The sequence below is a fragment of the Marixanthomonas ophiurae genome, from assembly GCF_003413745.1.
GTDB classification, from domain to species: Bacteria; Bacteroidota; Bacteroidia; order Flavobacteriales; family Flavobacteriaceae; genus Marixanthomonas; species Marixanthomonas ophiurae.
The window spans coordinates 1-57,671 of the sequence record NZ_QVID01000003.1; the positions used below are offsets into that span (position 1 = coordinate 1).

The 57,671-nt window shown below is 36.2% G+C and carries 55 protein-coding genes and 1 tRNA gene (1 of these 56 running past the window's edge); 21 read left to right on the plus strand and 35 right to left on the minus strand.

Annotation, left to right across the window (positions count from 1 at the left end):
* Positions 1 to 981: 981 nt before the first annotated feature.
* The 4 genes from thrS to rplT all read left to right on the plus strand — a co-directional run bounded on the left by thrS (position 982) and on the right by rplT (position 4,259).
* The gene (thrS, locus tag DZ858_RS14740) at positions 982 to 2,928 is read left to right on the plus strand and encodes a threonine--tRNA ligase (RefSeq protein WP_117160458.1); all 1,947 of its coding nucleotides are present in this window, start codon (positions 982 to 984) and stop codon (positions 2,926 to 2,928) included.
* Positions 2,929 to 2,990: 62 nt separating this feature from the next.
* The gene (gene infC / locus DZ858_RS14745) at positions 2,991 to 3,509 is read left to right on the plus strand and encodes a translation initiation factor IF-3 (RefSeq protein ID WP_262511344.1); all 519 of its coding nucleotides are present in this window, start codon (positions 2,991 to 2,993) and stop codon (positions 3,507 to 3,509) included.
* Positions 3,510 to 3,612: 103 nt separating this feature from the next.
* Positions 3,613 to 3,810: a 50S ribosomal protein L35 gene (gene rpmI, locus DZ858_RS14750; RefSeq protein WP_117160460.1), complete on the plus strand. Its 198-nt coding sequence runs from the start codon at positions 3,613 to 3,615 to the stop codon at positions 3,808 to 3,810.
* Positions 3,811 to 3,914: 104 nt separating this feature from the next.
* Entirely contained in the window at positions 3,915 to 4,259 is a 345-nt protein-coding gene (gene rplT / locus DZ858_RS14755; RefSeq protein WP_117160461.1) for a 50S ribosomal protein L20, read from the plus strand.
* Positions 4,260 to 4,473: 214 nt separating this feature from the next.
* Here the strand turns inward: rplT and DZ858_RS14760 are convergent, their stop codons facing one another.
* The 8 genes from DZ858_RS14760 to tgt all read right to left on the minus strand — a co-directional run bounded on the left by DZ858_RS14760 (position 4,474) and on the right by tgt (position 13,348).
* Positions 4,474 to 4,911 (minus strand): hypothetical protein, encoded by a 438-nt coding sequence (locus DZ858_RS14760; RefSeq protein ID WP_117160462.1) that lies wholly within the window; start codon positions 4,909 to 4,911, stop codon positions 4,474 to 4,476.
* 72 nt (positions 4,912 to 4,983) lie between these two features.
* Positions 4,984 to 6,243 (minus strand): asparagine synthetase B, encoded by a 1,260-nt coding sequence (locus tag DZ858_RS14765; protein WP_117160463.1) that lies wholly within the window; start codon positions 6,241 to 6,243, stop codon positions 4,984 to 4,986.
* 385 nt (positions 6,244 to 6,628) lie between these two features.
* Complete coding sequence (locus tag DZ858_RS14770) at positions 6,629 to 7,474, minus strand: restriction endonuclease (RefSeq protein ID WP_117160464.1); 846 nt, start codon at positions 7,472 to 7,474, stop codon at positions 6,629 to 6,631.
* 48 nt (positions 7,475 to 7,522) lie between these two features.
* Positions 7,523 to 9,076 carry a replicative DNA helicase gene (gene dnaB, locus DZ858_RS14775; RefSeq protein WP_117160465.1) on the minus strand — a complete coding sequence of 518 codons (1,554 nt, stop codon included), beginning with the start codon at positions 9,074 to 9,076 and terminating at the stop codon, positions 7,523 to 7,525.
* A 166-nt stretch (positions 9,077 to 9,242) separates the two neighbouring features.
* Entirely contained in the window at positions 9,243 to 10,196 is a 954-nt protein-coding gene (locus DZ858_RS14780) for an acetyl-CoA carboxylase carboxyltransferase subunit alpha (RefSeq protein WP_117160466.1), read from the minus strand.
* A 53-nt stretch (positions 10,197 to 10,249) separates the two neighbouring features.
* Positions 10,250 to 11,152 carry a DMT family transporter gene (locus DZ858_RS14785; protein WP_117160467.1) on the minus strand — a complete coding sequence of 301 codons (903 nt, stop codon included), beginning with the start codon at positions 11,150 to 11,152 and terminating at the stop codon, positions 10,250 to 10,252.
* The gene (locus tag DZ858_RS14790; protein ID WP_117160468.1) at positions 11,139 to 12,218 is read right to left on the minus strand and encodes an LptF/LptG family permease; all 1,080 of its coding nucleotides are present in this window, start codon (positions 12,216 to 12,218) and stop codon (positions 11,139 to 11,141) included. The genes DZ858_RS14785 and DZ858_RS14790 overlap by 14 nt, the downstream gene beginning before the upstream one ends.
* Positions 12,218 to 13,348, minus strand: coding sequence for a tRNA guanosine(34) transglycosylase Tgt (gene tgt, locus DZ858_RS14795; protein ID WP_117160469.1), 1,131 nt, complete (start codon positions 13,346 to 13,348; stop codon positions 12,218 to 12,220). The genes DZ858_RS14790 and tgt overlap by 1 nt, the downstream gene beginning before the upstream one ends.
* 222 nt (positions 13,349 to 13,570) lie before the next feature.
* On the opposite strand from tgt, the gene DZ858_RS14800 reads away from it, so the two are divergent.
* Both DZ858_RS14800 and DZ858_RS14805 read left to right on the plus strand, forming a co-directional pair.
* Positions 13,571 to 14,416: a transketolase gene (locus tag DZ858_RS14800; protein ID WP_117160518.1), complete on the plus strand. Its 846-nt coding sequence runs from the start codon at positions 13,571 to 13,573 to the stop codon at positions 14,414 to 14,416.
* A gap of 17 nt (positions 14,417 to 14,433) precedes the next feature.
* Positions 14,434 to 15,387, plus strand: coding sequence for a transketolase family protein (locus DZ858_RS14805; RefSeq protein ID WP_117160470.1), 954 nt, complete (start codon positions 14,434 to 14,436; stop codon positions 15,385 to 15,387).
* Between the two features lie 92 nt (positions 15,388 to 15,479).
* On the opposite strand, the gene DZ858_RS15225 is transcribed toward DZ858_RS14805, so the two are convergent.
* Positions 15,480 to 15,632 carry a hypothetical protein gene (locus tag DZ858_RS15225; RefSeq protein ID WP_168926328.1) on the minus strand — a complete coding sequence of 51 codons (153 nt, stop codon included), beginning with the start codon at positions 15,630 to 15,632 and terminating at the stop codon, positions 15,480 to 15,482.
* Between the two features lie 170 nt (positions 15,633 to 15,802).
* Here DZ858_RS15225 and DZ858_RS14810 point away from each other — a divergent pair, with 170 nt between their 5' ends.
* Positions 15,803 to 16,288, plus strand: a complete 486-nt coding sequence (locus DZ858_RS14810) for a ferritin-like domain-containing protein (protein ID WP_117160471.1) — start codon at positions 15,803 to 15,805, stop codon at positions 16,286 to 16,288.
* 81 nt (positions 16,289 to 16,369) lie between these two features.
* Here the strand turns inward: DZ858_RS14810 and DZ858_RS14815 are convergent, their stop codons facing one another.
* The gene (locus DZ858_RS14815; protein WP_117160472.1) at positions 16,370 to 17,755 is read right to left on the minus strand and encodes an MBL fold metallo-hydrolase; all 1,386 of its coding nucleotides are present in this window, start codon (positions 17,753 to 17,755) and stop codon (positions 16,370 to 16,372) included.
* A gap of 143 nt (positions 17,756 to 17,898) precedes the next feature.
* Between DZ858_RS14815 and DZ858_RS14820 the strand changes: the two genes are divergently transcribed.
* Entirely contained in the window at positions 17,899 to 18,216 is a 318-nt protein-coding gene (locus DZ858_RS14820) for a hypothetical protein (protein ID WP_117160473.1), read from the plus strand.
* Positions 18,217 to 18,328: 112 nt separating this feature from the next.
* Complete coding sequence (locus DZ858_RS14825) at positions 18,329 to 19,339, plus strand: M28 family metallopeptidase (protein WP_117160474.1); 1,011 nt, start codon at positions 18,329 to 18,331, stop codon at positions 19,337 to 19,339.
* A 109-nt stretch (positions 19,340 to 19,448) separates the two neighbouring features.
* Here the strand turns inward: DZ858_RS14825 and DZ858_RS14830 are convergent.
* The 3 genes from DZ858_RS14830 to DZ858_RS14840 form a co-directional block, all read right to left on the minus strand.
* Positions 19,449 to 19,524, minus strand: a tRNA-His gene (locus DZ858_RS14830).
* A gap of 76 nt (positions 19,525 to 19,600) precedes the next feature.
* The gene (bshB1, locus tag DZ858_RS14835; RefSeq protein WP_117160475.1) at positions 19,601 to 20,317 is read right to left on the minus strand and encodes a bacillithiol biosynthesis deacetylase BshB1; all 717 of its coding nucleotides are present in this window, start codon (positions 20,315 to 20,317) and stop codon (positions 19,601 to 19,603) included.
* Between the two features lie 3 nt (positions 20,318 to 20,320).
* A complete protein-coding gene (locus DZ858_RS14840) occupies positions 20,321 to 21,493 on the minus strand; it encodes a trans-sulfuration enzyme family protein (protein WP_117160476.1) in 1,173 nt (390 codons plus the stop codon).
* A gap of 63 nt (positions 21,494 to 21,556) precedes the next feature.
* Here DZ858_RS14840 and hutI point away from each other — a divergent pair, with 63 nt between their 5' ends.
* Genes hutI through DZ858_RS14855 form a run of 3 tightly spaced genes read left to right on the plus strand, consistent with a single transcriptional unit; the run spans position 21,557 to position 24,254 of the window.
* Complete coding sequence (gene hutI, locus DZ858_RS14845; protein WP_117160477.1) at positions 21,557 to 22,792, plus strand: imidazolonepropionase; 1,236 nt, start codon at positions 21,557 to 21,559, stop codon at positions 22,790 to 22,792.
* Positions 22,792 to 23,802 (plus strand): formimidoylglutamase, encoded by a 1,011-nt coding sequence (locus DZ858_RS14850; RefSeq protein WP_117160478.1) that lies wholly within the window; start codon positions 22,792 to 22,794, stop codon positions 23,800 to 23,802. Before hutI ends, DZ858_RS14850 begins: the two co-directional genes overlap by 1 nt.
* Positions 23,799 to 24,254 (plus strand): GNAT family N-acetyltransferase, encoded by a 456-nt coding sequence (locus DZ858_RS14855; RefSeq protein WP_117160479.1) that lies wholly within the window; start codon positions 23,799 to 23,801, stop codon positions 24,252 to 24,254. The genes DZ858_RS14850 and DZ858_RS14855 overlap by 4 nt, the downstream gene beginning before the upstream one ends.
* A 4-nt stretch (positions 24,255 to 24,258) precedes the next feature.
* Here the strand turns inward: DZ858_RS14855 and DZ858_RS14860 are convergent, their stop codons facing one another.
* The 17 genes from DZ858_RS14860 to DZ858_RS14940 all read right to left on the minus strand — a co-directional run bounded on the left by DZ858_RS14860 (position 24,259) and on the right by DZ858_RS14940 (position 39,656).
* Positions 24,259 to 25,485, minus strand: coding sequence for a glycosyltransferase (locus DZ858_RS14860; protein ID WP_239990809.1), 1,227 nt, complete (start codon positions 25,483 to 25,485; stop codon positions 24,259 to 24,261).
* Positions 25,486 to 25,487: 2 nt separating this feature from the next.
* Positions 25,488 to 25,775: a hypothetical protein gene (locus DZ858_RS14865; protein WP_147309609.1), complete on the minus strand. Its 288-nt coding sequence runs from the start codon at positions 25,773 to 25,775 to the stop codon at positions 25,488 to 25,490.
* Positions 25,776 to 25,832: 57 nt separating this feature from the next.
* Positions 25,833 to 27,071, minus strand: a complete 1,239-nt coding sequence (locus tag DZ858_RS14870; RefSeq protein ID WP_117160481.1) for a hypothetical protein — start codon at positions 27,069 to 27,071, stop codon at positions 25,833 to 25,835.
* Positions 27,072 to 27,078: 7 nt separating this feature from the next.
* On the minus strand, positions 27,079 to 28,386 hold the full coding sequence (rimO, locus tag DZ858_RS14875; protein ID WP_117160482.1) for a 30S ribosomal protein S12 methylthiotransferase RimO: 1,308 nt from the start codon (positions 28,384 to 28,386) through the stop codon (positions 27,079 to 27,081).
* A 125-nt stretch (positions 28,387 to 28,511) separates the two neighbouring features.
* Positions 28,512 to 28,997 (minus strand): GNAT family N-acetyltransferase, encoded by a 486-nt coding sequence (locus DZ858_RS14880; protein WP_158548379.1) that lies wholly within the window; start codon positions 28,995 to 28,997, stop codon positions 28,512 to 28,514.
* Between the two features lie 14 nt (positions 28,998 to 29,011).
* Complete coding sequence (gene ftsY / locus DZ858_RS14885; protein WP_117160484.1) at positions 29,012 to 29,965, minus strand: signal recognition particle-docking protein FtsY; 954 nt, start codon at positions 29,963 to 29,965, stop codon at positions 29,012 to 29,014.
* Between the two features lie 171 nt (positions 29,966 to 30,136).
* A complete protein-coding gene (locus DZ858_RS14890) occupies positions 30,137 to 30,289 on the minus strand; it encodes a DUF4295 domain-containing protein (protein ID WP_117160485.1) in 153 nt (50 codons plus the stop codon).
* A 6-nt stretch (positions 30,290 to 30,295) separates the two neighbouring features.
* On the minus strand, positions 30,296 to 30,478 hold the full coding sequence (rpmG, locus tag DZ858_RS14895) for a 50S ribosomal protein L33 (protein ID WP_117160486.1): 183 nt from the start codon (positions 30,476 to 30,478) through the stop codon (positions 30,296 to 30,298).
* Positions 30,479 to 30,505: 27 nt separating this feature from the next.
* Entirely contained in the window at positions 30,506 to 30,745 is a 240-nt protein-coding gene (gene rpmB / locus DZ858_RS14900; protein WP_117160487.1) for a 50S ribosomal protein L28, read from the minus strand.
* Between the two features lie 76 nt (positions 30,746 to 30,821).
* On the minus strand, positions 30,822 to 32,069 hold the full coding sequence (locus tag DZ858_RS14905; RefSeq protein WP_117160488.1) for a competence/damage-inducible protein A: 1,248 nt from the start codon (positions 32,067 to 32,069) through the stop codon (positions 30,822 to 30,824).
* A complete protein-coding gene (locus DZ858_RS14910; RefSeq protein ID WP_117160489.1) occupies positions 32,070 to 32,411 on the minus strand; it encodes an Hpt domain-containing protein in 342 nt (113 codons plus the stop codon). It abuts the gene before it with no gap.
* The gene (locus DZ858_RS14915; RefSeq protein ID WP_117160490.1) at positions 32,412 to 33,023 is read right to left on the minus strand and encodes a fumarylacetoacetate hydrolase family protein; all 612 of its coding nucleotides are present in this window, start codon (positions 33,021 to 33,023) and stop codon (positions 32,412 to 32,414) included. It abuts the gene before it with no gap.
* A gap of 80 nt (positions 33,024 to 33,103) precedes the next feature.
* Positions 33,104 to 33,877, minus strand: coding sequence for a 3'-5' exonuclease (locus tag DZ858_RS14920; protein ID WP_117160491.1), 774 nt, complete (start codon positions 33,875 to 33,877; stop codon positions 33,104 to 33,106).
* Positions 33,878 to 33,954: 77 nt separating this feature from the next.
* Positions 33,955 to 35,280 (minus strand): dihydrolipoamide acetyltransferase family protein, encoded by a 1,326-nt coding sequence (locus DZ858_RS14925; protein WP_117160492.1) that lies wholly within the window; start codon positions 35,278 to 35,280, stop codon positions 33,955 to 33,957.
* Between the two features lie 76 nt (positions 35,281 to 35,356).
* On the minus strand, positions 35,357 to 36,478 hold the full coding sequence (locus DZ858_RS14930; RefSeq protein ID WP_117160493.1) for a glycosyltransferase family 2 protein: 1,122 nt from the start codon (positions 36,476 to 36,478) through the stop codon (positions 35,357 to 35,359).
* A gap of 3 nt (positions 36,479 to 36,481) precedes the next feature.
* Positions 36,482 to 37,102, minus strand: coding sequence for a recombination mediator RecR (gene recR, locus DZ858_RS14935; protein ID WP_117160494.1), 621 nt, complete (start codon positions 37,100 to 37,102; stop codon positions 36,482 to 36,484).
* Positions 37,103 to 37,172: 70 nt separating this feature from the next.
* Positions 37,173 to 39,656: a T9SS type A sorting domain-containing protein gene (locus tag DZ858_RS14940; protein ID WP_117160495.1), complete on the minus strand. Its 2,484-nt coding sequence runs from the start codon at positions 39,654 to 39,656 to the stop codon at positions 37,173 to 37,175.
* A gap of 127 nt (positions 39,657 to 39,783) precedes the next feature.
* Between DZ858_RS14940 and DZ858_RS14945 the strand changes: the two genes are divergently transcribed.
* Positions 39,784 to 41,247, plus strand: coding sequence for a sodium:solute symporter (locus DZ858_RS14945; protein ID WP_117160496.1), 1,464 nt, complete (start codon positions 39,784 to 39,786; stop codon positions 41,245 to 41,247).
* Here the strand turns inward: DZ858_RS14945 and DZ858_RS14950 are convergent.
* Together DZ858_RS14950 and DZ858_RS14955 are read right to left on the minus strand one after the other, a co-directional pair.
* Positions 41,218 to 41,577 carry a CoA-binding protein gene (locus DZ858_RS14950; protein WP_117160497.1) on the minus strand — a complete coding sequence of 120 codons (360 nt, stop codon included), beginning with the start codon at positions 41,575 to 41,577 and terminating at the stop codon, positions 41,218 to 41,220. The genes DZ858_RS14945 and DZ858_RS14950 overlap by 30 nt on opposite strands.
* A gap of 401 nt (positions 41,578 to 41,978) precedes the next feature.
* Positions 41,979 to 42,986: a 3-oxoacyl-ACP synthase III family protein gene (locus DZ858_RS14955; protein ID WP_117160498.1), complete on the minus strand. Its 1,008-nt coding sequence runs from the start codon at positions 42,984 to 42,986 to the stop codon at positions 41,979 to 41,981.
* A 142-nt stretch (positions 42,987 to 43,128) separates the two neighbouring features.
* Here DZ858_RS14955 and DZ858_RS14960 point away from each other — a divergent pair, with 142 nt between their 5' ends.
* Positions 43,129 to 45,585 carry an alpha/beta hydrolase family protein gene (locus DZ858_RS14960; protein WP_117160499.1) on the plus strand — a complete coding sequence of 819 codons (2,457 nt, stop codon included), beginning with the start codon at positions 43,129 to 43,131 and terminating at the stop codon, positions 45,583 to 45,585.
* Positions 45,586 to 45,768: 183 nt separating this feature from the next.
* Here DZ858_RS14960 and DZ858_RS14965 read toward each other — a convergent pair whose 3' ends face one another.
* Together DZ858_RS14965 and DZ858_RS14970 are read right to left on the minus strand one after the other, a co-directional pair.
* Complete coding sequence (locus DZ858_RS14965) at positions 45,769 to 47,076, minus strand: ABC1 kinase family protein (RefSeq protein ID WP_117160500.1); 1,308 nt, start codon at positions 47,074 to 47,076, stop codon at positions 45,769 to 45,771.
* Positions 47,077 to 47,745 carry a TetR family transcriptional regulator C-terminal domain-containing protein gene (locus DZ858_RS14970; RefSeq protein WP_117160501.1) on the minus strand — a complete coding sequence of 223 codons (669 nt, stop codon included), beginning with the start codon at positions 47,743 to 47,745 and terminating at the stop codon, positions 47,077 to 47,079.
* A 236-nt stretch (positions 47,746 to 47,981) separates the two neighbouring features.
* Here DZ858_RS14970 and htpG point away from each other — a divergent pair, with 236 nt between their 5' ends.
* The 5 genes from htpG to DZ858_RS14995 all read left to right on the plus strand — a co-directional run bounded on the left by htpG (position 47,982) and on the right by DZ858_RS14995 (position 55,632).
* Positions 47,982 to 49,877 carry a molecular chaperone HtpG gene (gene htpG, locus DZ858_RS14975; RefSeq protein ID WP_117160502.1) on the plus strand — a complete coding sequence of 632 codons (1,896 nt, stop codon included), beginning with the start codon at positions 47,982 to 47,984 and terminating at the stop codon, positions 49,875 to 49,877.
* 132 nt (positions 49,878 to 50,009) lie between these two features.
* Complete coding sequence (locus DZ858_RS14980; protein ID WP_117160503.1) at positions 50,010 to 53,699, plus strand: HYR domain-containing protein; 3,690 nt, start codon at positions 50,010 to 50,012, stop codon at positions 53,697 to 53,699.
* A gap of 129 nt (positions 53,700 to 53,828) precedes the next feature.
* Positions 53,829 to 54,653 carry a DUF6503 family protein gene (locus DZ858_RS14985; protein ID WP_117160520.1) on the plus strand — a complete coding sequence of 275 codons (825 nt, stop codon included), beginning with the start codon at positions 53,829 to 53,831 and terminating at the stop codon, positions 54,651 to 54,653.
* Between the two features lie 5 nt (positions 54,654 to 54,658).
* The gene (locus DZ858_RS14990) at positions 54,659 to 55,015 is read left to right on the plus strand and encodes a DoxX family protein (protein WP_117160504.1); all 357 of its coding nucleotides are present in this window, start codon (positions 54,659 to 54,661) and stop codon (positions 55,013 to 55,015) included.
* Positions 55,012 to 55,632: an alpha-ketoglutarate-dependent dioxygenase AlkB family protein gene (locus DZ858_RS14995; protein WP_117160505.1), complete on the plus strand. Its 621-nt coding sequence runs from the start codon at positions 55,012 to 55,014 to the stop codon at positions 55,630 to 55,632. Before DZ858_RS14990 ends, DZ858_RS14995 begins: the two co-directional genes overlap by 4 nt.
* Positions 55,633 to 55,637: 5 nt before the next feature.
* On the opposite strand, the gene DZ858_RS15000 is transcribed toward DZ858_RS14995, so the two are convergent.
* On the minus strand, positions 55,638 to 56,417 hold the full coding sequence (locus DZ858_RS15000; RefSeq protein WP_117160506.1) for a S1/P1 nuclease: 780 nt from the start codon (positions 56,415 to 56,417) through the stop codon (positions 55,638 to 55,640).
* A gap of 146 nt (positions 56,418 to 56,563) precedes the next feature.
* Between DZ858_RS15000 and DZ858_RS15005 the strand changes: the two genes are divergently transcribed.
* Together DZ858_RS15005 and DZ858_RS15010 are read left to right on the plus strand one after the other, a co-directional pair.
* A complete protein-coding gene (locus tag DZ858_RS15005; protein ID WP_117160507.1) occupies positions 56,564 to 57,424 on the plus strand; it encodes an SPFH domain-containing protein in 861 nt (286 codons plus the stop codon).
* A 26-nt stretch (positions 57,425 to 57,450) separates the two neighbouring features.
* Positions 57,451 to 57,671, plus strand: the 5' portion of a protein-coding gene (locus DZ858_RS15010; protein ID WP_117160508.1) for an alpha/beta hydrolase. 709 nt of this gene lie beyond the right edge of the window; the window shows 221 of its 930 coding nt (coding positions 1-221); its start codon is at positions 57,451 to 57,453; its stop codon lies off the right edge, out of view.

The window sequence follows — 57,671 nt, forward strand, 5'->3', positions numbered from 1 at the left end:
CTCGACTTAAATCTTAAGCCTTATTTTGTTAGACGCAGTGGACTTGAACCACCGTAATCATTACTCCTTTCGCCTGTTTAAGAACTTGCTTACCGTTGTAAGCGGCTGCAAATATACAACCATTTATTTTACTCTACCAAAACTTTTTTGAAGTTTTTTAAAACTTTTTTTTAAGAGCGTTTTGATGCTTTTCGATTCAATTTTTATTGCTTCGTTAAGCGGATGCAAAAGTACAATACTTTTTAAACCCTGCAACACTTTTTAAAAATAATTTTTAGATTTTTTTAAGAGCGTATTTTGCTGCTTTTTGATTCAATTTTCATTGTTTCTCTAAGCGGATGCAAATGTACAACACTTTTTAAATCTGGCAACCTTTTTTAAAAGTTTATTTGAAATATTTTAAAGATCGTTATTCGCTTTATAAAACGCCTTACGTTGTTTTTGTAAGCGGGTGCAAAGATACATTGCTTTTCTACTCCTGCAAATAAAACATAGCCTTTTTTTAAAGTTTTTTTAACCTATATAGCTAAGTAGTTGATTTGTTTTATTTTAATCTATAAATTAATCTAAGACTTTTTAAACACCTTTTATACCTTAATATATATACAATTTTTAACCGTTTTACTTTGCGTTAGGGATTGAGTCTTTGTTGGAGCTCTTTTTAAAGCGCCACAGCTTTAAAAAAGCGACTGACGAAAGCCCGCCCATTTCTTGCTTTTTCTACAAGAAATGGGAACGCCCACATGATAGAGATGAAACTGCTTACTTCGACAAGCTCAGCACAGATCGTTAATAGATATTAGATCTGAGACTAAGAATAGACCCATATTGTCCCTTCTTGCTATACATAAATCGATTATACTATTTGGCGGTTATAAAGCATTTATAACATATTGATTGTTTTCAAGTAAAACTAAACCCTTGTATATTGTGAGACTTTTAAAACAGTAGTATCTTTGCTACTTATTAAATTACTCTACTATGATACGCATTACCTTACCGGATGGAAGTGTAAAAGAATTTGAAGCTGGCATTACTGCTATGGATGTAGCAAAAAGCATAAGCGAAGGATTGGCCAGAAATGTAATTTCGGCTTCCTTTAATAAAGAAACTCTAGAAACTAGTACGCCACTTACTGAAGATGGTAGTCTTGTTTTATATACGTGGCGAGATGATGAAGGAAAAAAAGCCTTTTGGCATTCTTCTGCCCATATTCTTGCACAAGCATTGGAAGAATTATATCCTGGTGCTAAATTAACAATCGGTCCAGCTATCGATACTGGGTTTTATTATGACGTAGATTTTGGCGAGCATACTGTTTCGGAAAAAGATCTACCTATCATCGAAAAGAAGATGTTAGAAATTGCCCGTGGAAAACATGAGTTTTCTATGCGGGAATCTAGTAAAGCTGATGCGCTAGATTACTATAAAAAACAACACAACGAATATAAGGTTGAATTAATTGAAAACCTTGAAGATGGCACCATCACTTTTTGTGACCATGACACCTTTACTGATCTATGCCGTGGAGGCCATATACCCAATACTGGTATTGTGAAAGCCGTAAAGTTGATGAGTATTGCCGGTGCATATTGGCGCGGTGACGAAAATAACACGCAGTTAACGCGTATTTACGGTGTTACTTTCCCGAAGCAAAAAGAACTGAAGGAGTATCTTGCTTTATTAGAAGAGGCCAAAAAGAGAGACCATAGGAAACTTGGGAAAGAACTTGAATTGTTTACGTTTTCACAAAAAGTAGGTCAAGGTTTGCCATTATGGCTTCCTAAAGGAGCTGCTCTTAGAGAACGCCTAGAGAACTTCCTTAAAAAAGCTCAGAAAAAAGCGGGTTATGAAATGGTGGTTTCGCCACACATTGGACAGAAAGAGCTTTATGTAACTTCTGGTCATTACGCAAAATATGGAGAAGATAGTTTTCAACCTATAAAAACACCGAACGATGATGAGGAGTTTTTATTAAAACCGATGAACTGCCCACATCACTGTGAGATATACAACAGCAAACCTTGGTCTTATAAAGATTTACCAAAGCGTTTTGCTGAGTTTGGAACAGTGTATCGCTATGAACAAAGCGGCGAATTACACGGTTTAACTCGCGTACGTGGGTTTACACAAGATGATGCACATATATTTTGTACGCCCGATCAATTGGATGATGAATTTAAAAAGGTAATAGACCTTGTCTTATATGTTTTTGGCTCGCTAGGGTTTGAAAACTTTACAGCACAAGTATCGCTACGCGATCCTGAAAAACCAGAAAAATATATAGGTGCTCTTGAAAATTGGGAGAAAGCTGAAAATGCAATCCTAAATGCTGCAAAAGAAAAAGGCTTAGATTATAAAGTGGAAACTGGAGAAGCTGCTTTTTACGGTCCTAAATTAGACTTTATGGTGAAAGATGCCTTAGGAAGAAGCTGGCAACTAGGTACTATACAGGTGGATTACAACTTACCAGAGCGCTTTGAATTAACCTATAAAGGTAGTGATAACGAGCTACACAGACCTGTTATGATTCACCGTGCACCATTTGGTAGTATGGAACGATTTATAGCTATTTTACTAGAGCATACAGGGGGTAACTTCCCTTTATGGCTTATGCCAGAACAAGTTGCTATATTATCATTGAGTGAAAAATATGAAAAATACGCTCAAAAAGTTTTAAATTCGCTTGAAAATAACGAAATTCGCGCCCTTGTCGATAACCGAAGTGAAACCATTGGTAAGAAAATTCGGGAATCTGAGATGAACAAAATACCGTATATGCTCATTGTTGGTGAGCAGGAAGAAAAAGATGGTACAGTTTCTGTACGGAAACATAGCGACGGAGATATAGGAAATATGACCATCGAAGAATTTTCTGAATTAATTAACAAGGAAATTGAAAATAATATTGTAGATTTTAATGTTTAACCTTAATAAAATATACAGCCATAGCAATACGAAGAAAAAGAAGTAGAGGCCCAAGAAGGGTCATAAAAGAAGATCAACACCGAATTAATAAAAAAATTCGGGCAGACGAAGTACGTCTTGTAGGAGACAATGTAGAAATGGATGTTTATCCAACCAGCAAAGCATTGGAAATTGCACAAGAGATGGAATTGGATTTAGTAGAGATTTCTCCTGACGCCAAGCCTCCTGTTTGTAAAGTGATGGACTACAAGAAATTTGTCTACGAGCAAAAAAAGAGAGAAAAAGCTTTAAAAGCAAAAGCTTCAAAAGTTGTTGTAAAAGAGATTCGTTTCGGTCCAAATACCGACGATCACGATTACGAATTTAAGAAGAATCATGCTGAGAAGTTTTTAAAAGATGGAGCGAAACTAAAGGCATATGTCTTTTTCAAAGGACGGTCCATCATATATAAGGATAAAGGAGAAATACTTTTATTACGTCTTGCCCAAGATCTAGAAGAAGTTGGTAAAGTAGAACAAATGCCAAAACTAGAGGGGAAACGAATGATTATGTTCCTTGCTCCTACTAAGAAATTAAAATAATGCGCTTCGACATCACTCAGCGACCAAGACAGTAAAATGTGTTGGTTTTTTGTGTGAAACAGCGTTGAAAATAAAGTGAAATAAATAGTTAAAAGAAGCAGACATGCCAAAACAAAAGACAAAATCTAGTGCCAAAAAACGTTTTAAGGTTACCGGTACTGGTAAAATTAAAAGAAAGCACGCGTTTAAAAGTCATATCTTAACAAAGAAGTCTAAAAAACGTAAGCTTAAATTGACTCATGATGGTTTAGTAGATAAAGCAGATGAGAGCAATGTTAAGCAAATGCTTCGTATGAAGTAAACCGCTTAACCCGGTTAAAACAAATTATTTAAACCCTGGAGTACGGCTACTTAATGTAACCAAAGTGTCAAAATGACCGCCTGCTACAAAAAACAATTAAAATTATGCCAAGATCAGTAAATTCAGTTGCTTCAAGAGCCAGAAGAAAAAAGGTAATGAAGCACGCCAAAGGTTACTTTGGAAGACGTAAAAATGTATGGACGATAGCTAAGAATGCTGTTGATAAAGCAATGCAGTATTCGTACCGCGACCGTCGTGCAAAAAAGAGAAATTTTAGATCCCTTTGGATCACACGTATTAATGCAGGTGCACGCCAGCATGGGATGTCTTATTCAAAATTTATGGGACAGTTAAAAGCTAACGAAATCGGATTGAACCGTAAGGTACTTGCAGATTTAGCAATGAACCATCCTGAAGCTTTCAAAGCAATTGTTGAGAAAGTAAAATAAATTAATAAACTAGTATTTATTTCACTATACGGGAAGAGCCACTCAAATTGAGTGGCTTTTTTTGTTATATCCTTTAAAGCGACGGTCATTTCAACGACAGGAGAAATCGCATGTTGTCTTTCGATTAGATTGAGTTACTCAGAATTCATTTGAAGATAAATAAATTTCAGTGTGCTAACAGGTTTGGGCTATACAGGTTATTGCAAAAGCTCTATTAAGGATAGTTGAAGAATAACTCAACAAAACAACCTAGAATAAAACTTGCGAAGGCAGCTATAAATGAAATACGTTTTAACGTAAAGATATTTTTAAAGGCGAGCCATAGACAAAACAATGCACAAATAGAAAAAATAATTGTTCCATATAAAGGTACTATGCTTTCGAAAAGACCAATCTGATCAAAAAAGGGATCTAATAATGCTGTAAAGCCAAAAAGAGCTAAAGCAAAATTTGTTTTTTTATGTGCAACGAGCAAGTAATAACTTGCGATAAGGAATTCAATACCTATTGCCAAGGGACCATATTGGTTGTAGTATTCTCTTTTAAAATAGGTGTCAAAACCTTGCGGAAACTCGATTTTTAAAATAAAACTAATGCTCATTACAAAGGCAATAATCAAAAGCACTAACGAAATGAGTTTTCTTTTTTTCACAATGTGTGTTTTAATTTTGCCAACTTGTATCTTTATACGTAGGGATTTTAAATCTTAATCGTTTACGACTTTTTACGTCTTCTGCTTTTTCTTTTTAGCCGCCGGAAACAATACGTTGTTTAATATCAAACGATATCCCGGAGAATTAGGATGCAATGCCAATTCTGTTTTGGCGTCTCCTACTCTATGCTGATAATCCTCTGGGTCGTGACCTCCATAGAATGTAAAGAATCCTTTACCTTTTATACCGTGAATATAACGCGCTTCTCCATTGGTTTTGTTTTCACCCATTACCAATACGTTCGATTTTACTTCATCTCTTTTATACGAAGTTGTTTGTCCCATAAATCCTTTTACTAACGAAGTATGATTCTGCACCAACATTGTAGGTATCGGATCCCATTTGGCCGAATAATCCATTAACGTAAAATAATCGGTTTCTTTTGGTATTCTCCTTTTTGCTGTCATATCGATAGATGAAAACTCATAAACCATAGGGCTGCGTTCTAATATAAAATTGGTGAACGCCATGGTTTTGCTGTAATCTATTTTACTTTGATAACCAGGCTCACTAGGGTCACCATCAAACATAGGTTCACAAATATCAACTCCTTCTGCCGAAAGAGCAATATCAAAGCTGTCGGTAGCACTACACATCGCAAACATAAAACCACCCCCAACTACATAATCTCTTATTTTTAAGGCAACGTCTCCTTTTTCTTCTGAAACTTTATTATAGCCTAGTTCTTTAGCCAAGGCTTCAGATTTTTGTTTTTCTTCAATATACCAAGGAGCAGCACGATACGCTCTGTAGAATTTACCATATTGACCCGTAAAATCTTCGTGATGTAAGTGCAACCAATCGTATAAAATAAGCTGATCACTCAATACTTCTGTATCGTATACTACTTCATACGGAATTTCTGCATAGGTCAATACCATGGTTACGGCATCGTCCCACGGTTGATTTCCTTTTGGGGAATACACGGCAATTTTAGGTGCTTTTTCTAACACCACAGCTTCCATGTTTTGTGAAGGACTACTTATCATCGTCAGTATTTCTTCGGTCTTACTGTCAGAAATAACTTCGAAAGAAACACCTCTAATTTGACATTCCTTTTGAATTTCTTCGGAATTCGGCATTAAAAAAGAGCCACCGCGGTAGTTAAGCAACCACTTTACTTTGACTTGGCGTTCTAATGTCCAATACGTAATTCCGTAGGCTTTTAGGTGTTCCTTCTGCCCATCCACATCCATCGGGACTAATATATAGGATGCTGAAGCATTTAGGGAAAAGAAAAGAATAAATAATAAGGTAATAAATTTCGTCATAATGCTAATATAACGACAAAATTCGAGCCATATTGAGTTCAAGGAAATTTTCTAAAATTAGATATTAACTAGTAGTACCATTTAAGATGCATTTAATCATTAAAAATGCCTACAGTAATTGATCTAACTTCTATTTAAACTTTTTAGAATACATCCAGTATAGCCTTAAAAAATACCGCCTCGTTTACCAATAAAGAAATTAGTATTAATAATGCAGTGTTGATGATTAGTAAAAGTTATAAAAAAGAGGTTTTAAGTATTTTGGAGAAGTTTTAAAATTATTTTTAAATATCACTAAATAATTTCTTTTCTAATTTCTTGCAAAAGTTGGTTATATTAATTGTGTCACTTGTCAGCAAGGATATTATCATATCAAGGATGAGTTTTATAACTCTTTATTGTAGTCAGTATATTTTAGCGAGGTAATATTTTCTTTTGCAAAATCATAAACTGACTGTTCAGTATAATTACCATTTTCCAGAAAATCAGCTCTCCACAATTTAATATCATCTCGTAGATAGTTAAAGTTTAGGTTTAAAAATTTTTCTAAATCGGCCCTATTTATTGTTGAAGTGTATATATATTTTTCTCCGTCATTATTTAAAGGTATTCTTAATGTTAGAGTTTCTAAATCAGAAAAATCTCTAAATAATCGAACACTTTCTTTTATAGTTTTTTTGAAAACATAGTATTCTGTATTTGCAAAACCCTCTTTAAATATTACAAGTCTTTTATTGTAATTTGATTTACTTGAATCGAAATAACCAGAGTTCTCTTTTCCTCGCTTAAAAAACTCGTATTTTGATAACTCTAGGTTTTTTATTTTTTGATTTACCAAGTAATCAAAAGTTAGCTTAATTTTATTCAACTCATCAAACTCAATAATATCAAGTCTTAAGTTCCGAATATTTGCACGATTTTTGGCTGCTAGACTATATCCTTTGTTAGTAATTATTAATCCAAAGTTAGCTTTTGTATCTTCTAACATTCCAAGAAAACTTTCTATAATTATTACATCAATATTTGTCGAGAAATGTTTGCAGTCAATTATTCCGAGAATTTTATTCCCTCCTATTCTTCCTCGTATTGAAATATCAATTTGTCTATCAGTTCTGCTGTGTTTTCCAAATATACGGTCATCAAATTCAAATTCACAATCAGTAAATACTGAAACTAATTCTTGATGAATTTGTCTTTCGTATTTTCGCCAAGTTTTATTTTCAATCGACATTTTATTGATCTCGTGTCTAAAATGTATATACCCAACAACCAGCCTCTTCTAAAAAGGCACCTCATTATCATCATCGGGCGGTAGGTCGTTGTTCATGGAGCTACCAAAAGCTTCATCTGCAGAAGGCAGACTATCGGTTCTAAAGGTATCGTCATTGGCGGCATCGTTCATACGGGAATGGATTTCACTTGGGATGTCAAAACGCTCTAAGTTTTCGAAACGTCCTAAATGCCCCACAAAACGCAAGCGTATTTCGTCCAGACCACCATTACGGTGTTTGGCCACAATAAATTCTCCTTGTCCTTGCGTTGGTGTACGCTCCTCATCGTCCCATTCATCAATTTTGTAGTATTCGGGACGGTAAATAAACGATACAATATCGGCATCTTGCTCAATCGCACCAGATTCACGAAGGTCAGAAAGTAACGGTCGTTTGCTTCCGCCACGCGTTTCCACCGCACGTGATAATTGTGATAAGGCAATTACCGGAACATTTAGTTCTTTTGCTAATGCTTTTAGGTTTCGGGAAATAGTCGAAATTTCTTGTTCCCGGTTTCCGCCGTTTTTGTTTCCTCCTGCTGTCATTAATTGTAGGTAATCGACCATAATCAATTTTATGCCGTGTTGTGAGGATAAGCGTCTAGCTTTCGCCCGTAAATCGAAAATGGAAAGCGATGGTGTATCATCAATAAATAAAGGCGCTTTTTCCAGCCCTTTTACTTTCACGTTTAACTGTTCCCACTCGTGTTTTTCTAAGTTTCCGGTACGTAGTTTTTCGGAGCTTAATTGCGTTTCCGAAGAAATCAATCGCGTGATTAACTGTACCGAGGACATTTCCAAAGAAAAGAATGCCACTGGAATATTATGATCTACCGCAATATTTCGCGCCATAGACAAGGTCAAGGCCGTTTTACCCATACCTGGACGCGCGGCAATAATGATTAAATCACTGGGTTGCCAACCGGAGGTTAGTTTATCAATATCTTCAAAACCGGAAGGAATACCAGATAGACCTTCTCTATTGGCAATTTCTTCAATTTTTTTCTTCGCTTGAATTACTAATTGCTGCGCTGTTTCCGAAGAACGTTTTATGTTTCCTTGGGTAATTTCGTATAATTTGGATTCGGCCGTGTCCAACAAATCAAAAACATCGGTAGTTTCGTCATACGAATCTTCAATGATTTCATTTGAAATTTTAATCAAACTCCGTTGAATGAATTTCTGAAGAATGATACGCGCATGAAACTCAATATGTGCCGAAGATGACACTTTTTGGGTCAATTGAACCAAGTAAAATTCGCCTCCCGCAACTTCGAGCGTTGCGTCCTTTTTTAATTGGGACGAAACGGTTAATAAGTCTACCGGTTCACTGTTTTCAAAGAGTGTATGAATGGCTTCAAAGATGTGTTTGTGGGCATCTTTATAAAACACATCGGCGTGTAAAATATCAATCACCTCATCGACACCTTTTTTATCGATCATCATCGCTCCAAGTACAACTTGTTCTAAATCAATAGCTTGCGGAGGCAATTTCCCCTTTTCCAACGAAATTACTTGGGAAGACTTCGTTTTATATTGATTTTGCTGTTGTACTTTTTCCATAAGGCGAATGTAAAGAAAATGTTAACTGAAACAGGCGTATTAAAAGTTTCGATGTTAACCAGTCGTCAACATTTGAACTGTTGATAACTTAAAATTATTGTTAATAAGGTACAAAAAAAACCGAAGACGAACCTCCGGATTTTTGAAAGGGTTGCTATAATTGAAGTTAGCCTTTAAAGACTCCCATCTCGGAATATTTTTCCATTCTAAGATTAACCAAATCGGTTGGTGATAAGATTTTTAATTCATCATATACTTTTGAAATGGTCTTAGAGACGGTAGAAAAAGTTTTTTCTCGATCGCTATGCGCTCCGCCTAGTGGTTCTTTAATAATAGTATCGATTACTTTTAATCTTTTAGCATCCTTTGCTGTTAGGTTTAATGCCTCGGCAGCTTGTTCTTTGTGATCCCAACTTCTCCATAATATAGAAGAGCAGTTTTCGGGTGAAATTACAGAATACCATGAGTTTTCGAGCATCATAACCCGATCACCAACACCTATTCCTAAAGCTCCACCACTGGCTCCTTCTCCAATCACAATTACTATAATTGGCACTTTAAGGCGAGTCATTTCCATAATATTACGAGCAATGGCTTCCCCTTGTCCGCGTTCTTCAGCTTCTAATCCTGGATAGGCTCCTGGCGTATCGATAAACGTAACTACCGGAAGACCAAATTTTTCGGCAGATTTCATTAAGCGCAAGGCTTTACGATATCCTTCAGGACTTGCCATCCCAAAATTACGGTATTGTCGCGTTTTGGTGTTATACCCTTTTTGTTGCCCAATAAACATATAGCTTTGATCGCCAATTTTACCAAGACCGCCTACCATGGCTTTATCGTCTTTAAAGTTACGATCGCCGTGAAGTTCTAAAAAAGAATCCCCACAAATGGATTTAACATAATCCATAGTATAGGGACGATTGGGGTGACGAGACAACTGAACACGTTGCCACGGAGTTAAGTTTTTATATACTTCCTTCTTGGTTTCCTTTAATTTTTTCTCAATCTGCTTACAGGTATTGGTAACATCTACTTCGCTGTCAGTTCCAATTTGGCAAGCTTTCTCGTACTGTTCCTGTAAATCCTTTATAGGTAATTCAAATTCAAGATATTCCATAGTATCTTTAGATTGTAGTTTTTTGCTTAGCTCACAAAGATAAAATTTTGTTTCTAGGTATTAGGCAATCCTCTTTTTTTTCTTTGCAATCTATTTTTAATTATTCCGTTTGCGATAACTGTTACTATAATAATGACAGCTCCATAATAGAACTCTGTATTCATATGTTCTGAATCGCCTAAAATAAGCAATGCCAAGATAATTCCGTATACAGGCTCTAGGTTTACCGTCAGCATTACAGTATAAGGACTTATCCATTTCATTACGTGTACCGAAGCCAAAAAGGCATATGCGGTGCAAACTGAGGCTAAAAGCAGTAGTAAAAGCCAATCGTTTGTTGAGAGTTGAAATAATTCTGATGTAATTTTTCCCTGAAAAGCTAAATAGGCCGTAATACATAATCCTCCGAAAAACAATTCGTATAATGAAATAACCGAAGCTTTATGTTTTACTACCAATGCCCCATTAATAATGGTAAATACAGCTCCTAAGAATGATGAAGCTAGGGCTAGGCCAATTCCCCAGATATAATCAGTTTCTACATTAAATATTAGATATAAACCACCGATTACTATAAGTCCGAAGAACACTTCGTACCCGATTATTTTTCTTCTGTAGAAAAGCGGCTCCAATAGGGATGCAAAAAAAGCTCCTGTGGACATAATTGCCAACGTAACTGAAACATTCGATTCTTTTATAGCTCCAAAAAAACACAACCAATGCAGCGCAATAATAAAGCCGGCAAGAAAAAAGCGTGAAAGGGTTTTACCTGAAAAGCGTAGTTTTTCTTTCTTAAGTAGAACAAACAACAAAATAAACCCTGAAGCCAATAACATTCTAAACCAAACCAACGGAATGGCATCGATGGAAATTAAAGCTCCCAGCACCGCTGTAAAACCCCAAATAAAAATAATCCCGTGTAAATGGAGGTAGTTGAGTAATTTAGCGTTTGGCATTTCTAAGAAGGTAAATAGCTAAGATACCAAATACAAAATTAGGAAACCACGTAGCTATAAAAGGTGAAAAAGTACTTTGCTCAGCCATCGTCCCAAATATCTTATCGAAAAAGATAAAGGTCATACCAATACCAATACCAATGGCAAGGTTGACCCCCATTCCACCACGGCGTTTTACCGATGATACTGCAACTGCAATAATGGTTAAGATATATGCAGAAACTGGTAAACTCCAGCGTTTATAGCGTACCACTTCGTACCTATTTATGTAAGAGGAACCTTTTGCTTTTTCCCGTTGTATAAAGTCGTTAAGTTCTGTGAAATTTAGTGTTTCTGCAATATATTCTACTGGTGTTAAATCTTCCATTTCAAAGGAAAACGTTGTGTCTAGCTTTGTTTCTTTCAAAAGTTGGTCATTGTTTTGACCTACAATTCGTTTTTTATAGTTGTAGAGTGTGTAAGAGCTATCTTTTTCATTATACTTTATACTACTTGCTGAAATTTTGTACTTCATTTCATTATCCTCGAAATGCTCTAAGGTAAAGTTATTTCCTCTTTTTTCCTTTACATTAAAGTAGCTTACGTAAATATAATCGTTATCATTTATTTGTCTAAACACATTAGATTGTGCCCTATCTTGAGTTCCTTTCTTAAGGTATTTGTACTTAAACTCATTAAATCCTTTACTGGCCATGGGCGCTAAATACATACCTAACACCAAAGCGCCAATACAAACAATTGTAGCTCCAATCATATAAGGGCGCAAAAAACGATAATAGGAAACCCCACTACTTAAAAAAGCAATGATCTCTGTGTTATTTGCTAATTTTGATGTAAACCAAATTACCGACAAAAACAAAAACAAGGGAAACAACAAGTTTGCAAAATAAATGGTAAAGTCTAAATAATACTTTGCTATTTCGATAAAAGGCACCTCATTTTCGAGCATTTTATCAATCTTTTCAGCAAGATTGACTGTTATCCCGATAGGAATAAATAAAAGAAGCAACAGTAAAAATGTTCCTAAGTATCGCTTCAGAATATATTTATCGAGTATACTTAACATTAAAGGCGTTTATCCATTTGTTTAACCATCTTATTTTTCCAAGAAGTGAAATCTCCGGCTAAGATATGCTTTCTCGCTTCACGAACCAACCATAAATAAAAACCGAGATTATGGATGGTTGCAATTTGCATACCCAAAAGTTCTTTTACCTTAAATAGGTGGCGAACATACGCCTTGCTATAGGCAGTATCTACCCACGTAATATCCATATCGTCAATGGGTGAAAAATCGTCTTCCCACTTTTTGTTTTTAATGTTAATTGAGCCATGTGCCGTAAAAAGCATACCGTTACGACCATTTCTAGTAGGCATTACACAATCAAACATATCAATCCCTAAAGCAATATTCTCTAATAAATTAATAGGTGTTCCTACTCCCATTAAGTAACGAGGTTTATCTTCAGGAAGTATATCGGTGACCACTTCGGTCATAGCATACATCTCTTCCGCTGGTTCCCCCACAGACAAACCACCAATTGCATTTCCTGCTGCTCCTACAGATGCTATGTACTCTGCAGATTGTTTCCTGAGATCTTTGTATGTGCTTCCTTGAACAATGGGAAAAAATGTTTGGTTGTAATCATATTTTAAAGGTGTCTTCTCTAAATGCGAAATACATCGATCTAGCCAACGATGCGTCATATGCATAGAGCGTTTGGCATATTTATAATCACAAGGATACGGTGTACATTCATCAAAGGCCATGATAATGTCGGCTCCAATAGTTCGTTGGATTTCCATCACGTTTTCAGGTGTAAAAAAATGCATGCTACCGTCAATATGCGACTTAAACTTAACACCTTCTTCTTTAATTTTTCTATTTGCTGAAAGGGAATACACTTGATATCCGCCACTATCGGTCAAGATATTTCGGTCCCAATTCATAAATTTATGAATACCCCCCGCTTTTTCAAGTATATCAGTCTGTGGACGTAAGTATAAATGATAGGTGTTTCCTAAAATAATATCAGGGTTTATATCTTGTGAAAGCTCACGTTGGTGTACACCTTTAACTGTTCCAACGGTGCCTACTGGCATAAAAATTGGCGTTTCAACGGGGCCGTGATCCAGTGTTATAGTCCCAGCGCGGGCTTGGCTTTCGGGATCGGTTTTTTCTAAATTAAATTGCATGTAAGGTTTTTCTGAAATATGCCAGAATTGGCAAACAGCTGCAAAGATAATAGGATTTGTTTAGATACATAGCCTCCCTTTTTCGGAAAAGAAAATTTTAGAAAATAATTAAAAAACTGTAACCTTAATAACTTCCATTAAATCGTTGATAACTGCCCTAATTTAGTTTTGCCTAGCTCTAAGAATACTGTATTTTTGATTCTGAAAAACAAAACAACACAAATGGCAGATTTACAACACCTTGAGGATTTAGTAGTTCAAGTTCGCAGGGATATTTTAAGGCAAGTACACGCAGTAAATTCGGGGCATCCAGGTGGTTCTTTAGGCTGTACTGAATTTTTCGTCGCTTTGTATCAAGAATTAATGGAACGCAAAGATGACTTCAATATGGACGGAATTGGGGAAGACCTTTTCTTTCTATCAAACGGTCATATTTCACCGGTTTTTTATAGTGTTTTAGCGCGTTCGGGATATTTTCCTGTAGAAGAATTAAAAACCTTCAGACATATTGATTCTCGCTTACAAGGGCATCCAACTACTCATGAAGGTTTACCAGGAATACGTGTAGCTTCAGGATCGTTAGGACAAGGAATTTCCGTATCTATCGGCGCTGCGGAAGCAAAAAAATTAAATAAGGACAACCACATAGTCTACACCCTTTGTGGCGACGGCGAATTACAAGAAGGCCAAAATTGGGAAGCCATTATGTACGCTGCCGGAAACAAAGTGGACAATCTAATTGTTTCTATTGATTTAAACGGTCAACAAATTGACGGTGCAACTCAAAATGTACTTCCGTTAGGAAACGTAAAAGAAAAATTTGAAGCATTTGGCTGGGACGTTCTAGAAATTAAAGAAGGAAACAACCTTTCTGCTGTACTTGAAGGAATGAAAAAAGCCAAAGCAAAAACTGGAAACGGAAAACCTGTCTGTGTGTTGTTGCACACTGTAATGGGGAACGGTGTTGATTTTATGATGCACACGCATGCTTGGCACGGAAAAGCTCCAAATGACGAGCAATTAGAAAAAGCATTATCACAGAACCCGGAAACGCTGGGTGATTATTAATTCTGAAAAGTAATACAATGAAAAAATATACAGACAGCGGAAAAAAAGATACAAGATCCGGTTTTGGCGCAGGATTAACAGAACTTGGAAAAACCAATGAAAATGTAGTCGCACTATGTGCAGACTTGACCGGTTCTCTAAAAATGGATGAATTTAAAGAAAACCATCCAGAACGCTTTTATCAAGTTGGAATTGCCGAAGCAAACATGATGGGTATGGCAGCCGGGATGACCATTGGTGGAAAAATACCTTTTACAGGTACTTTTGCTAACTTCTCTACAGGTCGCGTGTACGATCAAATACGCCAAAGTATTGCTTATAGTGGTAAAAACGTAAAAATATGTGCCTCTCACGCTGGTGTTACCTTAGGTGAAGATGGAGCAACACATCAAATTCTTGAAGATTTAGGGTTGATGAAAATGCTTCCAGGAATGACCGTAATCAATACATGTGACTACAACCAAACGAAAGCTGCAACCTTGGCCGTAGCGGAACACCAAGGACCTATGTATCTTCGTTTTGGAAGACCAAAAGTAGCAAACTTCACTCCTGAAAATCAGAATTTTGAGATTGGTAAAGCTGTTCATTTACAAGAAGGAACCGATGTAACTTTAGTAGCAACGGGTCATTTGGTGTGGGAAGCACTCCAAGCTGCCGAAAAATTACATGAAGAAGGCATTAGTGCCGAAGTAATTAACATACACACAATTAAGCCTTTGGACAATAAAGCGATACTTGATAGCGTTGTTAAAACAGGGTGCATTGTTACCGCAGAAGAACACAACTATTTAGGTGGTCTTGGTGAGAGTGTTTCCCGAGTATTAGCCAAAAATGCCCCAACTCCACAAGAGTTTGTGGCGACGCAAGATACCTTTGGAGAATCTGGAACGCCTGAGCAATTAATGGAAAAATATGGTTTAAATGCCAATGCCATTATAAAAGCTGCAAAGAAAGTGATCTCGCGTAAATAATCTTTTTTTGCTCCAGTCTGTTGATAGCAGACTTCGATCAAAAAAGAAAGCCCCGCAATATAATTGCGGGGCTTTCTCATTTTAAATTGTTTTTATGCAGTATCACGAGGTTGATGCTGCTCTTTCCGTTGTTTAACTTGATGATTTATCTCTTTCCCATCAGCCTCTTCTCCTTTTTTATTTATGGCTTGCTCTTCTATGCTTTGTTTCTGTTTTTCTGAATTATTTTTCTTATCATTTTCCATAACTGTACAATTTTTATTCACTTAAATATAATCAGTAATCTGCTGAAATCAAAATAATTATAATTCATTAACACCCTTTGTTAAAGCATTCTCAATTGGCAAAATACTAAGAAATTTCTTCTAAAATAGATTGTACTTTTATTATATAATTTCAAAAAAAAGAGAACACTATGAAAACCACAAGAGAACAAGCAAAGGAAACAGTACATAAAGATTTAGTGAATAACCTACAGGGACTACTGAAGAAAAATTATGATGCAGAAAAAGGATTTACTAAAGCTATGGAAGATGCAAAGGATAGTAATTTAAAGCGTTTTCTAGGACAACAAGCTCGACAACGCAATAAATTCGCCACAAAATTAGATAATGAAATACGTTCTTTAAATGAAAAGCCTACTGAAGATGGAAGTACTACAGGAGATTTACATCGAACTTGGATTGATATAAAAACTGCATTTACTGGAAAAGATGATGAAGCAGTTTTGGAAGAATGTATTCGAGGTGAAAAAGCGAGTATGGAAGAATATGAAGAAACGCTAAATGAAAACCGTTTTCCACCAAAGTTACAAACCGTCTTAAATAACCAACTATCTGAAATTAAAGGTACAGTAGCAAAAGTGAAAAACCTTGAAGATCTTGCTGAGAATATGAATTAATGAAAAAGGAAGATGAATAGCAAGAAGAAACCCTGAAGTACCTCCACTTCAGGGTTTTTATTATTTCATTTTTGACCGTACTTAAGCCGTTATTTCAATATCTGCTTCTTTTATAGCTTTAAATCCTCCTGCAACATCAATTACGTTGTGTATTCCTCTACTTTTTAAAATAGAAGCAGCAATTACCGAACGGTACCCTCCTGCACAATGTACATAAAAGGGTTCCTTAGTAGGATAATCACTTAAGTATTCATTTATAAGACTTAATGATGTATGCTTGGCATTAGGAATATGAGCAGAGCTATACTCTCCATCTTTACGAACATCAAAAACAGGAACGTGTTCTTTTATTTTTTCCTTTAATACGGTAGCAGAAACTGATTGCATGCTGTCAACTTCTTTATCAGCTTGTTGCCAAGCTTCAATTCCTCCTTTTAAATACCCCAAGGTATTGTCAAAACCAACTCTCGATAATCGCATCACGGCTTCTTCTTCCCGTCCTTCGTCAACAATCAACAAAATAGGTTGTTGTACATCGGCAATTAAATCACCCACCCACGGGGCAAATCCGCCATCTAAGCCAATAAAGATAGATTTTGGAACATGACCTTTAATAAAATCTTTTTGATGACGCACATCTAACATCACCGCTCCAGTTGTGTTTGCCGCAGTTTCAAACTCTTGTGGGCTTAATGCTTTTGTTCCGCGAGTTATCACTTCATCAAAACTATCATACCCCTCTTTATTCATTTTTACATTTAAAGGGAAATAACTTGGTGGTGGTAAAAGACCATCGGTAACTTCTTGTATAAACTCATCACGAGTCATATCTTCCCGTAATGCATAATTCATCTTTTTTTGATTGCCTAGCGTATCTACGGTTTCTTTCATCATATTTTTTCCACAGGCAGAACCCGCACCGTGTGCCGGATAAACGGTAACGTCATCGGCTAATGGCATTATTTTTTCGCGAAGGCTATCGTATAAAATACCTGCAAGTTCATCTTGCGTCATAGTAGCTGCTTTTTGGGCCAAATCGGGTCTACCCACATCACCTAAAAACAAAGTATCACCACTAAAAATAGCTTGATCCTTACCTCTTTCATCACGAAGCAAATAGGTTGTGCTTTCCATGGTATGTCCTGGAGTGTGCAAAGCAATTATGGTTAGTTTTCCTACTTTAAACTCCTGTTTATCGTTAGCTATCGTAGCATTAAAAGAGGGATTAGCGTTTGGACCAAATATTATTGGGGCTCCAGTTTTTTCAGAAAGTGAAAGATGCCCGCTTACAAAATCAGCGTGAAAATGGGTTTCAAAAATATATTTAATCTTGGCATTATCACGTTCTGCTCTTTCTGTATATGGGTGCGTTTCTCGCAAAGGATCTATAATTGCTACCTCGCCTTCACTTTCAATATAATAAGCGCCTTGCGAAAGACATCCAGTGTAAATTTGTTCAATATTCATTCTCTGTAAAATTTGATGCAAAGATACAGATTGTTGTGATTTATTTTAAAAAATAAGAAAAGAGCACTTAGTTTTTTCACATAATTTTTAGAAAATAGGCTTTAACTTCAACTATCTTTATGGTCAACCAAAATTTACATTTTATGAAACGATTTGCAATTTTATTATTTTCAACTTTGTTATTTGCTTGTGCAAGTGACAAAAAAGATACAGAAACTGTCCGCGATATGGCTGTTCAAGAAGTTAAAAAACAAATGAACTTACCTGAGGGAACTACTTTTAACAATGAGAACATTGAGGTGACTGAAGAAGAATCTAATACAGAAGGAGTTGAGACGGTTTATGTGGTAAAAATTTCTATTAAATCTCAAGATCAAGACGGAAATGAAATGATAAAAACAAATACCTTACGATATGAAAAAGCGGATGATGACACGTATAAGCTCGCATCTTTCGATTAAATAATTATATGCCTTTTATTAAAAGTTGATTCTTTTATAAAAGGCATTTTTATTATTCAATTGAATAATAAAAATAAAGCATCCTTATTAAAAATCAATAATTAATATACAAATGAAATATTTTTTTCTCTCCCTATTAACACTACTTGTAGTATCATGTAATACAGCGCAAACCACTATTGCCAAGAAAAAAACCCGCGTGGACTATGCCAATAGTATTACCGCTGAAGAATTAAAAACCATGTTATACACATTTGCTGGTGATGAAATGCAAGGGAGAATGACAGGTGAAAAAGGTCAAAAAATGGCTGCGGAATACCTTCGTAACTTCTATCAAGATCACGGTATTGCTTCTCCTATCGAAGAGAATAATTATTATCAAACCATCCCTGCTGAATATTTCAATAGAATGCAAGATCCTAAACCATCAGAAAATGTAGTCGCTTTTATTGAAGGCTCAGAAAAACCAGATGAAATAATTGTACTTTCTGCTCATTACGATCACGTAGGTATGCGGGAAGATGGTACTATTTTCAATGGTGCAGATGATGACGGTAGCGGAACTATGGCAATGTTAGAAATGGCTGAAGCTTTTCAGCAAGCAGTTAAAGATGGAAATGGACCAAAGCGTTCTATTTTATTTTTACACGTTACAGCAGAAGAAATAGGATTATTTGGCTCTCGATATTACACTGAAAACCCAATTTTTCCTTTAGAGAATACCGTTGCTAATTTAAACACAGATATGATTGGTCGAATTGATCCAGATAAAAAAGATAATCCAAACTATATTTACTTAATAGGTAGTGACAAACTAAGCCAAGAACTACACGATGTTTCTGAAGAAGTGAACAAAGAATACACAAACTTAGAGTTAGATTATACATATAACGACGAAAACGACCCAAATCGTTTTTATTACCGAAGCGATCACTACAACTTTGCAAAAAACAACATCCCGATCATCTTTTATTTTAATGGAACACACGAAGATTACCATAAACCAACGGATACTCCTGATAAAATTGAATACGACTTAATGACAAAAAGAGCACAATTAATTTTTCAAACCGCTTGGGAAATAGCAAATCGGGAAGGTAGAATTACGGCAGATAAGCTTTAATAAAAATCACGGGGCTTCGATATATCCCTCCTACCGGGACACTCAGACGCCTTGAAACATACATTCTGAATACAAAAAAAGCCTCTCGTTTCCGAGAGGCTTTACTTTTGGGTGGAAGACGGGATTCGAACCCGCGACCCTCGGTACCACAAACCGATGCTCTAACCAGCTGAGCTACAACCACCATGTAATTTCGCTTTAAAAGCGAGTGCAAATATAAGGTATTTACCACGTTTGCACAATATAAAAATATCAGAATTTTTAGATCAAATCAAAAATAGAATCTACAGCCACGTATCGTTCTGTTGTAAAGCCTTCTCCGTGCTCCACTCCTATTAAGCGTCCTAAGTTTTGAGCACGATATGTTATACTCTCATTAAAGTTTGCCGTAGCGATAGGCGTAACCGGTTCTTTAGAGTTTTCATCAAAGAATTGACTTTTATACGCAGCAACCGATTCTAGTTTTTTATCTAAATGTCCAGTTATGTCAACAACAAAGTCGGGCGTTAAGTCTTTCCACTGTATATAATGGTACACATGTTTAGGTCGCCATTCCTTTTGGTGATTACCCTCATGGATTGTTTCAATTTTACGTAAACCGCTTAAAAAACAAGCATCGCTAACCAACTTACTGCCTTTTCCATGATCGATATGACGGTCATCAATTGCATTGCATAAGACAACATCCGGTCTGTATTTTCTCAATATTTTAATAACCTCCAACTGAGTAGCCGTATTGTTCACAAAAAAACCATCTGAGAATTGTAAGTTGTGCCGTACCGCTACACCCAGTATCTTAGCAGCATCCTCTGCTTCTTTATCTCTAATTTCAGCTGTGCCTCTTGTACCCAACTCGCCTCGAGTTAAATCTAATATCCCTACTTTTTTACCATTTGCTACTTCTTTTGCAATAGTTCCTGAACAACTTAACTCTACATCATCAGGATGCGCCCCAATGGCTAATATATCTAACTTCATGGTTTATACTTTTTGTAATTTTCCTTCTAAAACAGTTTCAAAGGCTTGCTCTAAATCGTTTATTAAGTCGCGTTTTTCTTCAATTCCTACAGAAAAACGTAACAAACCATCGCTTATTCCTTGTCGTTCTCTTTCTCCTGAAGAAAGTAATGCGTGCGATGTTTTTGTAGGTGATAAAATAGTAGATTCTACTCCGGCCAAACTCATGGACTCTTTAATTAGTTTCAATGATTTCATAAACTTGGAAGCATCCACTCCTTCTTTTAACTCGAAAGAAAGCATGCCGCTATACCCTCGCATTTGTTTTTTTGCTAACGCATAATCTGGATGACTTTTTAAACCAGGATAATATACTTTGTCAACTAGATCATGTCTATGTAACCATTTAGCCAGTTTTTTAGCATTTTTATTCTGTGCTTTTACCCGAAGTTTCATGGTTTTCATACTTCGTTCCAGCAACCAAACCGTATAATCGCTTAAGCTTCCACCTAAGTTTTTAGCAACATTCCAAATTTTCGTAATATGCTCTTCTGATGCAGCAACCGCCCCTGCGCAAATATCGCTATGCCCGCCCATGTATTTGGTAGCACTGTGTATCATAATATCAATGCCGAAATCTGCCGGGTTTTGATTTATGGGAGACGCGAACGTATTGTCAATCATTGTAACAATATTTCGCTCTTTTGCGATACGTGAAATCATTTCCAAATCGGTTATTAGCATTAACGGATTGGAAGGTGTTTCAACAAAAATTACTTTGGTGTTATCTTTAATTTTTGAAGTAAAGTCAGCTTCAGAAAAACCTTCTGTAAAATCGTATTTAATACCAAATTTATCAAATTCTTCAACTACAAAATTATAGGTTCCGCCGTAAAGCGTTTTTTGCAATACCACATGATCGCCCGCATGTAAAAAAGCGAGCATTGTTGTACTTATGGCCGCCATCCCACTTCCAAAAATTAAACCTGCTTCAGTTTTTTCGAGCATCGCAATTTTTTTGCAAAGCGCTTCTTGATTCGGTGTATTAAAATACCGCGGATAGCGTTTTACATCAACTCCTTCATACGCATATGAACTTGACGTATAAATGGGGGAAACGGCTCCTTTAAACTGTTCATCTTTTACTTCGCCAACGTGTGTGCAAATGGTATTTATCCCTAAATTATTCTCTTTCATCTCACTAAAATTTTCTGAACGTCTAAGGTATAAATTCCTTGTCAAGTTTACTATCTTTATGGTATGAAATTACTCCTTACTAACATACAGAAACTACTGCAAACCCGTGAAAATCCACCGCAAAAAGTAAGCGGAACAGAAATGAACCAATTACCAAGTATAGATAATGCTTGGGTACTTATTGAAGATGGTATTATTTCAGATTATGGTGACATGAGGAATATTCCAAATGTGGAAGGCTTTAAACCCATTGATTGTACTGGTAAAATCGTGATGCCTGCTTGGTGTGATTCGCATACACATATTGTCTATGCAGGAAACCGTGAGCAGGAATTTATCGATAGAATTAAAGGGTTATCCTATCAAGAAATCGCTGAAAAAGGCGGTGGGATTGTCAATAGCGCTAAAAAGTTACAGGAAACTTCTGAAAAAAATTTGTATAAGCAATCTGCCAAACGATTGGAAGAAGTGATGAAACTAGGAACAGCAGCAATTGAAATAAAAAGTGGTTACGGACTTACTACCGAAGCGGAATCTAAAATGCTTCGGGTTGCCAAAAAATTAGAAAAAAACTATCCAATAACGGTGAAAACTACTTTTTTAGGAGCCCACGCTGTTCCAACCGAATACAAAGAGAATAAAACGGAATACATCGATTTAATTTGCAATGACATGCTCCCAAAGATTGCTGAAGAAAAACTAGCAGACTATGTGGACGTGTTTTGTGAAGACGGTTATTTTTCAGTAGCAGAAACGGAGCGAATTCTAAAAGAAGCACAAAAATATAAGCTCACCCCTAAAATTCATGTTAATCAGTTTAATGCTATTGGCGGTATTGCAGCGGGTGTAAAATACGATGCTTTAAGTGTAGACCACCTTGAAGTAATGACCGACGAAGACATTGAAGCTTTAAAAGGCAGTGAAACCATGCCAGTGGCACTTCCCTCCTGTTCCTACTTTTTAAGTATTCCTTATACGCCTGGCCGAAAATTAATCGATGCTGGGTTACCACTTGCTTTAGCAACAGACTATAATCCGGGCTCTACGCCCAGTGGAAATATGAATTTTGTCGTTTCTACTGCTTGTATAAAAATGCGATTAACACCAGAAGAAGCAATTAACGCTGCCACTATCAACGGTGCATATGCAATGGGAATTAGCGATACACACGGCAGTATTACCAAAGGTAAAGTTGCGAGTCTTATTATAACAAAAGCGGTTCCCTCGTATGGTTATTTACCGTATTCCTTTGGAAGTAATTTAATCGATTCTGTAATCATAAAAGGAGAAGTTGTATAATGGATTTCGTTCGATTTTATTCTGAAAAAGAATTGGCACAGCTTACGAGTTCCAGAGCTGGAGAAGAAAAACTGGGAGCTGCTGTAAAAACAGTTTCTAATTGGGAAGAATTGAAAAACACCCAATCAAAATATGTTTTATTAGGTATTCCTGAAGATATTGGCATACGTGCCAATCACGGAAAACCGGGCGCACGAGATGCCTGGGTGTCAGGGTTGCAGTCGTTTTGCAATATTCAGAACAATTTGCTCACTAAAGCTGAAAACTTGATTGTTTTGGGTGAGATAGATTGTAAAACCCAAATGGAACAAGCAGAAAAAATTGATGAAGAAGATCCACATTATTTTGAAAAGTTAGGGGAGTTAGTAACTCAAATTGACGATAAAGTTTCAGAAACAATCAAGCGAATTGTTCAAGCAAATAAAACACCTATCATCATTGGGGGCGGTCATAATAATAGCTTCGGAAACTTAAAAGGAGCTTCGCAAGCTATCGGCAAAGGAATAAACTGCGTGAATTTTGATGCTCATACAGATTTTCGAACCTTAGAGCATCGGCATAGCGGTAATGGATTTTCATTCGCTTATGAAGATGGTTATTTAAACAAGTATTCCATAGTTGGGATTCATAGAAATTATACCTCAAAGGCTGTTTTTGAAATGATGGATGCCAATCCAGAAAGAATTCAGTATTCCATTTTTGAAGATATTGCTATTTCAGAAAAAATAGCTTTTTCAAAAGCACTTCAACATGCTGACGAATTTCTACATACCAAAACTGACTATTTTGGTGTTGAGTTAGATTTGGATGCTATTGAAAATATAGGAAGCAGTGCGATGACGCCAAACGGTTTTACGCTAACCGAAGCGCGAAAATTCTTGACTTATTTTTCAGAAAAACAAAATTGTAAATACATACATATTTGTGAAGGAGCACCGGCTTTTTCAAGCAATTCGGGACAATTAGGGAAAACGATTTCTTATTTAATATCAGACTGTATCGCTTCATGAAAATTACATCCTACGAGCCACAATACGATCAAGACTTTTACGAGCTAAATGTAGAATGGCTAGAAACATACTTTTATGTTGAAGATTTTGACCGAGAAGTATTAAGTAATCCAAAAAAATACATTTTAAACCCTGGCGGGCATATCTTTTTTGCTGTTGAAAACAAGACCGTTTTAGGCACGGTTGCCCTTATAAAAAAAGAAGAAGGCGCTTTTGAACTTACCAAAATGGCCGTTTCGCCAAACCAACGAGGTAAGAAAATTGGTCAAAAGCTAATGCAATACTGTATTGATTTTGCAAAAGAAAATAAGTTTGAAAAACTGTTTCTATACTCCAATACCAAGCTTGAAAATGCTATTTATATTTATAGAAAATTCGGGTTTATAGAAGTAGAACAAGAGCCCGATGTACCATATGAGCGAAGTAATATAAAGATGGTTTTTCCACTCTAACGTATTACTTGTTCTTCTCCTCAATCCATTTGGACATAAACTTTGTGCTTTGTGCCGTGTGGTGCTGTAAAATTTGCCCAAAAAAGTTTTTATTTCTGTGTGCTTCTAATGAGTTTAAAAGAGTGAAAATTCTTTCAATAAGGTTAACCTCAAAAAGATTTTTATCAAATCGGTTATTGAGTATTTTAAAATTTTGCTGCTGCTTTTCTAACCAAACTTTTTCATCGGTATAAAGCGCGATAGCTTTCTCTATAAAGTCAGTCCAATTATCTATCCCATTATTAGTTGCAGAAGCACTATAAAGCCCTTCGGCTCCTATATTTGTAGTTACAAAAGGCGTTCCGCATTGCATAGCATCTATCAATTTCCCTTTTAATCCTGCACCAAACCTGATTGGCGCTAAACACACTCCTGCTTGTTGTATTACAGTGTGACTATTTGCCGCCCAACCTTTAATAATAAACCCTTCCTTCTCGTTATGCAGCTCCTCTATTTGTTGTGGAGCGTACGCTCCATAAATATGCAATTCAGCTTTTGGAAGCTTTGCTTTTATATAAGGCCAAATCTTCTTTTTTAAAATTTTTACAGAATCTACATTTGGTGCATGCAGTAAATTACCAATGGTAATAAAATGGTTTCTTTCTTTAAAAGTTGGCAGGTTTTCAATTTGTTTTTCTGAAGTGGGAGAAAGTAAAAATGGAAGATAAAACAATAGATCTTCTGGAATAGCAAAGGTGTTTTGTAATAGCATCATTTCAGTTTCTGAAATAATAAGTGACAAATCGCACCGCCAAATACTTGCTAACTCTCGTTTTGCTGTTTCCGTAAATAAATTTGCTTCTTCAACAGGTTTCTCTTTTTTTATAGCTGTTTCGCGTGCTTTCCGAAGAAAATGCAAGTCTTCTGTGTCTAATACTTTTAGTGCTTTTGGACAGATCTCACTTACCCGCCAGCCAAATTGTTCTTCGGTTATAAACCGATCAAAAAGCACAATGGTTGGGTTCAGTTTCTGAAGAAAATCATCAAAAGAAGGATTATTAAGTTGAATTTTTTTTGAAGAAACTCCTAAGTTTTCCAAATCCACAGATTTATCACCACCGCTCGCAGTACTTGCAAAAGTTATAGTGTAATTATCTGCTAGGAAAAGCTGAATAAGCTGAAGCATTCTAGAGCCTGCCGCTGTGGTAGACGGTTCAGGAAAGGTATGACCTATGATGAGTAGATTTTTCAAGCTTAGTTATAAACCAAATTAAAACTAATAAATTGCCAAATTATAGAAGCTAAAATAGTGGCACTAATAAACAGCGTCATTAAGACCACTATTTTTTTATTAGATTGCCAATTAATAATATTTAAAACAATCTGTAGTACTAAGGCTATTGCTTGAGACAACAAAAAGGTGTTACCAAATTGCCATTCGGGGTTATTTTGTTTAAGGACAAACGTAATAATCATTACGATTATCAATATCACTGTAAAAGTTATCACCGTCCATTTTGGAAATCTAAACCTCTTATTCATACCATAAAGATACTATTTGTAAGTTTCCTTTCCAATTACGGGATAAAAGCACAATAACTATAAATTTTTAATATCTAGTTGAGCTGTCCTAACAACTTTAGAACTATCTGTTTGCGTCCAAGCAAAGAACAATTTGTCTCCTAATTTTGCCGTTTGAGGAAAGCCACTAGCGCGCTCGGCACTCGTTTTCGAAACAATAATTGGGGCTCCAACTTCTCCTGAAACAGCTATTTTTCTAACTTTAATCACTTCTTCTTCACCATTGGGCTCCATCCAAATAATAACAGCTTCTTTATCTGAAATCATCTCCACCTCTACTCTACCGGTTGCATTTTTAGTGTCAACCCGAATAGAACTTCCGAAGTTTTTACCATTATCCTCTGAAAAAGCTATTTGCACTTTCCCTTCTCCTCCCACTGCAGTAAACCAACCAACAGCAACTGAATTTTCAAGTGCTGCAATGGAAGGACCATTTACAGGACATCCGGGAATTTCCCAATTATCATTCCCAATAGTTTGTGACTTTGTTGGCTCTTCATTTTCAAACCGAATTACTGAAATATCTCTAATTTCTTCTTTACTTCTATCCCGATACGCAACGATTGGTCCGTTGGTAGTCATGGCTGATGACGTTCCGCAGCAATCACAAACGCTATTATCTAACTCGGTATCGTTGCTGATTTCACCTTTAAAGTTAACCGTTGCAGCTCGTAACGTCATGGCACCACCTTCATTATGAGAATCGTGGTTTTCATGACCCCCTCCAACAGTATTTCGACCATCTAACCACGTTACAAAAAAGCCTTTTTTATTAGGTATCATAGAAACAAAGCCGTGCTCGCTTTTGGTACCATCGTTATGGAGAAGAAAATCATTCTTCCAGCTTTCTTCTTCGGAATTGTAAAGGTCTAATTTTACATTATACGTATATGTACCTTTCGCTGACTTTTGTAGATGGCTTGTTAAAACAGTGCCCTTATTTTCGGCTATAACCGGGAAATCTGCCCAATTTATAAACCAATCTGTTCCAGAGCTAACCGCAATAGGCTCCTGCCAATTTTTAGATTTATACTCTGAATAATACAACGTTGAAAGGCTGTCCCGTTGTGTTACGTACGATAAGAAAAGAGACTCCCCATTACTGAACAATCGTGGCAATGAACTGTTTACCGTAGTAGGGTTGGAAATTAATTGAACGTTTTCAGTTATTTCTTTAGGAGATATTTTATCCTCTTTTTTTACTTCATTTTTACACGAGATAAAAAGGAATAAAAAAACTATAAAAGAAATTCTCATGATTTTATTAGCTTTTAACTACTTCCCCGTACAAGTCAAAATCTTCGGCGGCTGTTATTTTTACGTTGAAAAATTCGCCTGTTCTTAAATAGCCTTCTTCAGCATTGACCAACACTTCGTTATCTACGTCTGGACTGTCAAATTCAGTACGTCCAACAAAGTAACTACCTTCTTTTCTATCAATTAAAACACGGAATTCTTTACCAATTTTCTGCTGATTCAATTCCCAAGAAATCTGTGACTGAATGGCCATAATTTCATTAGCCCGATCCATTTTTACATCTTCAGGCACATCATCTTCTAGATTAAAAGCGTGTGTGTTTTCTTCGTGAGAATACGTAAAACAACCTAAACGCTCAAAGCGCATTTCTTCTACCCAGTTTTTAAGTAGCTGGAAGTCTTCTTCCGTTTCCCCAGGGTATCCGACAATAAGTGTCGTACGGATAGCCATATTGGGAACATACTTTCTAAAGTCTCTTAAAAGGTTAGTTGTCTTTTCATACGTAGTACCTCGGCGCATTGATTTTAAAATATGATCCGAAATATGCTGCAATGGAATATCGATATAATCGCATACTTTTGGCTCTTCTCGCATTACGTCCAACACATCCATTGGGAAACCGGTTGGGAATGCATAATGCAACCTGATCCACTCAATTCCTTCAACCTTTGCCAGATTATTAAGTAGTTCGGCAAGGTTTCGTTTTTTATACAAATCAAGACCATAATACGTAAGATCTTGTGCAATTAGGATTAATTCTTTTACCCCATTTGCGGCTAGTTTTTCAGCTTCAGTTACTAAATCTTCAATAGGGGTACTTTTATGCTTTCCTCTCATCAATGGAATGGCACAAAACGAACACGGACGATCACAACCTTCGGCAATTTTTAAATACGCGTAGTTTTTTGGAGTAGTTGTTAATCGTTCTCCTATGAGTTCGTGCTTATAATCAGCACCTAGTGCTTTTAATAAACCGGGTAATTCTGTAGTTCCGAAGTATTGATCTACATCTGGAATTTCTTTTTGAAGATCGGGTTTGTAGCGTTCAGAAAGGCAACCGGTAACAAAAACCTTATCAACTGTTCCTTCTTCTTTTTTCTGAACGTACTCTAATATCGTATTTACACTTTCTTCCTTTGCATTCGCAATAAAGCCACAGGTATTGATTACTACTACATTTCCTTCTTCTTCATGAACAACCTCTTTGTTATTGGCACGTAACTGTCCCATTAATACTTCGCTATCGTAAACATTTTTAGAACAGCCTAAGGTTACTACATTAATCTTATTTTTCTTCAGTGATTTTGTACGCATTCTCTAAGTATAAATAATTAAGTAAGAAATAGAAAGGGTTTTAACTCTCTATATTATTATTGCTTCTATTGCTATTGTCGTATTTTTAAATCAATAATTGCAAGAGTATAAGTTATGGTTGAAATTTAAATTTGTTTTATCATATACAAGTTTGTCCATGATTCGTCATGGAACTTGAATTGCCCCGTAGCTTCATGCTGTATTTTAAAGCCTTCCTTTTTATATAATCGGACTGCATTTTCGTTCCATCCAAATGCTCGTAGGTCAACTTTTTCAACAGTTGCTTTATTTTGAATTCTTTGAATCATTAGCCTGACGATATGTTTCCCCAGCCCTTTACCTCTATACACTTTATCTCCTATCAAAATTCTTGATAATCGAGGGTATTCGTTTTGAAAGTTTAGCTCACAGTGACCAATAACTTTATCAGTTTCAATATCGATTATTCTTTTAGGTTTAAGCCCTTCTTTATTAACGTAATCTTCAAGCTGCTTTGTGGTTAATGGATATGAAAAAATAGGTCCTGCAAATTGAATTAGAGCTCTTTCGGAATCTATCCAACTTATCAATCTTTGAAAATCTTCTTTCGTAAAAGGCTCAAGTTTAATCAATCTAGTTTCTTTTGTTATTTAAAAAACGAATCTACAAACTCGAACTTGTTGAAGACTTGAAGATCTTCCATTCCTTCCCCTACACCAATGTATTTAACGGGAATTTTAAATTGATCGCTAATACCAATAACAACGCCTCCTTTTGCTGTTCCGTCAAGCTTGGTAACTGCTAGCGATGTAACTTCGGTTGCGTTGGTAAACTGTTTGGCTTGTTCAAAAGCATTTTGCCCAGTTGAACCATCCAATACCAATAAAACATCGTGTGGTGCATCTGGAATTACCTTCTGCATTACGCGTTTTACTTTTGAAAGTTCATTCATTAAGTTTACTTTGTTGTGCAAACGTCCTGCAGTATCAATAATAACCACATCTGCATTTTGTTTTACAGCACTTTGCAAACTATCAAACGCTACACTGGCTGGATCGCTGCCCATGCTTTGCTTTACTATAGGAACTTCGGTACGGTCTGCCCATATTTGTAATTGGTCAATCGCCGCGGCTCTAAAGGTATCGGCCGCTCCTAATACTACTTTTTTACCTGCTTTCTTAAATTGATATGCTAATTTACCTATGGTGGTAGTTTTTCCAACTCCGTTTACACCAACTACCATAATTACGTGCGGCACGGAACGTTCTGGTACTTCAAATTCGGTTGCATTACCAGAGTCAATTTCGCTCAAGAGACCAGCAATTTCCTCACGAAGAATTTGATTTAACTCGTCTGTACCTAAATATTTATCTTTTGAAACACGAGCTTCTATACGCTCAATTACTTTTAACGTGGTATTTACTCCTACATCGCTTGTTACGAGTATTTCTTCAAGGTTATCGAGTACATCATCATCTACTTTGCTTTTACCAGCAACAGCTTTGGACAGTTTATCGAAAAAAGTAGTTTTCGATTTTTCTAACCCTTTATCTAGGGTTTCCTTTTTTTCTTTTGAAAATATTTTTTTAAAAAGGCTCATAGTTTTGTTAGTTAAGCACGGTTTTGCGTGAGGGATTGAGTACGCTACCGTGTAGCGACGAAAGCCCGACCCGATTTAGGGGCACGCCCATATCCGGCAAAGATAATGGTTTAAAAATACAAAAAGCCACCTTCGTAAAAAAGTGGCTTTCTGTATAGTATTGTATATTGGTTATTTTTTGTTTAACCAATCGTTTACTTGGTCTGGAGCCATAATAGACTCTACAAAAGTATACGCTCCTGTTTTTTCTGACTTCACCATTTTAATGGCTTTACTTAGTCGCTTAGATCCGGTTTGTAATGTTGCTACTGATTTCTTTGCCATAACTAATTATTTTATCTCCTTGTGAACAGTCATCTTTTTAAGGATAGGGTTGAATTTTTTCAACTCTAATCTGTCCGGAGTGTTTTTCTTGTTTTTAGTGCTAATGTAACGAGACGTCCCAGGTTTACCTGTTGCTTTGTGCTCTGTACATTCTAAAATTACTTGTACTCTATTTCCTTTTTTAGCCATTGTTACCGACTTTATACGTTATTGCAATTATTTGTTAAGGAAGCCTTTTTCGCGAGCTTCTTTAACTACTGCATAAATCCCTTTTTTATTGATGTCTTTTAACGCTGAAGTAGATACTTTTAGTGTTAACCACTGATCTTCTTCAGGAATGTAAAAGCGTTTTTTTACCAAATTCACATTAAACTTGCGCTTGGTTTTGTTCATCGCGTGGGATACGTTGTTCCCAACCATTGCTCTTTTGCCCGTAAGCTCACAAACTCTTGACATTACCTTATTGTTTATAGTTATTTTTAAACAGGCTGCAAATTTAAATAAATTTATCGGTATGCACAATAAAAGATATTTAGTTTTTTAAAATTTCTTTTAGAAGCATTTCGAAAGCCTTGTTTGTCGCTTTTATAATAACACGTTCGCGGTTATTACCAAAGCTAAATTTTTGAGAAACAACTCCTTTTGGTGAAGCGATTGCAATAAACACTGTTCCTACTTCATCAATAGCATCTCCTTTTGTTGGCCCTGCAATACCCGTGGTTGCGACAGCATAGTCTGTTTTAAAAAGCTTTGCTACTTGGGTTGCCATTGCCTCTGCCACCGGAGCACTTACCACGGTATGTTTATCAATCAGTTCTTGACTTACACCTAATACTGAAACTTTTTGCGAAGTTTCGTACGGTACAATACTACCCCTTAAATAAGTAGATGCACCAGGTACTGCGGTTATTTCTTTAACAACTGAACCACCAGTACAACTTTCTGCTAAACTCAGCGTTTGCTTTTTTTGAAGTAATAGAGAAGCTACGCGCTCTACAATACTAGTTTCATTTTCAAAGCCTACAGCTATATCTTCCAATAGCGTGTTAAGTTTTTCCATTTGCTCATCTACGGCTTTCTGTAAGGCTTTTTTATCTTTCCCTTTTGATGACAACCGTAAACGCACTCTTCCTAAAGATGGTAAATATGCAAGTTTTATATCTTTAGGCAACTTGTTTTCCCAGTCTTCTATTCGTTCTGCTACGGCACTTTCGCCCAAACCGTAAGTCAATAATGTCTTGTGATAAATATGTGGACGGTTGTATTTTTTAATGATGCGAGGGAATACCTCTTTTGTAAGAATGTGTTTCATTTCATAAGGCACACCTGGCATTGAAATAAAAACTGTGTTGTCTTTTTCCATCCATATTCCAGGAGCGGTTCCGTTTGGATTTTGAAGTACCTCAGCTTTTGAAGGAACCATCGCCTGTTTTAAGTTTGCAGGTAACGGTTCTTGTTTTATATACTTTGCGAAGATTTCTTTTATATTTTGAAGCACTTCAACATTCTCTACTAAAGTGTCTTCAAAGTATTCGCAAAAGGTCTCTTTGGTAATATCATCTTTAGTGGGGCCTAACCCGCCTGTAACGATAACTAAATCTACTCTTTTTTTTGCATCTTCAAGTGCATTAAGAATATGCTGACGCTCATCTTGAATGGAGGTTATTTGATATACCTGAACTCCAATTTGATTAAGTTGTTTGCTAATATAAGCAGAATTGGTGTCTACTATTTGCCCGATGAGTATCTCATCACCAATGGTGATTATTTCTGTTAACATCTAAAGGTTAAAATCTTCTTTAAGCTCTTCTAAAACAGCTTTTACGGTTGTAACTACGTGTAATAACTTTTGATCAATAGCACTCTGTTTTTTTGAAGTTTTGGTCCAAGACTCTATTGCTAATACTTCTTTATTTACCTCAACGCCAAACATTTCAAAATTTGGCTTCATTTTATGAGCAAATTGGTACGCTAATTCTTTATTATCATTGTCTATCGCTTCTTGCAATGCATGAAGATCTGGTGGTATTTCTTCTAAAAATGTTTGAGCTACAACGGCCATAAAATCTTCATCACCACCAGCAACTTCTTTAATTTTTTCTTTGGAATAATGTCTACTCATCTATTTAACTTTTATGGAGAAAACTTGCTTGTCTTCAATAAACCCCTTTAATCTATCTTCAGGATTTACTTTTGCAACACCTGCGGGAGTTCCTGTAAAGATAACATCTCCAATCTTTAATGTAAAATATTTTGAAATATATTCAATCAACTCATCAATTTTCCACAACATTAATTCGGTAGAAGCCTTTTGAATAATTTCACCGTTTTTTTCTAAGCTGAAATTAATATCATCTACACTCTTAAACGTTTCTTTTGAAAGAAAATTACCTATTACGGCCGCACCATCAAAAGCTTTTGCTTTTTCCCAAGGCAATCCTTTTTCTTTTAACTCAGACTGAAGATCTCGAGCTGTAAAATCAATACCTAATCCTATTTCGTCATAATACTTATGAGCAAATTTACGATCTATATGCTTCCCTATTTTTTTTATTTTTACCAACACCTCTACTTCGTGATGTACTTCTTCTGAAAAATCTGGGATAAAAAACGGTTGCTTTTTTAATAAAATTGAAGTGTCTGGCTTTAAAAACAAAACAGGATCTGTTGGTTTCTCGTTTTTAAGTTCCTCTATGTGATCGGCGTAATTTCGACCTACGCAAATTATCTTCATGGTAATCTATGTGTTACTTCGACTCCGCTCAGTGACCACTGCTCACCGTCTGCTATACTCTTGGTAAAACTTGAGGGAATTTATAATTTGTTGTTTAATTGGCTCAATTTAATGCGGGTCAATACCTTTTTTGTGTATCGTGGAAAATCTGCGTTAATTAACCAACCAAAATAACCAGGTTCTTTTTCAATAATATCGGTTACTTTCTTGCCTTTATGTTTTCCGAAACTAAAAATCTCTTCGCCTTGTTTATTATACCCTACAAAACCTGCAAAATCTGCAAAATTTTTATGGGCACTAAAAGTGGAAAGGAAGTTAATATCGTTTTCTACATCTTCATATCGATCTAATTGTGCTTTTAACACCTCATAAGTTGCATTAGTATCTGCCTCGGCGCTGTGGGCATTGGTTAGATCTTTATCACAATAAAACTTGAAAGCGGCCTCTAAAGTCCGTTTTTCTTTTTTATGAAAAATAGTCTGTACATCTACTGCTTTTGCTTTTTTAAGATCGAAATCTACTTCTACTCTTAATAATTCTTCAGCAAGTAGTGGAATATCAAACCGGTTGCTGTTGTATCCACCTAAGTCACTATCCTTCATTAGATCTTGCACTTTATGTGCCAACTCTTTAAAAGTAGGCTCATTTTCTACCATTTCATTGGTAATACCATGAATAGCAGTTGTGGAAGCAGGAATAGGCATTTCTGGATTTACGCGCCACGTATGGCTCTCTTTATTTCCGTTAGGGAATACTTTTAAGATGGAAATTTCAACAATCCTATCTTTGGCCACATTGGTTCCGGTTGTTTCCAAATCGAAAAAACAAATGGGTTTGCTTAGGTTTAATTCCATAGTTCGGTTTTCAGAATTTTAAAAAATTGTTTTCTTCAGAAAAAAATAATAAAGAAAAGTTTAGATAAAAGCTTAGGTTAGACTTCTCTATTTACATTCCAAGCTTCTAAGTAATCGGCTACAGCTTTTACAAATTGTCCTCCCAACGCTCCATTTACAACTCTATGGTCATAACTGTGCGATAAGAACATTTTATAACGAATGCCAATAAAATCACCGTCTGGCGTTTCAATCACCGCTGGAACTTTACGAATGGCTCCGAGCGCCAAAATACCTACTTGTGGTTGATTAATAATAGGCGTACCCATTATACTACCAAAGGTACCTACATTGGTTACCGTATAGGTTCCTCCCTGAATTTCATCTGGTTTTAATTTATTTTGACGAGCACGGTTTGCTAAATCGTTTACCGCTTTGCTCATCCCAACCAAGTTAAGTTGGTCTGCATTTTTTATAACTGGAACTATTAAATTACCATCTGGTAAAGCTGCTGCCATTCCAAGATTTACGTTTTTACGTTTTATGATTTTGTCACCATCGACAGCGATATTCATTAATGGATAGTCTTTTAATGCTTTTGCTACTGCTTCCATAAATATTGGTGTAAACGTTAGTTTTTCACCTTCTCGTTTTGCAAAATCACCTTTTACTTTATTTCTCCAGTTCCAAACCTTAGTAACATCACACTCTACAAAAGATTGTACGTGTGCAGAAGTCTGCACGCTGTCTACCATATGCTTCGAAATCATTTTACCCATTCGGGTCATTTCGATTACTTCATCTTCTCCGTTTACTGAAACGGCAGGTTTTTGTTTTGGTGCTGGCGCTGGTTTTGAAACTGCTGGTTGTTGTGCCGTTGCTTGCGTAGGCTGTGCTTGTTGTTGGCCTCTATTTTCTACATAAGCCAACATATCGTTTTTAGTGACACGCCCGTCCTTTCCGGTTCCTGAAATAGAATCTAATTCAGATTGAGAAACGCCTTCTTCTTTGGCAATATTTTTTACTAAAGGAGAATAGAAGCGGTCGTCACTATTTTCTATTCCTGCCTGTGTAGATTGCTTTGCGGTTTCAACCTTTTCCTCAACGGCTTGCACCATTTCTGGTTCTGGCTTTGTATCAACGGCTGAGGACTCAGGAGCACTATTGTCGTCTTCTCCATCACCTTCAGTTTCAATGATAGCAATAGTTTGTCCTACTTGCACCACATCGTCTGTGTCAAACAATTTTTCTACTAAAACCCCGTCAACTTCACTGGGGACTTCGCTGTCCACTTTGTCTGTTGCGATTTCCAAAACGGCTTCGTCGGACTCAATGGTGTCACCCACTTCTTTAAGCCAATTGGTTACGGTTGCTTCTGCAACACTTTCGCCCATTTTAGGTAGTTTCAATTCAAATTTTGCCATAACGTTTTGCAAGTAGTTTTTTTAAATTAACGGTGCAAAATTAATCAAATTTTAATCGTTTTATGTTTCAAAAACCTTAAAATACAAGAACACTTCCTTTTTCGTCGCTTTTATCGCTGCCAATAATAAAATTACAACCGGGTGGACGAATCCTAAATTGGTTATTTTTATTTTTGAATTTCTTCATAACCATAAATATCTGATGGTACGGCATATAATCTACATCAAAGATGAACAGTGTGTTTGTTAATTCTGTCTCCTGAAAAATTGTTTTGGAAGATGATGTTAAGGGAATTTTTATTTTTTCTGAAAGTATTTTTAACAACTGTAAATTTTCAGTTAAGACAATTGCTTTTTGGCTTATAGCAGCTGGGGTTTTTCTTTCTTCAGAAGAAGATCCTTTTAGTTTTTTAGCCAAGGAAACTCCAATTTTTACCGAAGTGTTTAACAACTGGTTTGAGTTGAAATGTTTTTTGTAAAATATTTCCATTGCCCCATAAAACCGGTCTAAATATGCAGCGTCTTTTTGTGTGCTCTCGCCTTTATAGTGCAGTGTTTCTGTTGATCCAATATAATGGTTTTTATACCCTGCCTGTTCAATTTTATACGAGAAGTCTATATCTTCTCCATACATAAAATAATCTTCATCAAAGCCGCCAACCTGATTGTATACGCTTCGTTTTAAAAACATAAAAGCCCCTACCAATACAGAAACGGATCCAGTTGCTTCTTCTGAAAGATCACTTGCATAATATTTTTTTGTCAATCCGAGTATTTTCAACAAAGAAATGAATGGTGTAGGAACATTTCGTTTACTTTCCGGAAGAAAATTACCCGTACCATCTAACAAATAAACTCCTATTGCTCCAATTTTTCCTGAAGATTCTAAAATTCCCAAGCATTTTTCAAAAGTACCTTCAGCAACAGCTGTATCTGGATTTAAAACACATACATATTCTCCTTTAGCAACTTTAACAGCTTGATTATTTGCTTTGCTGAAACCAACATTCTCTTTGTTTTCTATCAAAGTAATGTTTGGAAAGCACTCTTTAACCATTTTACAACTATCATCGGGTGATGCGTTGTCTATTACAATAATTTCTGCTTCAATATTTTTAGTGGCGCGCTGGACGCTTACTATGCACTGATGCAAAAAATAGCGGACGTTATAGTTGAGGATTACTACAGAAAGCTTCAAACTTTATTGGTTTTTTAGAGACGTTTCAAACGGAATACGGTTTACAATACTACGGCCTAAGGTAACTTCATCTGCATACTCCAATTCGTCTCCTACCGAAATACCACGGGCAATGGTTGTGGTCGTTATTTTATAAGGCTCGATTTGTTTAAAGATATAAAAATTGGTGGTATCACCTTCCATTGTAGAGCTTAAAGCGAAAATAAGTTCTTTTATTTTTCCATTTTTTACTTTTTCGACCAAGGAATGTATATTCAGCTCGCCAGGACCAATCCCATCCATTGGAGATATTTTTCCACCTAATACATGATATTGTCCTTTATACTGGCTTGTATTTTCTATAGCCATCACATCACGGATGTCTTCAACCACACAAACAATTTCTTCTATTCGATTTGGGTTTGAGCAAATTTCGCATAATGTATTGTCTGAAATGTTATGACAATTAGAGCAAAAATTGATTTCTTCCCTCATTTTCAATAAACTTTCTGAAAGCTGTTGGGTTTGGTTTTCGGGTTGCCGCAATAAATGCAGCATTAACCGAAGTGCAGTCCGTTTTCCAATTCCTGGAAGTTGAGACACTTCATTAACTGCGTTTTCCAATAATTTTGAAGAAAAATCCATGAGGTGTAAGATAAAAAAATGCTTCAGAAATATAACATTCCTGAAGCATTTTTAAATACTATATTACTATTTAATTTTTAATAAATTTCTTGGTTACAGTACCTGCTTCGGTATTAATTCTAACAAAATAAATACCACTATTTAAGTTAGAAACACCTACTGAATAATTTCCTGAAATGTTTACATTTGGTTGATAAACAACAAGCTTACCTAATGTATCAAAAATACGAATATCAGCTTCCAAGTTTTGTGAAAGCTTAATATTTAGCTCATCATTTGCTGGGTTGGGATATACGCTTACGTTTTCTTCTGAAATTTTATCTTCCACACTCAAAGTTGGAACCTCTACTGGAGATGCCCAAAGACCTCTTCCGTAGGTAGCGGCATAAAGCATATCGGTCTCATTGTTAATCTCTAACTCATTAACCTGAACATTTGGAATGTTATTACTATAAGGTTGCCATTCAGTAAGGCCATTATCGATATAATAAATACCGTAGTTCATTCCTAAATACAATCCATCGGCACCGTTATCATCCCAAACTACAGAAAGTGCGCTAAAATTAGGAAGATTTTTTAAGTAATTTTCCCAAGTTTCACCTCCGTCTTCAGAAACAAATACTTTAGAACCACTTGTAGTCGCTACTGCTACTTTATCTGGATTTGTTGGGTGTATTGCAATATAATTGATTGCACCTCCTGGTAACGGAAGGGTCTCCCAATCTGTAGCACCGCCATCTGTGGTTTTATAAATAAGCCCTCCCCTAGTGGCATACATTATTTGATTATTAGAAGGAGCAATTTTTAAGTTACTTAAGTTACTTCCAAAACTTTGTGAAATCGACGTCCAAGAGCTTCCTCTATTAATAGACTTATAAACGCTACTGTAGCCTGTGTACAATGTTGCTGGTACTGTTGGGTCTTGTTCAAAAGGGGTAATCCAATTTCCAGACGCAGGTGCATTAAGACCAAAATAACTGGCTCCTCCATTGTTTGACCTATACAAAGAGCCATATTGGGATGTTCCATATAGATTGTTAGTATTATCATAATCTACAAAAGTCTCCATACCGTCTGCTCCTAGCCAGTCTTGCCAGCCTTGGGCTTCGGTATAAACAGATGTTCCATTATCTTGAGACCCTCCAGAAACGATAACATCTTGAGTTTGTGAAACACCTATTTTATAAAATTGGCGTATCCCAAGACCTTCGGTTAAATCAGTATAATAACTAGAATTTACGTTTCCAGTGTTATCGGCTTTAAATATCCCTCCGTCAGTGCCCAGGTATAAAGTAGTGCCCACAAATTCCATAATATCCACATCGGCATGGCAATAACCTATGTTCGCCCCTGCAGCATTACCTGGAATCCAGTCTGATGTAATATTAAAGTTACTCCCTCCATCGGTTGATCGCCACGTTAAAATACCTGCAATATGTACTTCATTCGCATCTGTTGGATTTACAGCAATATCCATATCTCTTGGAGCTTGCCCCCTATTGTCCTGCGCCGTTGTACTGTAACCAAAATAGTTTTTACCAGCATGGTCCAGCTCGGTAAAGTTGTCGCCACCATCGCTTGAGGCGTAAAATCCTCCAAAAAGACCTCCGGAAGCTTCCAAAACATATACAACTGAATCATCATCTGCAGAAATCCCTATCATTTTTGGACCGTTGCTAAAACCTCCTATTTGAGTAAAAGTTGCTCCACCGTCTGTAGATTTGTGAAAACCAGTTCCAGAAGCATATACTACAGATGGGTCACCAGGTTTAAATTCGATATCAAAACCGTTAGAGTCTGTAGTTACTTGATCCCAGTTAGAGCCTCCATCGGTCGTTCTATATATTCCTGCATTCTGTGAGGATGCAAACATTATATTGCTGTCATTGGGATTGATCAATATTTTGTTTACCAAAGAGTTGCCTAAATCTGCCAAGGGGTTCCAAGTAGCTCCGGCATCTTCAGACTTAAAAATTATCCCGCTCGTAGAACCAGAAAAATAGGTATTTGAATCTGCAGGATCCATCGTTACGGCATATACACTTAGATTAGTGAAATTATCGTTTAATGGCGACCAATCTTGACCTCCATTAGTAGTTTTCCATACCCCGCCAGTGTTAGCACCTATAATAATATGATCATTGTCAGCAGCATCTACTGAAAACCCTGTTACACGCCCCACTCCTGGATTCCATCCAGAGGTTGCGCTCCAGCTTGTTGGTCCCAATTCGGTCCAATTGTCATTTAAAACTTCCCTTGAACCTGCTGTACTATTTAAGTATGCGTTATAACGTTGTAACTCTTTTATATTTTTGTCAATGGGAGTTAAGTATCCGTTTTCATTTTGAAGACGCAACGCATTGTATTCCCAGCGCTTAAACTGTTTATAACCTGTACCTCGACCTTTGTCCTTACCATCAAAATAGGCTTCGGCACTATCGATTACGTCCTGTACTTTATAGGTGCCAGCATCAATCATTTTTAAATATTCTTGAGAAAAAGAAGTGTTTGCTACAAAAGCAAAAACAGCTAAGAGTAAAATTTTAAAACGCATATATTCAGTAAGTTAAGTGATAAAAAGTTCTTTTTTTTTAAAGTGCCTAAATATACTCAAAAATAAAGTTTTCAACCTCGTTAAACTTTGTATTTTTGAGTCATTCTTATTTTAAGTCAATAACTTTATGCAGCCATTACACATTCTTTTATTAATTGGTGGATATTTTGGGGTTTTAATGCTTATTTCATACTTCACCGGAAAAAATGATAGCAATGATGCTTTTTTTAAAGCAGAAGGAAAATCGCCTTGGTACATCGTTGCATTCGGAATGGTTGGGGCATCACTCTCTGGAGTGACTTTTATCTCGGTTCCTGGTTGGGTGAAAGATTCGCAATTTAGCTACATGCAAGTAGTGCTAGGTTATTTAGTAGGCTACTTAGTAATTACATTCATATTACTACCCATTTATTATAGAATGAATGTAACCTCCATTTATCAATATCTAAACAATCGCTTTGGGAATGTTAGTTACAAAACAGGAGCCTTTTTCTTCTTTGTTTCTCGTGTTTTAGGAGCATCATTTAGATTGTTTTTAGTCGCTACTGTATTACAGTATTTCGTTTTTGAAGCTTGGAATGTACCATTCTTTGTTACTGTCATACTATCTATATTATTAATTTGGATCTATACCGCACGTGGCGGTATTAAAACCATAGTTTGGACCGACACCCTACAAACCTTATTTATGCTAGGTTCTGTTTTGGTTGCTGTCTATTTTATTAAAGATGAATTAAACTGGACGTTTACCGAACTCTTTGCAGCTCCTGAAATTGCTCCTTACACCAAAACATTCTTTATGGATAGTTTTCTGGATAAAGATTATTTCTGGAAATCCTTTTTTGGCGGTATGTTCATCACAATCTGTATGACAGGATTGGATCAAGATATGATGCAAAAAAACCTAACCTGTAAAAGTTTGAAAGATGCACAAAAAAATGTATTATCGTACAGTTTAGTTTTTATTCCTGTAAATTTATTATTCCTCTTTTTAGGAGCCCTACTTTTTGTTTATGCCGAGCAAAATGGAATAAGTGTCCCTATGCTTGATGGTAAGGAAAAAACAGACCTATTATTCCCTGAAATAGCCCTGAATGGCGGTATGGGATTGGGCCTTAGCATCATTTTTATTTTAGGGCTAATTGCGGCTGCCTACTCCAGTGCAGATAGCGCACTTACCTCATTAACCACCAGTTTTTGTATCGACTTTTTGGGTATTGAGCGTAAAGAAGTGAAACACCAAAAAAGTATTCGTAAAAAAGTACATGTTGGCGTAAGTGTATTATTAGTAATTGTAATAATTGCCTTTAAATATCTTTTAGACAGCAGTGTGATCGATCTTTTACTAAAAGCAGCTAGTTACACCTATGGACCACTCTTAGGTCTCTTTGCTTTTGGGATATTTACAAAAATGCAGGTGAAGGACAAATGGGTTTGGTTGGTTTCGATTATTTCTGTTGCACTAACATTTATAATAGGAAGCATTCCGCCAGAATACATCGGCGGCTATCACTTTAATTACGAATTGTTAATTGTAAACGGGGGACTAACCTTTTTAGGTCTAATATTGATTAGACGCCAAAAGGACTAAGGTACAAGCTACATCAACTTCAATATTGTTTTCTTTCAGTAGTTTATAAAATTTTGGGTTTTCAGTTCCTGGGTTGAAGATTACCCGGTTTGGTTTCAACGAAACAATATAATCGTAATATTCAACTTGCCGTTTTGCGTTTAAATATAAGGTAACGGTATCGATGTTTTCAAAGTTTTCTTTTTCAGTGGTTATTTCTATTCCAGCCACTTCTCCTTCTCGTAAACCCACTGCTTCTACTGGATGATTATTATCTACCAATCGGTTTATAGCAAGATTTGAATAGCGTGAAGGCTTTAAACTAGCGCCTAATACAAGTGTTTTTTTCATTGTTTTCTTTTTCTGAATAGAATATACAATCGGTTTACTTCATCTTTCGCTAAAAGTATGTTAAAAAGAAATATTCGTGTAACAATTCTGAAATGGACTCGTCTATTGAGTAGAAATATTTCTGACTTTGTTGTGAAAATTTTTACGTTGATGGTTAGTGTTAATAATAGCAACAAAGTTATAAACCCGAAGCAATTCGCTTCGGGTTTGTTATTTATATGTTAAAACAGATTTTAAAGTGAAACGTTCTGTTTTTAAAATAGTCATTAGTGTGAGAGTCTGTTAAACTCTTTAAATCATTTATTTTGAAATAAACTCAAAGAAATTGATTTTTGTTAAGCTAGAAAAGCCTTCCATGTCTCTGGAAGGCTTTTTGTTTTTTTATAAGTTTTTAAAATAACTTACCATCTTATAATTACACTTCCCCACGTAAAGCCACTACCAAAAGCAGCTAATACTACAAGGTCACCTTTTTTAATCTTCCCAGCTTTATGAGCTTCAGAAAGTGCAATTGGGATTGATGCCGCCGTCGTATTTCCATATTTTTGAATGTTATTAAACACTTGATCATCACTCAGTTTTAATTTCTGCTGAATAAACTGAGAAATACGCAAGTTTGCTTGGTGCGGAATCAACATATCAATATCATCAATCGATAAGCCATTTGCCTCAAGTCCTTCGTGAATTACTTCTGTAAAACGGACAATCGCATGTTTAAATACAAATTGACCATTCATATATGGGTAATAAGGAATATCTTCTTGCGGATTTTTTTCTATAATTTCAGGAACCCAATATTCAGTACTCGGGCCTTGTAAAGCTAATTCATCTTTATGCTTCCCTTCACTATGTAAATGAGTAGAAAGAATTCCACCTTCATTAGTTTCACTTCTAGACACAACTGCAGCTCCTGCTCCATCGCCAAAAATTACTGAAACACTACGACCGCGTGTGGTGAAATCGAGTCCACCACTATGATTTTCACTTCCTATAACTAGAATGTTTTTATACATTCCCGTTTTCACAAATTGATCGGCTACCGACATAGCATAGACAAAACCACTACATTGGTTACGTACATCAAGCGCTGGAATAGTTCGCATATTCATCATTTCCTGGACTTCTACACCACCGCCCGGAAAATACATATCGGGACTTAGCGTTGCAAAAACAATCATATCTACATCGTCTGGTTTTAAATTAGCTTCTTCCAAAGCTATGGTGGCAGCTTTCACGCCCATTACCGAAGTGGAATTCCCATCTCCCTTTTTAATGTGTCTTCGCTCTTTAATTCCGGTACGCTCTTGTATCCACGCGTCATTGGTGTCCATCAATTTTGAAAGGTCGTCATTGGTAACAACATTTTCGGGCACATAATGACCAAGCCCTGTAATTTTTGAAGTGTACATATAGTTATAGTATAAACGAAAAGGCAAGATACATATTCAAGCACTGTGAGGGAAATAAATACGCTTCTTATAGTATGCGTGCATAGCAAATTGAGTGCTTCTCGTTATTTTTTTAAGTATCTTTTCAAAAAAATTAAATCCTATGAAAAAACTTACTGCCTTACTTATTTTTCTACTCATTTATTCTACTTTTTATGCCCAAGTAGATAAAAACTATCAAAAACCACCTAAAAATATTCTCGATTTAGTAGAAGCACCTCCTGCTCCTTCGGTAATTGTGGATGATAAAGGTGAAAATGTTGTTCTTTTATATAGAGATTCTTATAAATCTATCAACGAGCTTTCTGAAACCGAAATGCGTTTAGGAGGACTGCGAATCAACCCAAAAACAAATATTGGAAGTCGTACCAACTACTACAATAATATTGAGGTAAAAAAAGCAACCGACAAAGAAACGACACAAGTTTCCGGTCTTCCTCAAAATGCCCGGTTATCAAATTTTAGTTGGTCCCCTAACCAAAAAATGATTTCTTTTTTACACACAACTCAAGAAGGTGTAGAAGCTTGGGTGCTAGATGTCGATAAAGGATCAGTAAAAAAACTAACTAATGCAACCGTTAACGCCAATATGGGCGATGTTATTAATTGGTTTAAAGACAGCTCTAGTCTATTAGTTAAAATGCTTCCAGATAATAGAAAAGAATTAATTAATACTGCTGAGGCCGTACCAACAGGTCCAACTATTTCAGTTAGTGATGGAGAAAAAGCACAAAACCGAACGTATCAAGATTTGTTAAAAAACCCAAATGATGAAGCTAATTTTGAGCAATTAGCACTTTCAGAAATTAAGAAGGTTTCTATTAATGGAGAAATCGCATCGTTTCTTCCAACTGCAATGTACCGAAGCATTAGTTTTTCTCCTAATGGAGACTATCTGTTAGTTTCAGAAGTAAAAAAACCGTTCTCTTATTTAGTGCCTTACTACCGTTTTCCATACAATGAAACCGTGTATGATGCCAACGGAAAAGTAGTTACAGTTATAAATAAAGTACCCTTAGATGAAGTTCGTCCAAAAGGATTTATGGCTACGCGAACTGGAAAACGAAACTTTAGCTGGCGTAATGATCAACCCGCAACTTTATATTGGGTAGAAGCTTTAGATGAAGGAGATCCCGAAAATGAAGTTAACTTTAGAGATGTTGTCTACCAAGTTGAAGCACCTTTTAGCGGGAAAGGAAAAGAAATTTTAAAAACAAAGAATAGGTTTTCAGGTATTACCTGGGGTGATGATAAAAATGCTATTGCCTACGATTATTGGTGGAACGACCGAAATACCAAAACATATTTATTCAACCCTTCTAACATAAAACAAAAACCTATTGTTATATCTGACCGAAATTACCAAGATCGATATAGCGACCCAGGTGATTTTGTAACCACTCAAAATAAATTTAACCGTTCTGTATTAGATCTCAATAACCAAACAGCCTATTTAATGGGTGATGGATTTTCTGAAAAAGGGCAATTTCCTTTTGTAGATGAATTCAATTTAAAAACTCAGAAAACGAAACGTATTTATCAATCAAGTTATACAGACAAAAAAGAAGATTTGTATAATGCGATTGATATGAAAAAAGGAAAGATTTTAGTTAGAATAGAGTCGCAGAATGAATATCCTAATTATTATTTCAGAGATATTAATAAAAAGGAAGATTTAACCCCTGTAACTAGTTTTGAAAACCCTTTTAAAAGTTTACAAAACGTACATAAAGAGGTGATTACATATAAACGTGATGATGGATTAGAGTTGGAAGGGACATTATATCTGCCTGTTGGCTATGATATGGATGCAAAAGAAAAAAAGCCGATGATTCTTTGGGCCTACCCTCGAGAGTTTAAAGATAAAAGCAGTGCTTCGCAAAATACCACCAACCCGAATGAATTTATCTATCCATTCTGGGGAAGTCCTATTTATTGGGTAACACAAGGATATGTTGTACTGGACGATGCTGCTTTTCCTATTGTTGGTGAAGGCGATGAAGAACCTAATGATACGTTTAGAACTCAGCTAGTCGATAATGCAAAAGCAGCTATTGACGCTGTGGATGATATGGGCTACATTGACAGAAACCGTGTTGCAGTTGGCGGACATAGTTATGGAGCTTTTATGGTTGCGAATTTACTAAGCCATAGTGATTTATTTGCTGCTGGTATTGCAAGAAGTGGAGCCTATAACCGTACGTTAACACCATTCGGATTTCAAAGTGAAGAACGCAGCTATTGGGATTCACCAGAGACCTATTACACCATGTCTCCTTTCATGCATGCTGAAAAAATGAAAACACCGTTGCTGCTAATCCACGGACAGGCTGATAATAACTCTGGTACGTATCCGCTGCAAAGTGAACGTTATTTTAATGCGTTAAAAGGACTAGGAGCAACGGCTCGTTTGGTTATGTTACCAAAGGAAAGTCACGGGTATCGTGCAAAAGAAAGCATCTTGCACTTACTATGGGAGCAAGACAAATGGTTGGATACTTATGTGAAGAACAAAGAGAAAACTGATGAGTCTATGAGTAAAAAAGCCGAAGGCAAGTAAACTTTTTATAAACATGTTTAATAGAAAAAGGGTGCAATTTTTGCACCCTTTTTTAAACAACCTAACCAATAAATAATCGGCAACTTTTCTTTTTCATAGCAGTTTTCCAATTATATAGCTTAAAGATACAGTATAAATGTTTAATAAAATACAATTTAACTTCAACAGAAAGTTAATGTTTTATTAAATATATTTTTTGTAGTTATTTATTAATACTGAAGCTCCTAAATCATTTAATAAATTATACAAACCAAAAAAGGTTCTGTTTATATAAAGAAAATGCTTAGAACCCCTATTCCCATTCATTTTACGTAATTCGGTGTCTTTTGAATATTTATCGCTTAAATCAGCTATTTTTCCGAAGAATACTTCATCTGAAAAATCAAAGGTCTCGCCATGAAAAGGCTTAGTGAACAAACTCAGCATTTCGTGAAACAATTCTGAAAAGAACTTCACTTCTTCTGGGGAATCATCGCTTCGCAAAATCTCAAGCTCGTACATTTTTTCCATAAAAATATCAGGATTGTCGATATTCTCAGGTTTTGCTAATTCAAAATAGGGTGTGTAAAACTCTTCCGGGACGTTTTTAATACAACCAAAGTCGATTGCTATCAAATTAGCGTCTTTATCAACCAAAAAGTTACCAGGATGTGGATCGGCATGAACACTTTTTAATTCATGCATTTGGAACATATAAAAATCCCATAACGCCTGCCCTATTTTATTAGCTTTTTCCTTGTCAGTATTATGCTTTGTAAATTCGGAAAGGTGTTCGCCCGTCATCCAATCCATCGTGATGATGCGATCGGTTGAAAGTGCTTCATAATACTTCGGAAATTTTAAATTAGGAATGTTTGCACACGCTTCGGTTGTAGCTTTGCTTTGAGCAATCTCTAGATTGTAATCGGTTTCTTCCATAAGCTTCCCTTCAATTTCTTTGAAGTACTTTTCAGAATCCTTCCCTTTCAGGTTAAACATTTTAATAGCAAAGGGCTTTACCAACGCTAAATCACTGCTAATACTATCGGCTACCCCCGGATATTGAATTTTAACAGCAAGGTCTTTTCCATCCTTAGTTGCTTTATGTACTTGACCAATACTGGCTGCCGCAACCGAGTTTTCATCAAACGTATCGAACAGGTCTTCTGGTGTTTGATTAAAATAGTTTTTGAATGTTTTTCGAACCAACGGCGCAGACAATGGTGGCACTTGAAATTGCGCTAATGAAAACTTCTCCACATACGCTTTAGGCATGATGTTTTTTTCCATGCTCAGCATTTGAGCCACTTTCAAGGCGCTTCCTTTTAGGTTTTTTAATCCATCGTAAATATCTTCAGCATTACTTTCATTCAATGCATCCTTATTTAGTTCTGGGTTTACAAGTTTTCCGCTGTAATATTTCAAGTAATTACCGCCAACTTTTACACCAGTACCAACCAACTTACTGGCTCGTTTTATTTTGCCTGTGGGAATCGAATCGAGTGTTTTCATTTAGTTCATTTTGTCTTTCCATAAAAATTTTCCGAAGTCAACCACACTTTCCAACGGGGTATTGTCAAATACATCGAAAATGGCGCGGACTGATTTTTCAATAACAACATCTGTTTTTTCAAAGGAAGCCGAATTATCTTCCATCCAATATTTTAGAATGAAAAGGGTTTGTAACCAAGCGCCTTCCGAAAAGACTGAAACTGGTTGTTTTAAAATCTTGAGGTTTTTTTCTTCGTTTTTTTCGTTAATTAATCCGGAAGCAAATTCTTTTACTCTACTTCGCAACCCTTTAAGCTGTGAAAGGTTTTTCATTATATCTTTATGTTCTTGAAGGGCGAAAAGTACGTAACTACGGTTGGCGGTCAGCATTTCAAAAAAAGTAAAGAAGAACGTAAGCATCTTCTCTTGGTTGCTAAAGCTTTCAAAGTTTTTGTCTTTATGAGCCAGTTTCAGGGAATGATCGAAAAAAGTATTCCAGATTTCGTTCCGCAAGCCATCGAAAGAGCCGAAAAAGCTGTAGAATTCCGCTTCGGTCATATCGTGTTCTTTGCTGAATTTATAAACACTTTTCGGGGTTTGTTCGTTTTCAAGAACGTATTCCATATACGCCGAAATAATGGTATCGCGGGTTATGCTTTTCTTTTTTGAAGGTGTTTTCTTAGTTGCCATCTTATATTGTTTTAACGTGCAGAAATTTTGCCGTTTCGTTCGAAAATATCATTCCTTTCAAAGATACGAAACGTTTAACGCATGCTTTGTTGTGTTAAACAAAAGGTTCTGTTAAAGTTTCCAGTTTCTTAGTAGTTGTTGAAAGAGAGAACTTACAGAGTGACAAGCTGTCAGAAACTAAGAAATGGTACTTTATTTGTCTTATATATTTCAGAAAAAAATAAAACATATATATTATGAGTAAAGGAACTATTAATGTATCGGTCGAGAATATTTTCCCGCTGATCAAGAAGTTTTTATACAGCGACCACGAGATATTTTTACGGGAGCTGATTTCAAACGCTACAGATGCTACGCTTAAATTAAAGCATTTAGCCAATATTGGGGAAGCAAACGATGTTGCCTACGGAAATCCTAAGATTGAAGTAAAAATCGATAAGGAGAATAAAAAGCTTCACATCATAGATGAAGGAATTGGAATGACAAAAGACGAGGTTGAAAAATACATCAACCAAATTGCTTTTTCTGGTGCTGAAGAATTTATAGAAAAATACAAAGATAAAGATGGTGAAGACACTGGAATTATAGGGCATTTCGGACTTGGGTTCTATTCTTCGTTTATGGTGGCCGACAAAGTAGAGATTATTACCAAAAGTTTTAAGGACGAGCCAGCAGCTCATTGGGTATGCGACGGATCGCCAAATTTCACGTTAGAAGAAGCTGATAAAAAAGTACGCGGTACGGAGATTATTCTTCATATTTCAGATGATGAAACTGAATTTTTAGAAGAAGGTCGTATCCGTGAACTATTGGTTAAGTATAACAAGTTTATGCCAATCCCGATTAAGTTTGGGATGAAAACGGAAACACTTCCAAAACCGGAAGATGCCAAAGAAGACGATCCAGCACCTACCAAAGAGGTTGAAAACATTATCAACAATCCAAACCCGGCTTGGACCAAACAACCGGTAGATTTAAAAGAAGAAGACTATAATAGCTTTTATCGAGAATTGTACCCAATGCAATTTGAAGAGCCGTTATTTCACATTCACTTAAACGTAGATTATCCGTTCAATTTGACAGGGATATTATATTTCCCAAAGATGACGAACGATATGAACATACAAAAGGATAAAATCCAATTGTATCAAAACCAAGTGTTCGTTACCGATAATGTAGAAGGTATTGTACCGGAATTTTTAACAATGCTTCGCGGTGTGATTGATAGTCCAGACATTCCATTGAATGTTTCACGTAGTTACTTACAGGCTGATGGCGCGGTAAAGAAAATCGCCAGCTATATCACTCGTAAAGTAGCCGATAAGCTGAAATCACTTTTCAACGACAACCGTGAAGACTTTGAGCAAAAGTGGAACGACATTAAAGTGGTGATTGAATACGGAATGCTTACAGAAGACAAGTTTTTTGACAAAGCTCAAAAATTTGCATTGTACCCAACCGTTGACGGCAACTATTTTACTTTTGACGAATTACAGGAAAAAATAAAAGACAAACAAACGGACAAGGACGATAAATTGGTCGTGCTGTATGCTTCAAATAAAGATGAGCAGCACAGCTATATTCAAGATGCGAAAGATAAAGGCTATGAAGTGTTGATGCTAGACTCGCCAATTATATCGCACTTGCTTCAAAAACTAGAAAGCAGTAAAGAAAACATCAGTTTTGTACGCGTAGATAGTGAGCCTGTTGAAAATTTAATAAAGAAAGACGAAGAGCAGATTTCGAAGCTTTCAGACGAAGAAAAAGAAACGCTTAAAACGTTCTTATCTGAAACAGTGCCTTCAGAAAAATTCAACGTGCAATTGGAAGCGATGGATAGCAAAGCCAATCCATTTGTAATTACCGAGCCTGAGTTTATGCGAAGAATGAAAGAAATGCAGAAAACCGGTGGCGGTGGCGGCATGTTCGGTATGGGTAATATGCCGGAAATGTATAACCTGATTGTAAATACTAATCACGAATTAGTTTCTGAAATTTTAAACACCAAAACTCAGAAAAAGAAAGAACGATTGGTTAATCAAGCATTAGATCTTGCTAAGTTGAGTAAAAACCTTTTAAAAGGAGAAGACATGACAGCGTTCATTAAACGTAGTTATGAAATGATTAAATAATAAGTTTTTTCTTACATATTTTTCAAAAACCGTCTTAAATGACGGTTTTTTTGTTAAAAAATTTAACTATAAAGTATTGATTTAAAGTTATTTTAACGTATTTTTGGTGTTATAACCAAAAATTTAACAATTATGAGAAAAAATACCTTAATCACATTTCTATGTGTTTTATGTACTATTTCCTTTGCCTTAGGACAATCGTTTAGTCCCACAAGTAGTAACCAAACCAATATTATTGGTAATCCGGCAGGAAGTGTAACTATAAATAATGGAAATGTTGACCAAAACAGAGCTCCAGTAGCCATCACCCACAGTGCTTCTCAAACCATTGAAGCTGGAATTACTTGCAATTCTGGGGGTATTGCTTTAAATACTAATTTGGCACGAGAATTCGATTTAGAAAATGACTTTGGTATAGACGATGATTTTCAAGTAACAAATGTAGAGTTTGCTATCTTTCCATCATCGAATACAGCTACAACTTTTCCTGTAACTGTAAACCTTTATAGTTCTTCCCCTGCATTTCCCGGTGGGACCTTGTCTTTATTAAGTTCAACTGTTTATGATTTTACTACAGCAGATGCTGGTACCATTGTATCAGTCCCAATTTCAGCAACGGTCCCTCAAGGCTCTTTGTTAGTTTACGAAATATCTGTATTAGGTGACGGTGCAACTGTATTTTTTATAGGAACAAATGATGACGGACAGACCGACCCTTCCTACATTCAAGCAGCAGATTGTGGCGTTCCCAGCTATGTAGATTTAGCCACAGTAGGATCAGGTCAAATGTATATTATGAATATTGTTGGTCATAGAGTAATTCCTCCCATCATTGTCTGTCCTAGTGACTTAATGGTAGATACCGATCCTAGTGATTGTGGCGCGATAGTCAATTTTGCAGATGCAATCGCCATCGACCCTGAAGGTGATCCTGTAACTGTATCCCAAACAATGGGTCCAGTCAGCGGTAGCATGTTCCCAACAGGTGATACCGTTGTAGAATTTACTGCTACAGATATAGATGGCGAAACTTCAACTTGCCAGTTTACTGTAACGGTAACCGATATGGAAGTACCAGAAGCTATATGTCAAAACCTAACATTAGATTTGATGGGCGGATCTTCGGTTTCCATTACACCTGCCGATATTGACAATGGTTCTACAGACAACTGTGGCATTGTTGATTATTCATTGGATATAGATACATTTACATGTGCCGATGTGGGAGACAATACAGTCACTTTGACCGTTACAGATGATGAAGGTAATTCTTCAACCTGTACAGCAACCGTAACCATTGAAGACAATACAGCCCCTGAGATAACTTGTATAGGTGAACCAGGGATTTTTAATATTTTAGAAGAATTTGAAGCGGCTACTATCCCATCAGGATGGACTACAATTGTTGAATCTGGAGCTGACGATTGGGCTTTCGGATCAGGAGATATGCCTGGATCAACAGATGATTTTCCAACCAACGCAGCGATATTTGATGATGATGCAGCAGGAAGTGGACAGGTAAACTTAGTAAGGTTACTTTCCCCTGTGTATGATATTTCAGCAGCTGCCTCAGCCGATCTAAATTTTGATTACTCTTTACAGGACTTTGTAGGTGATGGTGAAATATCTGTTGAGGTTTGGGACGGTTCTGCTTGGCAGGAAATCCTTTTTGCAACAGAAGACACACCTCCAACAAGCTTAGGCGTGACAGATATGATGCCTTTTGCAAACCCAGATTTCCAAGTGCGCTTTACGTACGACGACAATGGCGGTTTCGGCTGGGGAGCTGGTGTAGATAACTTTGCATTGAATTATGAGCTTTCTACTTCTCCACCTTTAGAGGTTGCATTAGATGCTAGCGGAAACGCAACCATCCCTGCTTCAGATCTTATACAAACAGTAAATGAAGCTTGTGGTTATGTTGTAACCGTTGGTGGCCCTGCCACTGGAGGTGGTTCAACTACTGAAACACTAGAAACTACCTTTGCTGGCGGAAACGGTCTTGACGGTGCTATGTTCGATATTGTAGCAATCAATGAGGTAACTATTAATTCTTTTGATGTAAATCTTGATACAGGGATTACAGATGATGTTGAGGTTTACTATAAATCAGGAACTTGGGTAGGCTTTGAAGAAGATGCCGGTGCGTGGACTTTATTAGGCACTGCAAATGTTACTTCTGCTGGTGATGGTCTTCCAACACCATTAAACCTAAGTTTAGGACAAACAATTGCTGCCGGTGATACGGGTGCATTCTATGTAACTACAACTTCAGGAGGGATGAACTATACAGATGGAACTACAACAGGAGCCGTATTTGCTTCTGATGATAATATTGAATTTTTAGAAGGAGCAGGAAAATCATATCCTTTTGGTGTTTCAACATTTGACCCTCGCGTATTTAATGGAAATATTATTTATGATGTAGGACCACAAATAGATAGTGATGTTAGTTTTGACTGCTCTATGCTAGGAGAAAATGAAGTCGAGGTATTTGTTACTGACGATAGTGGAAATTTCTCTTCTTGTACAGCAACTGTTAATGTGGTAGATATTACTGCACCAATTATTATTTGTGCCGGAAACCCAGGACCAGTATCAATCTTAGAAGAATTTGAAGGCGCAACTATTCCTGATGGATGGAGTACTACTATAGATGCTGGTGTTCAGGATTGGACCTTTGGCTCAGGTGAGATGCCGTTTGGCCCAAGTTTCCCAACGAATGCAGCTATTTTTGATGATGATGCAGCTGGAAATGGTGAAATTAATTTAGCCACTTTATACTCTCCTGTATATGATATTACAGGTTCTAACACAGCTTCTATATCATTTGACTACGTAATGCAAGACTTTATTGGTGATGGAATATTTACTGTAGAAGTATATGATGGTGCTGATTGGCAAGAAATACTTTTTGTTGATGCAAGTACAAATATTGAGAACACAGGAATGATAGATATGTTACCTTATTTAAATGAAGCGTTTCAAGTTCGATTTACGTATGATGACGAAGGCTCTTGGGCTTGGGGTGCCGGAATCGATAACTTCCAGTTAGATTATGAAGTAACAGACATAACAGCTATCGACATACCACTTGGACCTGACGGGACAGCAACAATCGACCCTAACAGCTTGATTCAAAGTGTAGATGAAGCTTGTGGAATTAGCACTGTAGCTTCTGATATCACTGAAGTGAGTTGTGCTGATATTGGTACGCCTATGACAATTACAATTTTTGCAAGTGATGCAAGTGGAAACATAGCATCTTGTACTGCTGAAATTAATGTAGTTGATACGTTAGCACCAGAAGTTACGTGTCCAGAAGATCAAAGTGTTGATCCAGGAACAGGTAATCTATTCTATGAAGTGCCAGATTATTTTGCTAGCGGAGAAGGTTCTGCTTTAGATAACTGTACAGATCCTGTAACAATTACATCTCAAAATCCAGCTCCAGGAGAGTTGTTATCCGATGGTGTTTATACTGTTACTTTAACTGCTGAAGATGAGTATGGGAATGTTGGTACGTGTACTTTCGAGTTAACTGTTGAAAGTATTTTAGGTGTAGATGATAACTCATTGAGTAATTCAATATCTATGTATCCTAATCCAGCGGACAGTCAAGTTACTATTTCAAATAAATCTGATGTTGCATTACAAAATGCAGTGATTTATGACATTAATGGTAAGTTGATTAACCAATACGACCTTAGCAATATGCAAGGAAAACAGGTAATTGATGTTTCGGCATTGGCTACCGGAGTTTATGTAGTACAGATTACTGGTGAAACATCAAGCGTTTCAAAAAGATTGATCATAAAATAATCCTGTTATAATAACCAACCAAAGCAAAACCCCTTCACAAATTTGTGAGGGGGTTTTCATTTCATATTAATTTATAAAATATATCTTAAAATGCCTTTAAGTTGTTTAGCGTTTTATACTTTTAAGGTTATGAAAAAAATACTTTTACTTTTTGCCGCAACTACATTATTTGTTAGTTGCAACGAAACACAGAAGCAGAAAACAGAAAAAATTCCCGTAGAACAAAATAATGGGATTGGAGATGGAGCTCCTTCCCTATCTACAGCATTTGCCGAAGGTGTTGAAAAAACACACAATAAAGAAGCTTTTTTAGAACACAACAATGTTTCGTTTGATATTGCTTTGAATTTTAATGGCGAAGAACGTTTAAACGGAACGTTTACGATGCGAACCAATTCGACAAAAATAAAATATGAATCTGAAGATGGAAAAACTATTATTTATGACGGCAAAGACGTTTTTCTAAGCCCTAAGGATGCTGAAATGAAATCTGCCCGTTTCGATATTCTTACTTGGCCTTATTTTATGGCAATGCCCTTTAAATTAACCGATCCCGGTACAATATGGGGTCCTGTAGAACAAGTATCTGAAAAGGATAATGAATATTCTAGAGCAAAGCTCACTTTTAAAAATGACATTGGCGACACCGCAGATGATTGGTACGAGGTTTATGTAGATAATAATACAAACTTACTAAGTTACGCAGCGTATATTGTTACCTTCGGAAAAAGTGTTGAAAAAGCTGAAGAAGCACCACACGCCATTCTATACGCAAACTATCAAGTAATTAATGATATTGCCATTGCAAATACTTGGAAATTTTACAACTGGAGTAAAGAGGAAGGATTATACGGTGATATTATAGGCGATGCAACCTTGAGTAATATTAAATTTACGGAATCTGCAGATTATACTGTTTCTAAAAATGCTAAAAAAGTAGAAGCTCCTAAATAAACTATATGACAAACTTACCTTGGCATCAATACCTAATGGGCGTGCTTTATATCTTGGCGGGCATCAACCACTTTAGAAAACCAAAAATGTATGAACGTATTATGCCCCCCTACATCCCAGCTCATTCAACAATGGTGCTACTAAGCGGTATCGTTGAAATGATTTTTGGCTTCATGCTCTTGAACAAAAACACGCAAAGTATCGCTGCTTGGGGAATTATTGTCATGCTGATTATCTTTTTTACCGTTCATATTTATATGTTGCAAGATGAAAGAGCGGCCATGAAACTTCCTAAATGGGCATTAATTCTACGTATTCCCTTGCAATTTGTATTAATCTATTGGGCTTATTTATATGTATGACACCTCTATTCCCTTCAGAAGAAAATAACACTCCTATACAACCCACTTTGCCAAATGCTGAAGTTGTTTATCATCCACATTTTATTTCAGAAAAGAAAGCTGACACCTATTTTGAAACACTCCTGAATGAAACAGACTGGCAGCAGGATGATATCACCGTCTTTGGAAAAAAATATAAGCAACCCCGACTAACCGCCTTATATGGTGAAAGTGGAAAAAGTTATTCTTATTCAGGAATTACTATGACACCTTTACCACTAACCCCAGTATTAACTAAAATAAAAAATAAAGTCGAAGAAATTTCTAGTGAAAACTTTAATGTTGTTTTATTAAACCTATATCGTGATGGGAAAGACAGCAACGGTTGGCACAGCGATGACGAAAAAGAACTAGACAAAAATCCAGTGATCGCATCGGTAAGTTTTGGAGCAGAACGCATGTTTCACTTAAAGCATAAACATGATAAAGCTTCAAAATACAAGGTAAATCTCAAAAATGGAAGCCTTTTAGTAATGAAAGGTCAAACGCAACATTTTTGGAAACATCAAATACCAAAAACAAAAAAGAACGTCTCTCCTAGGATTAATTTGACTTTCAGGAAAATTGTAAGCCACTAAATTATTTACCCAAAAATATCATTTAGCACTTCCGCTAAACGAATTCCACCTTTTTGTAATTGCATTCTAAGTACATCCATATATTCGTACATATAAGGATACCATAGTTTTTCGCCAACTTCAGTATTGCTATAAATATCTTCGCATAGTGCACGACTTTCGTACATCCAATCAGTTATGGATCCTTGTTGTATTTGTTTCAATTGCATTTTCGAAAGCTGTTTTTCATTTGCTGCTAACTCTGAATACGACATATTATAATCTTCAATCATTTTTGTGTCCCAAACTGAATGTAAATTAGTTCCTTCATTAAACCAACGTACTTGAAAATCGTTACCACCTTTATCTTTTGCTAAACCAATGTGCATGGGTTGATGCAAATCGCCCATAAAATGAACCAATAGCTTTAAGTAGAAAACCTTATCCTCTTTTGAAGCTTTTTCATCCTTAAGCACTTCAACACTTTTTTTAATTGCTTCTATAATATCACCCGCTTCATTTTTATCATGCTCTTCATAAGTAGATTCAAAAGGGAAGTTCACATAATGCCAAGGACCATATTTTCTATAGTTACTGTCACTTTTAATTTCATCAGCATAAGTAGAAACCAATGCAAGTGACTCACCATTTAGTAATTTTTCAATATTTCGCTTTGCTTTTTTAGTTAAATACTTTTTAGCAATTTCTCCTGTAGCACGATGACCATTACGCCCCCAATCTTCAGCCGGACGAGCTACTAATGCAGTAAAAGCAAATAAAACAAATAACAAGAAACCCTTTTTCATAATGTGTATTTTATAATATTTCTGAAGAAATTTTAAGCAAAGATACTATTCCTTGTTTTAAGTTAATATTATAATTAGTTGGAAAATTCAAAAAAAGAATTATATTTGTTTAATATCATTTTAATATCAAATTAAATTTAACTATTATGTCAAACGAAAAAACAATCACTCCAGCTAACGGTTATCTAATGCTGTTTGTATTTTTTATTATGATTGCAGCGGGCGTTGTTGGCTTGCTTCTTACCAAAAATGCTTGGTTTATTGCCTTATTTTTCCTAGGGTTATTAGCTCTACCAGGCTTTGTACTCGTAAACCCTAATGGCTCGAGAGTATTGCTACTCTTCGGAAAGTATATAGGAACTATAAAAAAGAACGGACTTTTTTGGGTAAACCCGTTATATGCAAAGAAAAAAATATCTCTACGTGCTCGAAACTTTGATAGCGAACGCTTAAAAGTGAATGATAAATTAGGAAACCCAGTCATAATTAGTACTATTTTGGTTTGGCGGGTACGCGATACACACAAAGCCGCTTTCGATGTTGACAATTATGAAGAATTTGTACGCATACAAACCGATGCTGCCGTTCGTGAATTGGCCAGTAAATACCCTTATGATAATTTCGCCGACGAAGGCATGGACGCCGATATTACTTTGCGTTCTAGCATGGAAGAAGTAAACGAAGCTTTGGTAAAAGGACTTGACGAACGTCTTACAATTGCCGGTATTGAAGTACTAGAATCGAGAATTGGCTATCTAGCGTACGCCAATGAAATTGCGAGTGCTATGCTTAAAAGACAGCAAGCCACAGCAATTGTTGCGGCACGTCATAAAATTGTAGAAGGTGCCGTTAGCATGGTCGAAATGGCTCTTAATAAACTAAGCAAAAAACAAATTGTAGATTTAGACGATGAACGAAAAGCCGCTATGGTAAGTAATTTAATGGTAATTTTATGTGGTGATAAAGATGCTTCCCCCGTTGTTAACACAGGAACATTAAATATGTAAACCAAGTTTTTCTAAAAATTTTTAATATGAAAAAGTTACTTATTTTACTTGCTCTATTTTACTTCGGAAGTGGTTACGCACAAGACAACTTTACTTCTGAAGAATTGAAAATAACCCCTTTGGTAGAAGGCTCACTTTTACTTCCTAAAACTTCAGAAAAAAAACCGCTTGTCATTATTATTGCTGGCTCGGGACCTACTGATAGAAACGGAAACCAGAATATGATGAAGAACAATTCGCTTAAATT

Excerpts from the sequence above, each read along its gene's own strand:
- DZ858_RS14945 (WP_117160496.1), top strand. The coding sequence starts at position 39,784 with ATGCAGCCATTACACATTCTTTTATTAATTGGTGGATATTTTGGGGTT.
- DZ858_RS14940 (WP_117160495.1), bottom strand. The coding sequence starts at position 39,656 with ATGCGTTTTAAAATTTTACTCTTAGCTGTTTTTGCTTTTGTAGCAAAC.
- DZ858_RS14965 (WP_117160500.1), bottom strand. The coding sequence starts at position 47,076 with ATGAAAACACTCGATTCGATTCCCACAGGCAAAATAAAACGAGCCAGT.
- rplT (WP_117160461.1), top strand. The coding sequence starts at position 3,915 with ATGCCAAGATCAGTAAATTCAGTTGCTTCAAGAGCCAGAAGAAAAAAG.
- rpmI (WP_117160460.1), top strand. The coding sequence starts at position 3,613 with ATGCCAAAACAAAAGACAAAATCTAGTGCCAAAAAACGTTTTAAGGTT.
- DZ858_RS14990 (WP_117160504.1), top strand. The coding sequence starts at position 54,659 with ATGACAAACTTACCTTGGCATCAATACCTAATGGGCGTGCTTTATATC.
- DZ858_RS14785 (WP_117160467.1), bottom strand. The coding sequence starts at position 11,152 with ATGCCAAACGCTAAATTACTCAACTACCTCCATTTACACGGGATTATT.
- DZ858_RS14820 (WP_117160473.1), top strand. The coding sequence starts at position 17,899 with ATGAAACGATTTGCAATTTTATTATTTTCAACTTTGTTATTTGCTTGT.
- DZ858_RS15005 (WP_117160507.1), top strand. The coding sequence starts at position 56,564 with ATGTCAAACGAAAAAACAATCACTCCAGCTAACGGTTATCTAATGCTG.
- DZ858_RS14840 (WP_117160476.1), bottom strand. The coding sequence starts at position 21,493 with ATGAAAGAGAATAATTTAGGGATAAATACCATTTGCACACACGTTGGC.
- DZ858_RS14970 (WP_117160501.1), bottom strand. The coding sequence starts at position 47,745 with ATGGCAACTAAGAAAACACCTTCAAAAAAGAAAAGCATAACCCGCGAT.
- DZ858_RS14855 (WP_117160479.1), top strand. The coding sequence starts at position 23,799 with ATGAAAATTACATCCTACGAGCCACAATACGATCAAGACTTTTACGAG.
- DZ858_RS15225 (WP_168926328.1), bottom strand. The coding sequence starts at position 15,632 with ATGGAAAATGATAAGAAAAATAATTCAGAAAAACAGAAACAAAGCATA.
- hutI (WP_117160477.1), top strand. The coding sequence starts at position 21,557 with ATGAAATTACTCCTTACTAACATACAGAAACTACTGCAAACCCGTGAA.
- DZ858_RS14780 (WP_117160466.1), bottom strand. The coding sequence starts at position 10,196 with ATGGAATATCTTGAATTTGAATTACCTATAAAGGATTTACAGGAACAG.
- DZ858_RS14810 (WP_117160471.1), top strand. The coding sequence starts at position 15,803 with ATGAAAACCACAAGAGAACAAGCAAAGGAAACAGTACATAAAGATTTA.
- ftsY (WP_117160484.1), bottom strand. The coding sequence starts at position 29,965 with ATGAGCCTTTTTAAAAAAATATTTTCAAAAGAAAAAAAGGAAACCCTA.
- DZ858_RS14765 (WP_117160463.1), bottom strand. The coding sequence starts at position 6,243 with ATGACGAAATTTATTACCTTATTATTTATTCTTTTCTTTTCCCTAAAT.
- bshB1 (WP_117160475.1), bottom strand. The coding sequence starts at position 20,317 with ATGAAGTTAGATATATTAGCCATTGGGGCGCATCCTGATGATGTAGAG.
- DZ858_RS14985 (WP_117160520.1), top strand. The coding sequence starts at position 53,829 with ATGAAAAAAATACTTTTACTTTTTGCCGCAACTACATTATTTGTTAGT.
- tgt (WP_117160469.1), bottom strand. The coding sequence starts at position 13,348 with ATGCAATTTAATTTAGAAAAAACCGATCCCGAAAGCCAAGCCCGCGCT.
- DZ858_RS14850 (WP_117160478.1), top strand. The coding sequence starts at position 22,792 with ATGGATTTCGTTCGATTTTATTCTGAAAAAGAATTGGCACAGCTTACG.
- htpG (WP_117160502.1), top strand. The coding sequence starts at position 47,982 with ATGAGTAAAGGAACTATTAATGTATCGGTCGAGAATATTTTCCCGCTG.
- DZ858_RS14800 (WP_117160518.1), top strand. The coding sequence starts at position 13,571 with ATGGCAGATTTACAACACCTTGAGGATTTAGTAGTTCAAGTTCGCAGG.
- DZ858_RS14920 (WP_117160491.1), bottom strand. The coding sequence starts at position 33,877 with ATGGAATTAAACCTAAGCAAACCCATTTGTTTTTTCGATTTGGAAACA.
- DZ858_RS14790 (WP_117160468.1), bottom strand. The coding sequence starts at position 12,218 with ATGTTAAGTATACTCGATAAATATATTCTGAAGCGATACTTAGGAACA.
- thrS (WP_117160458.1), top strand. The coding sequence starts at position 982 with ATGATACGCATTACCTTACCGGATGGAAGTGTAAAAGAATTTGAAGCT.
- rimO (WP_117160482.1), bottom strand. The coding sequence starts at position 28,386 with ATGCGTACAAAATCACTGAAGAAAAATAAGATTAATGTAGTAACCTTA.
- DZ858_RS14865 (WP_147309609.1), bottom strand. The coding sequence starts at position 25,775 with ATGAATAAGAGGTTTAGATTTCCAAAATGGACGGTGATAACTTTTACA.
- DZ858_RS14910 (WP_117160489.1), bottom strand. The coding sequence starts at position 32,411 with ATGAGTAGACATTATTCCAAAGAAAAAATTAAAGAAGTTGCTGGTGGT.
- DZ858_RS14905 (WP_117160488.1), bottom strand. The coding sequence starts at position 32,069 with ATGTTAACAGAAATAATCACCATTGGTGATGAGATACTCATCGGGCAA.
- DZ858_RS14890 (WP_117160485.1), bottom strand. The coding sequence starts at position 30,289 with ATGGCAAAGAAATCAGTAGCAACATTACAAACCGGATCTAAGCGACTA.
- DZ858_RS14915 (WP_117160490.1), bottom strand. The coding sequence starts at position 33,023 with ATGAAGATAATTTGCGTAGGTCGAAATTACGCCGATCACATAGAGGAA.
- dnaB (WP_117160465.1), bottom strand. The coding sequence starts at position 9,076 with ATGGAAAAAGTACAACAGCAAAATCAATATAAAACGAAGTCTTCCCAA.
- DZ858_RS14870 (WP_117160481.1), bottom strand. The coding sequence starts at position 27,071 with ATGAGAATTTCTTTTATAGTTTTTTTATTCCTTTTTATCTCGTGTAAA.
- DZ858_RS14770 (WP_117160464.1), bottom strand. The coding sequence starts at position 7,474 with ATGTCGATTGAAAATAAAACTTGGCGAAAATACGAAAGACAAATTCAT.
- DZ858_RS14805 (WP_117160470.1), top strand. The coding sequence starts at position 14,434 with ATGAAAAAATATACAGACAGCGGAAAAAAAGATACAAGATCCGGTTTT.
- DZ858_RS14955 (WP_117160498.1), bottom strand. The coding sequence starts at position 42,986 with ATGTACACTTCAAAAATTACAGGGCTTGGTCATTATGTGCCCGAAAAT.
- DZ858_RS14815 (WP_117160472.1), bottom strand. The coding sequence starts at position 17,755 with ATGAATATTGAACAAATTTACACTGGATGTCTTTCGCAAGGCGCTTAT.
- DZ858_RS15000 (WP_117160506.1), bottom strand. The coding sequence starts at position 56,417 with ATGAAAAAGGGTTTCTTGTTATTTGTTTTATTTGCTTTTACTGCATTA.
- DZ858_RS14980 (WP_117160503.1), top strand. The coding sequence starts at position 50,010 with ATGAGAAAAAATACCTTAATCACATTTCTATGTGTTTTATGTACTATT.
- DZ858_RS14925 (WP_117160492.1), bottom strand. The coding sequence starts at position 35,280 with ATGGCAAAATTTGAATTGAAACTACCTAAAATGGGCGAAAGTGTTGCA.
- DZ858_RS14960 (WP_117160499.1), top strand. The coding sequence starts at position 43,129 with ATGAAAAAACTTACTGCCTTACTTATTTTTCTACTCATTTATTCTACT.
- rpmB (WP_117160487.1), bottom strand. The coding sequence starts at position 30,745 with ATGTCAAGAGTTTGTGAGCTTACGGGCAAAAGAGCAATGGTTGGGAAC.
- recR (WP_117160494.1), bottom strand. The coding sequence starts at position 37,102 with ATGGATTTTTCTTCAAAATTATTGGAAAACGCAGTTAATGAAGTGTCT.
- DZ858_RS14995 (WP_117160505.1), top strand. The coding sequence starts at position 55,012 with ATGACACCTCTATTCCCTTCAGAAGAAAATAACACTCCTATACAACCC.
- DZ858_RS14950 (WP_117160497.1), bottom strand. The coding sequence starts at position 41,577 with ATGAAAAAAACACTTGTATTAGGCGCTAGTTTAAAGCCTTCACGCTAT.
- rpmG (WP_117160486.1), bottom strand. The coding sequence starts at position 30,478 with ATGGCTAAAAAAGGAAATAGAGTACAAGTAATTTTAGAATGTACAGAG.
- DZ858_RS14825 (WP_117160474.1), top strand. The coding sequence starts at position 18,329 with ATGAAATATTTTTTTCTCTCCCTATTAACACTACTTGTAGTATCATGT.